The 57,671-nt window shown below is 66.3% G+C and carries 50 protein-coding genes and 5 pseudogenes (2 of these 55 running past the window's edge); 26 read left to right on the forward strand and 29 right to left on the reverse strand.

The annotated features are described in order from the left end of the window. A protein-coding gene (locus K3U93_RS03135; protein ID WP_083011585.1) for an LLM class flavin-dependent oxidoreductase crosses the window boundary here: on the reverse strand, positions 1-744 show its 5' portion. 189 nt of this gene lie to the left of the window's left edge; only the first 744 of its 933 coding nucleotides appear in the window; its start codon is at positions 742-744; its stop codon lies off the left edge, out of view. 288 nt (positions 745-1,032) lie between these two features. Here K3U93_RS03135 and napA point away from each other — a divergent pair, with 288 nt between their 5' ends. From napA to K3U93_RS03165, 6 genes are all read left to right on the forward strand, one after another. Beyond that, positions 1,033-1,341: a nucleoid-associated protein NapA gene (gene napA, locus K3U93_RS03140; protein ID WP_071511349.1), complete on the forward strand. Its 309-nt coding sequence runs from the start codon at positions 1,033-1,035 to the stop codon at positions 1,339-1,341. A gap of 51 nt (positions 1,342-1,392) precedes the next feature. Continuing rightward, positions 1,393-1,866, forward strand: a complete 474-nt coding sequence (locus tag K3U93_RS03145; RefSeq protein WP_083011584.1) for a LytR C-terminal domain-containing protein — start codon at positions 1,393-1,395, stop codon at positions 1,864-1,866. 180 nt (positions 1,867-2,046) lie between these two features. After that, positions 2,047-2,730, forward strand: coding sequence for a superoxide dismutase[Cu-Zn] (sodC, locus tag K3U93_RS03150; protein ID WP_071511347.1), 684 nt, complete (start codon positions 2,047-2,049; stop codon positions 2,728-2,730). Beyond that, positions 2,711-3,874 carry a glutamate--cysteine ligase gene (locus tag K3U93_RS03155; RefSeq protein WP_083011583.1) on the forward strand — a complete coding sequence of 388 codons (1,164 nt, stop codon included), beginning with the start codon at positions 2,711-2,713 and terminating at the stop codon, positions 3,872-3,874. Before sodC ends, K3U93_RS03155 begins: the two co-directional genes overlap by 20 nt. Then, positions 3,874-4,524, forward strand: a complete 651-nt coding sequence (locus K3U93_RS03160; protein ID WP_083011582.1) for an LON peptidase substrate-binding domain-containing protein — start codon at positions 3,874-3,876, stop codon at positions 4,522-4,524. Before K3U93_RS03155 ends, K3U93_RS03160 begins: the two co-directional genes overlap by 1 nt. After that, the gene (locus K3U93_RS03165; protein ID WP_083011581.1) at positions 4,521-5,339 is read left to right on the forward strand and encodes an enoyl-CoA hydratase/isomerase family protein; all 819 of its coding nucleotides are present in this window, start codon (positions 4,521-4,523) and stop codon (positions 5,337-5,339) included. The genes K3U93_RS03160 and K3U93_RS03165 overlap by 4 nt, the downstream gene beginning before the upstream one ends. A 91-nt stretch (positions 5,340-5,430) precedes the next feature. Here K3U93_RS03165 and K3U93_RS03170 read toward each other — a convergent pair whose 3' ends face one another. The 4 genes from K3U93_RS03170 to K3U93_RS03185 are packed head-to-tail and all read right to left on the reverse strand — an operon-like array spanning position 5,431 to position 9,816. Continuing rightward, positions 5,431-6,003 (reverse strand): TetR/AcrR family transcriptional regulator, encoded by a 573-nt coding sequence (locus K3U93_RS03170; protein WP_083011580.1) that lies wholly within the window; start codon positions 6,001-6,003, stop codon positions 5,431-5,433. Continuing rightward, complete coding sequence (locus K3U93_RS03175) at positions 6,003-6,929, reverse strand: SDR family NAD(P)-dependent oxidoreductase (protein WP_083011579.1); 927 nt, start codon at positions 6,927-6,929, stop codon at positions 6,003-6,005. Before K3U93_RS03175 ends, K3U93_RS03170 begins: the two co-directional genes overlap by 1 nt. Then, entirely contained in the window at positions 6,926-8,383 is a 1,458-nt protein-coding gene (locus K3U93_RS03180; RefSeq protein ID WP_083011578.1) for an acyl-CoA reductase, read from the reverse strand. Before K3U93_RS03180 ends, K3U93_RS03175 begins: the two co-directional genes overlap by 4 nt. Further along, positions 8,380-9,816 carry a long-chain-fatty-acid--protein ligase gene (locus K3U93_RS03185; protein WP_083011577.1) on the reverse strand — a complete coding sequence of 479 codons (1,437 nt, stop codon included), beginning with the start codon at positions 9,814-9,816 and terminating at the stop codon, positions 8,380-8,382. The genes K3U93_RS03180 and K3U93_RS03185 overlap by 4 nt, the downstream gene beginning before the upstream one ends. 219 nt (positions 9,817-10,035) lie before the next feature. On the opposite strand from K3U93_RS03185, the gene K3U93_RS03190 reads away from it, so the two are divergent. The 3 genes and pseudogenes from K3U93_RS03190 to K3U93_RS03200 all read left to right on the forward strand — a co-directional run. After that, positions 10,036-10,944: a hypothetical protein gene (locus K3U93_RS03190; RefSeq protein WP_071513452.1), complete on the forward strand. Its 909-nt coding sequence runs from the start codon at positions 10,036-10,038 to the stop codon at positions 10,942-10,944. Between the two features lie 28 nt (positions 10,945-10,972). Continuing rightward, positions 10,973-11,836, forward strand: a complete 864-nt coding sequence (locus K3U93_RS03195; protein WP_083011576.1) for a 3-hydroxyacyl-CoA dehydrogenase family protein — start codon at positions 10,973-10,975, stop codon at positions 11,834-11,836. Between the two features lie 77 nt (positions 11,837-11,913). Then, positions 11,914-12,096 (forward strand): annotated as a pseudogene (locus tag K3U93_RS03200) (TetR/AcrR family transcriptional regulator); the annotation flags it as partial. Here K3U93_RS03200 and K3U93_RS03205 read toward each other — a convergent pair. From K3U93_RS03205 to K3U93_RS03285, 17 genes and pseudogenes are all read right to left on the reverse strand, one after another. Beyond that, positions 12,070-14,235 carry an AAA family ATPase gene (locus K3U93_RS03205; protein ID WP_083011575.1) on the reverse strand — a complete coding sequence of 722 codons (2,166 nt, stop codon included), beginning with the start codon at positions 14,233-14,235 and terminating at the stop codon, positions 12,070-12,072. The pseudogene K3U93_RS03200 and the gene K3U93_RS03205 sit on opposite strands and share 27 nt — an antisense overlap. Then, positions 14,232-15,095, reverse strand: coding sequence for a CDP-diacylglycerol--serine O-phosphatidyltransferase (gene pssA, locus K3U93_RS03210; RefSeq protein ID WP_083011574.1), 864 nt, complete (start codon positions 15,093-15,095; stop codon positions 14,232-14,234). The genes K3U93_RS03205 and pssA overlap by 4 nt, the downstream gene beginning before the upstream one ends. Then, on the reverse strand, positions 15,092-15,799 hold the full coding sequence (locus K3U93_RS03215; RefSeq protein ID WP_083011573.1) for a phosphatidylserine decarboxylase: 708 nt from the start codon (positions 15,797-15,799) through the stop codon (positions 15,092-15,094). The genes pssA and K3U93_RS03215 overlap by 4 nt, the downstream gene beginning before the upstream one ends. A 28-nt stretch (positions 15,800-15,827) precedes the next feature. Further along, positions 15,828-17,057, reverse strand: coding sequence for a molybdopterin molybdotransferase MoeA (gene moeA / locus K3U93_RS03220; protein ID WP_083011572.1), 1,230 nt, complete (start codon positions 17,055-17,057; stop codon positions 15,828-15,830). Positions 17,058-17,187: 130 nt separating this feature from the next. Further along, the gene (locus K3U93_RS03225) at positions 17,188-18,315 is read right to left on the reverse strand and encodes an AAA family ATPase (RefSeq protein ID WP_083011571.1); all 1,128 of its coding nucleotides are present in this window, start codon (positions 18,313-18,315) and stop codon (positions 17,188-17,190) included. Between the two features lie 254 nt (positions 18,316-18,569). Then, on the reverse strand, positions 18,570-19,829 hold the full coding sequence (locus tag K3U93_RS03230) for a hypothetical protein (protein WP_083011570.1): 1,260 nt from the start codon (positions 19,827-19,829) through the stop codon (positions 18,570-18,572). 128 nt (positions 19,830-19,957) lie between these two features. Then, positions 19,958-20,653, reverse strand: a pseudogene (locus tag K3U93_RS25565) (PGRS repeat-containing protein); the annotation flags it as partial. A 1,287-nt stretch (positions 20,654-21,940) separates the two neighbouring features. Then, entirely contained in the window at positions 21,941-23,206 is a 1,266-nt protein-coding gene (locus tag K3U93_RS03240; protein WP_139797129.1) for a hypothetical protein, read from the reverse strand. Positions 23,207-23,223: 17 nt separating this feature from the next. Further along, positions 23,224-23,907, reverse strand: a pseudogene (locus K3U93_RS25570) (PGRS repeat-containing protein); the annotation flags it as partial. 1,103 nt (positions 23,908-25,010) lie between these two features. Continuing rightward, positions 25,011-26,213 (reverse strand): hypothetical protein, encoded by a 1,203-nt coding sequence (locus K3U93_RS03250; RefSeq protein WP_220688578.1) that lies wholly within the window; start codon positions 26,211-26,213, stop codon positions 25,011-25,013. 155 nt (positions 26,214-26,368) lie between these two features. Further along, positions 26,369-26,953 (reverse strand): annotated as a pseudogene (locus K3U93_RS03255) (PGRS repeat-containing protein); the annotation flags it as partial. A gap of 131 nt (positions 26,954-27,084) precedes the next feature. Then, the gene (locus K3U93_RS03260; RefSeq protein ID WP_220688580.1) at positions 27,085-27,537 is read right to left on the reverse strand and encodes a hypothetical protein; all 453 of its coding nucleotides are present in this window, start codon (positions 27,535-27,537) and stop codon (positions 27,085-27,087) included. A gap of 1,262 nt (positions 27,538-28,799) precedes the next feature. Continuing rightward, positions 28,800-29,030 (reverse strand): PIN domain-containing protein, encoded by a 231-nt coding sequence (locus K3U93_RS03265; RefSeq protein ID WP_071509784.1) that lies wholly within the window; start codon positions 29,028-29,030, stop codon positions 28,800-28,802. A gap of 20 nt (positions 29,031-29,050) precedes the next feature. Then, entirely contained in the window at positions 29,051-29,296 is a 246-nt protein-coding gene (locus tag K3U93_RS03270; RefSeq protein ID WP_139796742.1) for a hypothetical protein, read from the reverse strand. Positions 29,297-29,387: 91 nt separating this feature from the next. Next, positions 29,388-30,338, reverse strand: a complete 951-nt coding sequence (locus tag K3U93_RS03275; RefSeq protein ID WP_139796743.1) for an SDR family NAD(P)-dependent oxidoreductase — start codon at positions 30,336-30,338, stop codon at positions 29,388-29,390. A gap of 54 nt (positions 30,339-30,392) precedes the next feature. After that, positions 30,393-31,646, reverse strand: coding sequence for an ATP-grasp domain-containing protein (locus K3U93_RS03280; protein WP_071509781.1), 1,254 nt, complete (start codon positions 31,644-31,646; stop codon positions 30,393-30,395). 34 nt (positions 31,647-31,680) lie between these two features. Beyond that, positions 31,681-32,652, reverse strand: a complete 972-nt coding sequence (locus K3U93_RS03285; RefSeq protein ID WP_071509780.1) for a hypothetical protein — start codon at positions 32,650-32,652, stop codon at positions 31,681-31,683. Between the two features lie 633 nt (positions 32,653-33,285). On the opposite strand from K3U93_RS03285, the gene K3U93_RS03290 reads away from it, so the two are divergent. After that, entirely contained in the window at positions 33,286-34,449 is a 1,164-nt protein-coding gene (locus K3U93_RS03290) for a SagB/ThcOx family dehydrogenase (protein WP_071509779.1), read from the forward strand. 5 nt (positions 34,450-34,454) lie between these two features. Here K3U93_RS03290 and K3U93_RS03295 read toward each other — a convergent pair whose 3' ends face one another. Continuing rightward, positions 34,455-35,102, reverse strand: coding sequence for a response regulator (locus K3U93_RS03295; protein WP_071509778.1), 648 nt, complete (start codon positions 35,100-35,102; stop codon positions 34,455-34,457). A gap of 253 nt (positions 35,103-35,355) precedes the next feature. Here K3U93_RS03295 and K3U93_RS03300 point away from each other — a divergent pair, with 253 nt between their 5' ends. The 4 genes from K3U93_RS03300 (at position 35,356) to K3U93_RS03315 (ending at position 38,599) form a co-directional block, all read left to right on the forward strand. Next, entirely contained in the window at positions 35,356-35,655 is a 300-nt protein-coding gene (locus K3U93_RS03300; protein WP_071509777.1) for a PE family protein, read from the forward strand. Positions 35,656-35,672: 17 nt separating this feature from the next. Beyond that, positions 35,673-36,746, forward strand: a complete 1,074-nt coding sequence (locus tag K3U93_RS03305) for a PPE family protein (RefSeq protein ID WP_071509776.1) — start codon at positions 35,673-35,675, stop codon at positions 36,744-36,746. A 105-nt stretch (positions 36,747-36,851) separates the two neighbouring features. After that, on the forward strand, positions 36,852-37,241 hold the full coding sequence (locus tag K3U93_RS03310; RefSeq protein ID WP_083009190.1) for a response regulator: 390 nt from the start codon (positions 36,852-36,854) through the stop codon (positions 37,239-37,241). 155 nt (positions 37,242-37,396) lie between these two features. Continuing rightward, positions 37,397-38,599, forward strand: a complete 1,203-nt coding sequence (locus tag K3U93_RS03315) for a sensor histidine kinase (RefSeq protein WP_420915397.1) — start codon at positions 37,397-37,399, stop codon at positions 38,597-38,599. 75 nt (positions 38,600-38,674) lie between these two features. Here K3U93_RS03315 and K3U93_RS03320 read toward each other — a convergent pair whose 3' ends face one another. Continuing rightward, positions 38,675-39,169: a cupin domain-containing protein gene (locus tag K3U93_RS03320; protein ID WP_071509774.1), complete on the reverse strand. Its 495-nt coding sequence runs from the start codon at positions 39,167-39,169 to the stop codon at positions 38,675-38,677. A gap of 25 nt (positions 39,170-39,194) precedes the next feature. Next, positions 39,195-40,109, reverse strand: a complete 915-nt coding sequence (locus K3U93_RS03325) for an SDR family NAD(P)-dependent oxidoreductase (RefSeq protein WP_071509773.1) — start codon at positions 40,107-40,109, stop codon at positions 39,195-39,197. A gap of 97 nt (positions 40,110-40,206) precedes the next feature. Here K3U93_RS03325 and K3U93_RS03330 point away from each other — a divergent pair, with 97 nt between their 5' ends. Together K3U93_RS03330 and groL are read left to right on the forward strand one after the other, a co-directional pair. Then, positions 40,207-40,773, forward strand: coding sequence for a TetR/AcrR family transcriptional regulator (locus tag K3U93_RS03330; RefSeq protein ID WP_071509802.1), 567 nt, complete (start codon positions 40,207-40,209; stop codon positions 40,771-40,773). A gap of 318 nt (positions 40,774-41,091) precedes the next feature. Then, positions 41,092-42,717, forward strand: coding sequence for a chaperonin GroEL (groL, locus tag K3U93_RS03335; protein ID WP_071509772.1), 1,626 nt, complete (start codon positions 41,092-41,094; stop codon positions 42,715-42,717). 53 nt (positions 42,718-42,770) lie between these two features. Here groL and K3U93_RS03340 read toward each other — a convergent pair whose 3' ends face one another. Genes K3U93_RS03340 through K3U93_RS03350 form a run of 3 tightly spaced genes read right to left on the reverse strand, consistent with a single transcriptional unit; the run spans position 42,771 to position 46,373 of the window. Continuing rightward, positions 42,771-43,184: a hypothetical protein gene (locus tag K3U93_RS03340; protein ID WP_071509771.1), complete on the reverse strand. Its 414-nt coding sequence runs from the start codon at positions 43,182-43,184 to the stop codon at positions 42,771-42,773. A 40-nt stretch (positions 43,185-43,224) separates the two neighbouring features. Then, the gene (locus tag K3U93_RS03345) at positions 43,225-44,583 is read right to left on the reverse strand and encodes a PPE family protein (protein ID WP_071509770.1); all 1,359 of its coding nucleotides are present in this window, start codon (positions 44,581-44,583) and stop codon (positions 43,225-43,227) included. A 38-nt stretch (positions 44,584-44,621) separates the two neighbouring features. Then, entirely contained in the window at positions 44,622-46,373 is a 1,752-nt protein-coding gene (locus K3U93_RS03350; RefSeq protein ID WP_071509769.1) for an N-acyl-D-amino-acid deacylase family protein, read from the reverse strand. 46 nt (positions 46,374-46,419) lie between these two features. On the opposite strand from K3U93_RS03350, the pseudogene K3U93_RS03355 reads away from it, so the two are divergent. The 10 genes and pseudogenes from K3U93_RS03355 to K3U93_RS03400 form a co-directional block, all read left to right on the forward strand. Next, a pseudogene (locus K3U93_RS03355) lies at positions 46,420-46,791 on the forward strand (VOC family protein); the annotation flags it as partial. Positions 46,792-46,812: 21 nt separating this feature from the next. Then, a complete protein-coding gene (locus tag K3U93_RS03360; protein WP_071509801.1) occupies positions 46,813-47,328 on the forward strand; it encodes a mycothiol transferase in 516 nt (171 codons plus the stop codon). Positions 47,329-47,350: 22 nt separating this feature from the next. Beyond that, complete coding sequence (locus tag K3U93_RS03365; protein WP_420915398.1) at positions 47,351-48,184, forward strand: hypothetical protein; 834 nt, start codon at positions 47,351-47,353, stop codon at positions 48,182-48,184. A 1,043-nt stretch (positions 48,185-49,227) separates the two neighbouring features. Next, entirely contained in the window at positions 49,228-49,893 is a 666-nt protein-coding gene (locus K3U93_RS03370; protein ID WP_083009198.1) for a TetR/AcrR family transcriptional regulator, read from the forward strand. Between the two features lie 11 nt (positions 49,894-49,904). After that, a complete protein-coding gene (locus K3U93_RS03375) occupies positions 49,905-50,099 on the forward strand; it encodes a ferredoxin (RefSeq protein WP_071509766.1) in 195 nt (64 codons plus the stop codon). Between the two features lies 1 nt (position 50,100). Beyond that, positions 50,101-51,345 (forward strand): cytochrome P450, encoded by a 1,245-nt coding sequence (locus K3U93_RS03380; RefSeq protein ID WP_083009200.1) that lies wholly within the window; start codon positions 50,101-50,103, stop codon positions 51,343-51,345. 21 nt (positions 51,346-51,366) lie between these two features. Continuing rightward, a complete protein-coding gene (locus K3U93_RS03385) occupies positions 51,367-52,539 on the forward strand; it encodes an amidohydrolase family protein (RefSeq protein WP_071509800.1) in 1,173 nt (390 codons plus the stop codon). Positions 52,540-52,548: 9 nt separating this feature from the next. Further along, positions 52,549-53,793, forward strand: a complete 1,245-nt coding sequence (locus tag K3U93_RS03390) for a M24 family metallopeptidase (RefSeq protein ID WP_071509764.1) — start codon at positions 52,549-52,551, stop codon at positions 53,791-53,793. Continuing rightward, positions 53,783-54,901, forward strand: a complete 1,119-nt coding sequence (locus K3U93_RS03395) for a M24 family metallopeptidase (protein WP_071509763.1) — start codon at positions 53,783-53,785, stop codon at positions 54,899-54,901. Before K3U93_RS03390 ends, K3U93_RS03395 begins: the two co-directional genes overlap by 11 nt. Beyond that, a complete protein-coding gene (locus K3U93_RS03400) occupies positions 54,902-57,325 on the forward strand; it encodes a CaiB/BaiF CoA transferase family protein (RefSeq protein WP_071509762.1) in 2,424 nt (807 codons plus the stop codon). A 138-nt stretch (positions 57,326-57,463) separates the two neighbouring features. Here the strand turns inward: K3U93_RS03400 and K3U93_RS03405 are convergent, their stop codons facing one another. Continuing rightward, positions 57,464-57,671 carry the 3' end of an SDR family NAD(P)-dependent oxidoreductase gene (locus tag K3U93_RS03405; RefSeq protein ID WP_071509761.1) on the reverse strand. 611 nt of this gene lie beyond the right edge of the window, so only the last 208 of its 819 coding nucleotides appear in the window; its start codon lies beyond the right edge, outside the window; it ends in the stop codon at positions 57,464-57,466.

A 57,671-nucleotide genomic window follows, 5' to 3' on the forward strand; every position in this document is an offset into this window, starting at 1 on the left:
CAGATTCCGGATGGAGGCGCTCGCTTCTCGGGGCATCGGCTTGAGCGCGAATGCATAGTAGTCGCCGAGGGAGGCGCTGGCCTTTTCGCGTGCGTTGGGCCCCAGGCCGAAGTAGAACGCGCCCACAAAGCGTGGCCTGCCCTCGCGGCCCGCCGCTTTCCATGACTTTTCTGCCTCGCGATAGAGTTCGGCGGCTTCCGTGGGCGGGCCTTCGTGGAGATATCCGTCGGCCCAGCGGCCGACGCGGCGAATCGCGGCCGGCAGGTAGCCGCCGATCAGCACCTCCGGTCCGCCCGGACGCGTCGGCGTCGGCCCGATGGCGCCCACGCCGTCGCCGAGAGGCCGGCCCGACCAGATCTGCTTCATCAAGGCCAATTGCTTGTCGAAACGCCGCCCACGATCCTCGAAACAGGCTGACACCGCCCGAAAATCATCCACGCGTCCGCCGACCGCCATCCCCAACGTCAGCCGCCCATGGGAAAGCGCATCGAGGCTCGCCGCCTGCTTGGCCAGGAGCGTGGCGTTGCGCAGTGGTGCCTGCAGGATGGACGTCATCAGACCGACACGTTGTGTGACTCCCGCGACGGAGGCCAGCGCGACCAGCGGCTCATAGCTGGGATAGACCACGCGGTCGATAACGGCGACGCTGGAAAGGGGCCCGGCGTCCGCGGCCCGCGCCCACTCGAGGACCAGGTCGGGCCGTGCGCCCGGGATGCTTGTTGGTAGACCGATGCCGACTTTCATCGAGACGTCTCCTGATTCCGGTACCGAATGCCGGCCCGAAGCCTATAGACCGACATCGGGCCACAGCAGGGCCAGAGGTCCCCGAAACCTGAGTCATTCACGGGCGAGCCGACCGTAGGCAAAGCGGGTCGGACGAGCGGGGCAATCTAACCAAGTCGGCCGACTCGCGGGTCTGGATTACGGCTTGAGGGTTCGCGGCGTGGTTCAATATTCGCCGAAACATGCCCCTATGTAAGTCAAGTCATTCGAGCACACTGAGAATCGCCGGAAGGGTCCAGGGGAAGCGATATGGACAGCGCCATGGCGCGGGCAAATCGATCGGGGGACGACGCTGAAATCGCCGATGGGCTGACCCGCCGTGAACACGACATCCTGGCATTCGAACGTCAGTGGTGGAAATACGCCGGGGTGAAAGAAGAAGCCATCAAAGAGCTGTTCTCGATGTCGGCGACGCGCTACTACCAGGTGCTCAACGCGCTCGTCGATCGACCGGAAGCGCTGGCCGCCGACCCGATGCTGGTGAAGCGGTTGCGGCGGATGCGTGCCACCCGCCAGAAGGCGCGGGCGGCCCGGCGGCTCGGCTTCGAGGTGACCTGACAGGTCCGTGCCTTTGCAGGTTCTGGCACGTTTCTGGCTACAGTGGGCTCGATGAAAGAGCGAGTTCCCGACTCGACCGGGCTTCCCTTGCGGGCCATGGTGATGGTGTTGTTATTCCTGGGGGTCATTTTCCTGCTGCTCGGCTGGCAGGCGCTGGGCTCGTCCGGAAACACCGACGACGACTCGGCGTCGCCGGTGTCCAGCGTGACCGCTACCACCAGCTCGTCTCCCACGTCGAGCAAGCCCCCGGCGAACCAGGCCGAGGTGCGCGTTTACAACATCTCGTCGAAAGAGGGCGTCGCTACGCGCACCAAGGATGAGCTCACGGCCGCCGGCTTTAAGGTGACTGACGTCGGGAACCTGTCGTTGACCGACGTCTCGGCCACCACGGTCTACTACACCGACGCCGACGGTGAACATGCCACCGCGGACGCAGTGGGCCAGAAGCTGGGCGCGGCCGTCGAACCGAGAATCCCCGCGCTCAACAGCCAGCCGCCCGGGGTCATCGTCCTGGTTACCGGCTGATCGCCCGGCTGCTCGAATTCGCGGCGCGGCCCCCCTCTCGCTCGCGAACGTAACGTCACCGCGAAATCCGGCGCTCGAATTCGCAGCGGCGTTACGCTCGCGGACGGGAAGACGCTCGCGAACGGAAGACCGCCACAGAGAATCGTTTCGGTGGTGTCGTCGCAGCGTTAGGCTCTCGCTATGCGTAAGCTTGCCGCCGCGCTGTCCCTGTTGTCTCTGGCCACGTGCGTCGCGCTGCTCAGCGCCTGCACGCCAAACCAGCCCCCGGCGTCCACACCGGGCACCACGCCGGCGGTGTGGACCGGATCGGCGCCGCCGGCCGGCGCCGAGGGTGAAGAGTCCGCTTCGCAGAGCATGACCACCCACCTGAAGGCGCCCGACGGCACTCAGGTCGCGACCGCGAAGTTCGATTTTAGCAACGGCTACGCCACCGTCACGATCGCGACGACGGGCGCTGGTCAGCTCGCGCCGGGCTTCCACGGGGTACACATCCATAAGGTGGGCAAGTGCGAGGCCAATTCGGTCGCCCCAACCGGCGGCGCGCCCGGCGACTTTCTGTCCGCCGGCGGGCACTTCCAGGTGCCCGGACACTCCGCCGAACCGGCCAGTGGCGACCTGACCTCACTGGAAGTCCGCAAAGACGGTGTCGGGATGCTGGTCACCAGCACCGACGCCTTCACCCTGGACGACCTGTTGGCCGGCGAGAAGACCGCCATCATCATCCACGCCGGCGCCGACAACTTCGGCAACATCCCGCCGGATCGCTACCACCAGACCAACGGAACACCGGGTCCCGACGAGACCACGATGACGACCGGTGACGCCGGCAAGCGGGTGGCGTGCGGTGTCGTCGGTGCCGGCTAAGAGGGCCTTTAAAAGAGGGCCGGAAAGAGCCGGGGCCCGTATCGATTTCGCGCCCTCGCCGCGGCCGACCATCGGCGTGGAGTGGGAGTTCGCGCTCGTCGACGCGCAAACCCGCGACCTGAGCAACGAAGCCACCGCGGTCATGGCCGAGATCGGCGAAAACCCGCGCGTGCACAAGGAACTGCTGCGCAACACCGTCGAAGTGGTCAGCGGTATCTGTGAATGCACCGCAGCGGCGATGGAGGATCTGCGCGACACACTGCGCCCGGCCCGCAAGATCGTCCGGGGCCGCGGCATGGAACTGTTCTCCGCCGGCACGCACCCGTTCGCGCGGTGGTCCACCCAGAAGCTCACCGACGCACCGCGCTACGCCGAGCTGATCAAGCGCACCCAGTGGTGGGGCCGGCAGATGCTGATCTGGGGTGTGCATGTGCACGTTGGCATCTCGTCGGCGAACAAGGTGATGCCGATCATGACGTCGCTGCTCAATTTCTACCCGCACCTGTTGGCGCTGTCGGCGTCGTCACCGTGGTGGGTCGGCGAAGACACCGGATACGCCAGCAACCGGGCGATGATGTTCCAGCAGTTGCCCACCGCCGGGCTGCCTTTCCACTTTCAGACCTGGGCGGAGTTCGAAGGCTTCGTCTACGATCAGAAGAAGACCGGCATCATCGACCATATCGACGAAATCCGTTGGGACATAAGGCCATCTCCACACCTCGGCACCCTTGAAGTGCGGGTCTGCGACGGCGTGTCCAACCTGCGCGAGCTGGGTGCGCTGGTCGCCTTGACCCATTGCCTCGTCGTGGACCTCGATCGCCGGCTGGATGCCGGTGAGACGCTACCGACCATGCCGCCGTGGCATGTCCAGGAGAACAAGTGGCGCGCGGCTCGCTACGGCCTGGACGCGGTGATCATCTTGGACGCCGACAGCAACGAGCGGCTGGTGACCGAGGACCTCGCCGAGGTGCTGACCCGGCTCGAGCCGGTCGCCAAGTCGCTGCATTGCGCCGACGAGCTGCGCGCGGTGGCCGACATCTGGCGCGATGGTGCCTCATACCAGCGGCAGCGGCGGGTGGCCGAGGAACACGACGGTGACCTGCGCGCGGTCGTCGACGCGCTGGTGGGTGAGCTGGATATCTGATGGCCGATCCCGAACCCATTGAGCTGGCGATGTTTCCGCTGGAGTCGGCGCTGCTGCCCAACGAGGACCTGCCGCTGCGGATTTTCGAGCCCCGCTACGGCGCGCTGGTGCGGCGCTGCCTCGACGGTGACGAGCCGTTCGGTGTCGTGCTGATCTCTGCCGGCCGCGAGGTCGGTGGCGGTGACTCGCGCTGTGATGTCGGAACCCTGTGCGGGATAGCTGAATACGCCGATCTCGGTGCCGGCCGATATGCGCTGCGCTGCCGGACCGGGCAGCGGATCCGGGTGTGCGAGTGGCTGCCCGACGATCCCTACCCGCGGGCGACCGCAACGCTGTGGCCGGACGAGTCTGGGGACGCGGTGACGCACGCCCAGCTGCTCGATCTCGAAGACCGGGTGATGGCCCTGTTCGAGCGGATCGCCGAGACTCGCGGCGCGGCGCAGCCGGACCGCGACGTGCTCCTGGGCCGCGGCGCGGGCGACACGGCCGATGCCGGGCAGCGCCTGTACGCGTTGGCATCTCGCACCCCGATCGGCACGGCCGACCGCTACAGCGTGCTGTCGGCGCCGTCGGCCGCCGACCGCCTGGCCGCGCTCAGCGAGGCCGTGGACGCGGTGGCCGACATGGTGGAATTCCAGCTGTCCGAATGAGTACCGATCTGGTTGTCGACATCAACGAGGGCGTGGGTGTGCTCACGCTCAATCGCCCCGAGCATCTCAACGCCTACACCGCCGACATGGGCAGGCTGCTGAGCCAGGCGTACCTGGAGTGCGACGGTGACGACGACGTCCGCGCCATCGTGCTAACCGGCGCGGGCAGTGCCTTCTGCGTGGGAGCGGACTTCTCCGGCAACATCTCGCCGTTCGAGGCGCCCGCGGACGACAGCACGTTTTCGGCATCGCCGATCGATCCCGCCGCCTTCGAATTGCGCAAGCCGGTGATCGCCGCGCTCAACGGCCACGCCATCGGCATCGGCCTGACCCTTGCCCTGCAGGCCGACATCCGCGTCGTGGCCGAGGATGCCAAATACGGTGTGGTGCAAGTACGTCGGGGAGTGATACCCGACTGCATGTCGCACTGGACCCTGGCGCACCTGGCCACCCTGGGGGTGGCCGCCGAGGTGCTGCTCACCGGGCGCACCTTCACCGGTGTGGAGGCGGTGGCGCTCGGCATTGCGAATCGGGCGCTGCCCGCCGAGCGGGTGCTCGACCAGGCGTTGGAAATGGCCCGCGACATCGCGGCCCACGTGGCGCCGATGTCGGCGGCGTTGTGCAAGCGGCTGCTGTGGGACAGCGCGATCAACAACTACACCCCGCGACAGGTCGCGTCGCTGGAAACCCAGCTGCACCACCGCGTGATGGGCAGTGCCGACGCCCGCGAAGGGGTGGCCGCGTTCCTGGACAGGCGGCCGCCGCGGTTCAGCTCGCGGCTTTCGGCCGACTGGGCGGAACTCCCGGAGCCATGAGCCGGCTTGTTTCAGTCGACTCTGCGTCCACCAGGCAAAAGTGCGAGTAGAGCCCCTGGTCAGCGCAGAGTCAAAGTCGAAACCCCGGGCCTCACCCGCCCAGCAACTCGGCCAGCGCGACGCCGAGGTTGTGCAGGTTGGTCTTCAGCGAATACGTCCGGTCGATGGTCCAGTTGAGGATGCCCCCGGAGAGCGCGCCAACGATGATGTCGGCCAACGTTTCCGCGTCGTGTCGCACGCTGACCTCGCCGCGGGCGACGCCCTCCTTGACGAGTTCGACGAACGTGTCGTGCAGGTTGAATCCGCGCTGAATGCCGTAGCCGCTGGTGGAGAGCATCTCCCCGATCATCTCGCGGTAGGTGTCACCGGATCCGATCAGCGCGGTGGCGATGTCGTCGAAAACACCGACGAGCCGGTCCGGGATCGGTTGATCCGCGCGGTCGAAGACGACGTCGCGCAGGTTGACCAGCCGCCGCTCCGCCAGCGCGCGGATCATGTCCTGACGGGTGGCGAAGTGGTTGAAGAACGTTCGGTTGGCTACATCGGCGCGCTCGCAGATCTCCTCGAGGGTGGTGGCAGCAACGCCTTGGCTCAGGAACAGCTCGAAGGCGGCCGCGAGAATCTTCTCCCGCACCTCGAGCTTTCGTCGTTCGAGCCGGTTCACTATGTGGCACAAAGCTTCTCGGAAAGCGCCCACCAGTCGGCCGCGCGCCGCTCGTCGCGGGCATAGGGCGCGACATTTTCGCTGACGCTGCAGTCTTCCAGATACAGTCCTCCTCGGCCGGCCAGCTCCGGGCCGACCGCGGCCCAAACCTGGGTGGCCGCACCGTGTTCGGGCGTGACGAAGTCGAGGAAGCCTTCGGTCGGTTTGCCGCGCGCCGCACCGCTGGCGACGGCGTATTCGCGTAGCCGCGAGAAGTCCGAACGGGACATGTGCCGCGCCAGCGACGTGGCCACGGTGCCGGGATGAACGGCGAAGGCGCGGATGCCCAACTCGCGCAGGCGGCGGTCGGCCTCGACGGTGTGCAGGATGTTCGCCGTCTTGGACGCGCCGTAGGCGACGAACTTGTCGTATTCGCGGCTCTCCCAGTTGGGGTCGTCGAGGTCGACGTCACCCAGCACATGGCCCGCGGACGACAGGGTGACGATCCGGGCGCCCTCGGCGGCGAGTTGCGGGATAAGGAGCCGGGTGAGTTCGAAGTGCCCGAAATGGTTTGTCCCTATTTGCATTTCGAATCCATCGTGCGTCCGCCCGAAGGGGGTGAACATGACGCCGGCGTTGTTCATCAAGATATGAATCGCCGGCGCGATGTCGCGGATCGCGCCCACCGCAGCCCGAACGCTGGCCAGCGCCGTGAGGTCGAGCCGCACCGTGGAGGTCCGGGCGCCGGGCGTCTCGGCGTCGATCCACCGGGCCGCCCGCACCAGGGCGTCTTGGTTGCGCGCGGCCAAAACCACGTGCGCGCCCGCGGCGGCCAATGCGCGCGCCGACTCGCGGCCCAGCCCCGACGACGCCCCCGTGATCACACATACCTTGCCCGACAGGTCGATTCCCTCGACGACGTGCAGGGCGGTCGGACGTTCGGTCATGCCGGCGTGAGCTCCCAGAGGGGAACGACCACACCCGGGTCGCATTCCTCGTCGACGATCCACTTGCACATCCGCCGGATCGGCTCGATGGCATCCTGCGGCGCGGCGACCGCGACGTTGCACGCGTAGCCCAGGCTGGTCAGCCGCTGGGCGCCGAACAGCGGCAACGTGTCTCGCAGCCGCCGCTTGAGGGATTCCGGGTAGATGCCGATGGTCTGAGTGTAGGCGTTAACCGCCGCGTTCACCTGGTCGATGCTGTCCACCGGGACGATGTTGGCCACCCGCCCGGACAGCATCGGCGCATAATCCACAGGCTCGTCGAATTGCGAGACGACGATGGCGCCCTCGCGCCGCTCGCCACCGATGACGCGGTAAAAGTCCTCGGCCATGCGCGAGGCCTCCACATGGTCGAGCAGCTCGCGGTTCGGATACCGTGGCGGGGTGCTGACTACGGCGGGCAAGGACATCAATTCCTGGTAGATCATTTCGCCGAGCCGATTGGCGTTGGCCAGACCGCCGGCGTTGGTTCCGCTGAGCACGTAGATGACCCGGGCGTTGGCGCACCCCTCCTGGTTGGCCACGCCGATATCGGTGGCGGCGCGGCGGGCAACCTCTCGCATCGTGTGTTCGTCGGCGAACGCCTCGCGGCCGATGATGGTGGCGCTGCGCTTCGGGTCCAGCGCGATGAGCTCCAAACCTGGCTGGATGTAACGGGTTACGTGCTTGACCGACGCCAGCCCACCCCACGCCACGATTTTCTCGATGTGCTGCGGTCGGTAGAGGGCTTCCTCGACGGCCAGGTCGCCGCCCTTCCAGTACCCGACCGCCAAGTGCCTGGTGATCGGATGGTCCGGCGCCACGTCGGCGAGCGTGCGGGCGATCGCGATCGCGGTCAGCGGATCGTTGGACGGCGCCTTGACGATGGCGTCGGAGCGGGTGATCACCGAACGCAGGATGGTCACCGCCGAGACCAGCCCGCCGTTGCCCGCCGGAACGTGCAGCACGCGGGATCCGAAGGCGCGCACCCGCAGTTCGCGCCCGTCGCGCAGTTTGTGCGGGACCCACCCGTTGAGGTAGTCCAGCCCGACCTGGCTGTCGGCGATTTCGGTGACGTTGTCGCGGGAAAACAGCGGCCCCAGAACGCGATAGCTGTTCTTCAACATTTCGGCGGGCAGCACGTTGGCCACCAGCGACGCCTCGCAGGCCTCCTGCAGGTGGGCGTTCGACTCGAAGGCTAGCGCGTCTCCCAGCGCCTCGAGCACGTCGAGGATCTCGTCGAAACTCAGCTCGTAGAGGTCGCGCATTTCCACGGGGCTTTTCAGCGGCACCCGCCCGACGTGCTTGCCCATGTCCGGTGCCTGGAACTGCGACTCGCCGCTGCGGGTACCGAACGAGACGAGGTCGTCGGTAATGACCTGGCCCCGTAGGAACAGCGGGACGGTGTAGGCGATCACAGGTCCAGGCCCTTCATGAAGTTCACCGCCTCGTTGTGCACCTCATGCGTTGCGGCACAGGTGATCCGGTCGTCCTCGACATCCTGTTTCTCGCTGTAGCGGATGATGTCCTTTTCGAACGCGACGCTGGCCTGCCCACACGGGCAGCGCAGGTCCCAGTCGATGGTGACCTCGTCGCCGGAGATGACGCCGCCCCAGTGGGCGCGCAGCAGAATGTCGTAGACGGCCGCGCGACCGGTCCGCACACCGGTGCGGGGCAGCGGCTCGCTGGTATCGGGATCGAGCACGAACGGAATCACCCACGGGGCCACGTGGTAGCGGCCCTCGCTGCAACCCCAGTGGAACGTGCTGGACTCGGAGAAGCCATAACCGACCTGGATCCGCTCGACGCCGAGGAATTTCTTGATGACATCCATGAAATCGTGGGGCAGCGCAACGCCTTTCATGCCACCGCCGGTAAGAATCGCCGAGTCGGGGGCGAAGACATTACGCACCCCACGCTCGAGGCCGGCCCTGGCGATGTCGTACATCAGGTGGTAGGTGCCCAGCATGAACACCCGCTTGCCGCGCAGCTGGTCGGTGATGCGGGTGAAGAAGGCCTCCATGTCCTGGGCCTGCCGCGCCTGCATGGCGGTGAACTCGTCCTTGCGGGCGGCCAGCGCCGGGTCGATCTCGAGCCGGTCGAGCTCCCCGCGCGATGCCGCCGCGCGCATCTTGGACGCCAGGAACATCAGGTCGGTGTCCACCGCAAAGGGGTAGAGCGCGTGGAACCTGCTCTCGTCGCCGCCGGTGAAGCCGCGCTTGATCATGTTCGCGATGCGCAGGTGACCGAGCTTGCCGTTGGCGAAGTTGGGCCACACCACGTCCACCGACGGGTTGAGCTCCGCGTCCGTGGGCTCGCGGCCGAAGGTCTGGAACAGGCAGATCTTCCACAGCGTCATGCCCTCTTCGGCGCCGCGCTTGTCCTTAGGAAGGATCGAGATGGTGCCGGTGGTGCCGCTGGAGGTGATGACCTCCAGCGGTGTCTGTTCGTCGAGCCGGTCGATCCAGTCGTCGATCCCGGTACAGCCATTCGTGTCCACGCCGGACAGGTCGTAGCTGGTGAGCTTGTCGAGCCACCGGGTCATCAGGTCGAAGCGCTTCTTGTCGATCAACGCGGCCGGGTACGACTTGAACGCCGTGTGCGAGAAGAACAGCGGCACAACGTCGTTGAACTCGTTGAGCGCGATGATGCCGAGCCGGTCGGCCAGCTTTCGCAGCATCTCGACGCTGTCGTAATGCTCCCGGAAACGGATGCCCATGGCCTGGCGCTGCAGCTCTTCGAGCGCGCCGCGGTCGATGCTGTGCATCCGGGTGTAGGACTGGCCGAAGAAGCCGATCGGGTCGTTCATAAATTCGTCGACCGGCAGCGCCGCCTTCCCCGTGACCGTCATCCGCCCACACTAAGCCAGCATGCAGTAGTACGCAAGAATGCAGTTTACTGCAAATGATCTCGGGGGCTGGATTTGCCCGTAAGCTGGTCAGGTTCCCATCGGGCGGCCGCGCGGAGCGGCGTCAACGAGTGCCCAAGCGGTGCCGTCTGCGGCCCGGCGCGCGATCGCACGGGGTGCGTGTCAATTTGCGCGTATGTCGTTGGCGGGGAAGGGGAGAGGGTGTTCAGCTATTTGTTGGCGCTGGACCAAATCCAGCAGGCCATCCTGAAGATCGATGTCACCAATGGCGAGTCCACGGTGTTGGTGCGCGGTTTGGACGCCGCGCCGGACGGCATTGTCGTCGATCCGCAGCACCGGCACATCTACTGGACGAACATGGGCGCTCCCGGGCTGCCCGCTGGGCGCGCTCCCAAATCCGAGGCCGACTTGGACTTCTATCGCAGGAACGGATCGATCGAACGCGTTGGCCTGGACGGCAGCGGGCGCACCTACGTGGTGCCCGAGGGCGCGTTCGTGACCGGCAAACAGCTTGCCGGAGCGTGGTCGGCGGGGCGACTGTATTGGTCCGACCGGGAGGGCGCCGCGGTAAAAAGCGTTCGCCTCGACGGCACGGACCTGCGCGACGAGGTCGTGGCGGCGACCACCGATGCTGAACGGGCACAAGCCCGCAACCAGTGCGTGGGCATCGCCGTCGACGAAGAGAACGGACTGTTGTACTGGACCCAAAAAGGCCCGTCGAACGGCAACGAGGGCCGCATCATGCGCACATCGCTGGATGCGCCGGTCGCCGACCGTGTGATCGAAGTCCTCTGGTCGGGGCTGCCCGAACCGATCGACTTGGAGGTCGATGCCGCCTCCGGCGTGATGTATTGGACCGATCGGGGTGATCCGCCGCGGGGAAACACCCTCAACAAGGCGGCGATTCCCGCGGTCGGTGAGCCCGGCGGCAAGGTGGCCGTGTTGTCGGATCAGTACCACGAGGCGATCGGTTTGGCCCTCGACAGGGACGCGGGCAAAGCCTACGTCAGCGACCTTTCCGGAGAGATCCGCGTGGTCGACATTCACGGGGGCGGCGAGCGCGTATTACTCAGGCACACGGGCAATTTCACCGGAATAGCCGGCATCTGAACCCGCAACTTCCAGGAAGGGAGACGCCATGAGTTATTCACCGCCCACCAATATCGAGAACCGGCCCATCACCATCGTCGGTGCCGGCACCTTGGGACGCCGAATCGCGTTGACGTACGCCACACGGGGTGGCGTCGTACGGATCTACGACATATCCGACGACCCGCTCGACGACGCCAAGAAATTCATCGACGGGCAGCTTCCGGCGCTGTTGGCTGCACGCCCACAAAGCAGCCCGGCCACGGTGGAATACACCACCGACCTCGCCGCCGCCGTCAAAGACGCCTGGTACATCGTCGAATCCGTGCCCGAAATTCCCGCGCTGAAGATCGACATCCTCGGCCAACTCGATGAAATCGCCGAACCGGACGCCATCATCGGCACCAACTCGTCGTCGTATGAGAGCAGCGAATTGATCGGCAAGGTCAAGCATCCCGAACGGGTGCTCAACACCCACTATGGGCAGCCGCCCGAGGCGCCGCAGCTCGAACTCATGACCGACGGGCACACCGATGAGCGGATTTTCGATCTCCTCACCAAGGAACTGCCCAAGTACGGCTTCGTGACCGCCGCGGCGCGCAAGGAAAGCGTCGGTTTCATCATCAACCGCGTGTGGGCGGCGATCAAACGCGAATCGTTGGCCGTGGTCGCCGAGGGCGTCACCACCCCGGCCGAGTTCGACCAGCTGTGGGTCGGTGCGGGTCTCGGACCCGTGGGCGTGTTCCGGCTCATCGACAAGGTCGGCCTCGACGTCGCGCTCGATATCGAAGAGAACTACCTGAAGAAATTCCCCTACATCCCCACGAAGTCACGCGACTTGCTGAAAAGCTATGTCGACCAAGGAAAACTCGGCGTCAAGTCGGGCGAAGGCTTCTACAACGACTACCGGTAACCGACTTCTCGGCGTGGATGTGCTTTCGCGGCAACGCGTTTCAGTGTCCACCGCGTCACGATCCGGTGACCGCCGGTGCCCGACGACTGTATGGGCGCGGCAATCCGCGGGCCGTCGACGCCGTCGCGCGCGCGGTTGCCGACCTGCCCTACGCCGTCGTGCGGCGCCACGCGTACGACGAGCCAATGCCGTCCTGGCTCGAAGCCGACGTCGCGGCGGCGGCGCGGGCGATGCTAAAGAGTTTTGGCGAACGCGCGTAACGACTGCACCTGCGTGGGATCCAGCGAGGGGCGCACAGTGTCGCGGGCCGCCGCGAGGTCGGCGGCCGTCACGTCGGCGGCGTCGATGGATCGCCGCATGGCGGTGAGCGCGGCCTCGCGCAGCAGCGCCACGCAGTCGGCGGCGCTGTAGCCCTCGAGCGCGGCGGCCACCTCGTCGAGGTCGACGTCGGCGCTCAGCGGGATGGATTTGCCCGCGGTGCGCAGGATTTCGCGGCGGGCCGCGGCGTCGGGCGGTTCGACGAACACCATCCGCTCCAGCCGGCCCGGGCGCAGCAGCGCGGGGTCGATCAGGTCGGGCCGGTTGGTGGCGCCCAGCACCACGACGTCGCGTAGCGGGTCGATCCCGTCGAGCTCGGTCAGCAGCGCGGCCACCACGCGATCGGTCACGCCGGAGTCGAAGCTCTGCCCGCGCCGGGGCGCCAACGCGTCCACCTCGTCGAGGAACACCAGCGACGGGGCGGAATCCCGGGCGCGCCTAAACAATTCACGCACGGCTCGCTCGCTGCTGCCCACCCACTTGTCCATCAGCTCGGAGCCTTTGACGGCGTGCACGCTCAGCTGGCCCGTGCTGGCCAGCGCGCGGACCACGAAGGTCTTGCCGCAGCCGGGCGGGCCGTACAGCAGCACCCCGCGCGGCGGATCGACGCCCAGCCGGGCGAAGGTGTCGGGATGCTGCAACGGCCACAACACCGCTTCGGTCAGGGCCTGCCTGGCCTCGGCCATGTCGCCGACGTCGTCGAGCGTGATGTTGCCGACGGTCAACTCCTCACCGGCCGAGCGCGACAGCGGTCGGATGACGCTCAGCGCACCGACGAGGTCGTCCTGGTTCAGCTTCGGTGGTTGGCCGTCGGTGCTGGCCCGGGACGCGGCCCGCAGCGCGGCTTCGCGCACCAGCGCGGCCAGGTCGGCGACGACGAAACCCGGTGTGCGTCCGGCGATCTCATCAAGATCGAGATCGCCGACGGGCGCCGGTTTGAGCAGCGCCTCCAGCAGCGCCTTGCGGGTGGCGGCGTCCGGCAGGGGCAGGCCCAGCTCACGGTCGCACAGGTCGGGCGCCCGCAGCCGGGCATCGAGCTGGTCGGGTCGCGCGGAGGTGGCGATCAATGCGACGCCCTCGGTGGCGACGGCGGCGCGCAGCTCGCCCAGGATCAGGGCGGCCACCGGCTCGGCGGTGGCCGGCAGCAGGGCGTCGGCGTCGGCGATCAACAGCACGCCGCCGCCGTCGCGAACCTTCTTCACCGCCGAGGCAACGGTTTTCAGCCGGTCATCGGCGGCCAGCGCGCCAACCTCCGGGCCGTCCAGCTCGATCAGCCTGCGCCCGTCGCACACCGCGCGCACCAGCGTCACCTTGCCCACGCCGGCCGGACCCGACACCAGCACGCCCAGGTTGGCGCCCGCGCCCAAGGTCTTCAGCAGGTGCGGTTCGTCGAGCGAAAGCTTGAGCCATTCGGCGAGCTTGGCGGCCTGTGGCTGCGAGCCCTTGAGCTCCTCGACGAGGACCTCTGGGGTCCCGGTGCTGAGCTGCTCGTGCGGGGAGGCTCCGACGCCGGTGCCCCAGGTGACCAGCGAATTCGGCTGCACGCTGACCGGTCCCTCGGGGTCGGCGCCGGTGACGGTCAACAGCTCGGAGGTCCAGCTGATCCCGACCGAGGCCGCCAGCGCACGGGTGGCGGCCGACGTCGACGTACCGGGGCCCAGGTCGCGGGGCAGCAGCGACACGGCGTCGCCGACCGTCATCACCTTGCCCAGCAGGGCCTGCCGCAGGGTGACCGGCGTAATCGATTGGGTGGCCAGCGTCGAGCCGCTCAGCGTCACCGACCGCGCGCCGCAGACAGTGACCGCGCTGACGATCACCGCGGTGCCCTCCCGCAGCCCGGCGTTGGACAGCGTCACGTCGTCGAGCAGCGCGGTGCCCACCGGGGTGCCCGGGCCCGCCAGGCCCGCGACCGCGGCCGTGGTCCGCGACCCGGTCAGCAACACCGCGTCCCACTCCCGAATGCCAAGGGCGGCAACGGCGCTCGGATGCAACCGGACCACGCCGCGGCGGGAGTCGACGGCGGAGGTGTTCAGCCGGGCGGTGAGGGTGAGCTGACCGCCCGCCGCGCCCGGGGCATTCACCGCAACCGCCCGCTCGGCTTGCGCAGCCCTAGCCGGGCCATCGACCGCCGGTTGGGCTGGGCCCGACGGTCCGCGCGCCGGGCGGCGCGCCGTTGCTTGGGTTTGTCGTCCCACGCCTCGGGATGCGCGGCCAACCAGCGCTGGTTGCGGATCGCGAACGGGACGTGGCACAGGTAGGCGACGATGATCACCCAGATCAACAGGTAGGGGGCCAGCACCGCCGCCGCGGCGCAGATCGCCAGCACCGCCAGCAGCGGGGCCGCCCAGTTCGGCGGCACCGCCACCGCATGCATCTTTCTCATCGGGATCTTGCTGACCATCAGCACCGACGTCCCCGCCACCCAGATGCACAGGAACACCGGCGACGTCCACCAGCCCTCACCGAACTGCAGCTTGAGCCCGATGAGGCCGATCATCGAGACCGCGCCCGCCGGCGCGGGCATCCCGACGAAGAATTCGTGCGCGTAGGCGGGCTGGGTCCCGTCGTCTTGCAGCGTGTTGTACCTCGCCAACCGCAACACGACGCACACCGCGTACAACAGCACCACGATCCAGCCGGCCGGCGATTCGGCCAGCATCGTCACGTAGAGCACGATCGCGGGCGTCACCCCGAAGTTCACCGCGTCGGCCAGCGAGTCGATTTCCTCGCCCATCCGCGACTGGGCGTCCAGGATGCGGGCCACCCGGCCGTCCAGCCCGTCCAGGATGGCGGCCGCGGCGATCAGCGCCATCGCCGCTTTCGGCTGGTGCTCGAGGGCGAACTTGATCGAGGTCAACCCCGCGCAGATCGACAGCACCGTCATCGCGCTGGGCAAAATCTGCAAGTTGACGGCCCGGCGGGCGCGGGGCTTGCTGATCATGGCAGGTCGGCCAACACGGTCTCGCCGGCGATCGCGCGCTGGCCGACTTTCACGACCGGCTCCGTGCCCGCCGGCAAATAGGTGTCCAGCCGGGAGCCGAACCGGATCAGGCCGTAGGTGTCGCCGATCGACAGCTTGTCCCCGACGTGGGCGTCGCACACGATGCGGCGCGCCAGCAGCCCGGCGATCTGCACGACGACGATCTCGGCGCCGGTGTCGGTGCGGATCCGCAGGCTGGTGCGCTCGTTCTCGGCGCTCGCGGCGGGCAGATCGGCCGAGCCGAAGCGGCCCGGCTTATGTTGCACGGCAACGACTTCACCGCTGATCGGGGCGCGCTGCACGTGGGCATCCAGCAGCGAAAGAAAGATGCTGACCCGGAGCAGGGGCGCGTTGCCCATGCCGAGCTCGGCCGGCGGGGCCGCGGAATCGATCACGCAGATCACGCCGTCGGCGGGCGCGACGACCGCGCCGGGCCGGGTGGGCGGCACCCGCGGGGGGTGACGGAAGAACGCCGCGCAGGCACCCGCCGCCAGCAAACCCGTCCGCCGCAGCCAGCGGTGGTTGCGTCCCGCCAGGGCCAGTCCCAGACCGGCGGCGATGAACGGCCGCCCGGCCGGGTGCACCGGCGGTATGGCGGAGCGCACCAACTCCACGACGTGTTGCGGGCCTTCCCGAGAAGACGGGGTGCGGGGGCGTCGTGCCACGCGGTCATCTTACGGAGCCCCGGCGGCCTTAGCTCAGATCCCAGACCTGCAGCGGGGTTCCTGCCGCGACTTCCACGACGTCCTCCGGGATGTCCAACAGCCCGTTCGCCGACGCCAGCCACCGCAAATGGTGTGACCCCGGCGGGCCGTAGCCGGTGACGCTGCCGGTTTCGCGGTCCAGTACCGCGCGCCGGAACTGGCGTTTGCCGCGCGGTGAGGTCAGCGATTCGGCCAGCACCGCCGGCCGGCGCGGCCGCTCCGGATCGGGCAGGCCCATGGCCATCCGCAGCGCGGGCCGGATGAACACCTCGAAGGACACCAGCGCGCTGACCGGGTTGCCGGGCAGGGTGACGATCGTCGCGCCGGCTCCTTTTGTCCGTAAGCGCCCGATGCCCTGCGGCATTCCCGGTTGCATTGCCACCTTGACGAATTCGACTCCCCGGTCGCCCTCCCGGCCGAACGCGTCCTTGACCACCTCGTAGGCGCCGGCGCTGACCCCGCCGCTGGTGATGATCAGCTCCGCATCGGCGGCGTGCCGGTCAAGGATCGCGGTGAACTGCGCGACGTCGTCTTCGGCGGTCGCCACGGCGATCACGTCGGCGCCGGCGTCGCGCACGGCCCCGGCGAGCATGACCGAGTTGGACTCGTAGATCTGCCCCGGCCGCAGCGGGGTGCCCGGCGACACCAGCTCCGACCCGGTCGATATCACCAGCACCCGCTGGCGCGGGATCACCGGCAGCTCGGCCATTCCCAGCGCCGCGGCCAGGCCCAGCGCGGCCGGCGTCACGACCTGGCCCCTACTTAAGACGGTGGTGCCGGGGGCGACGTCCTCGCCGGCTCGCCGGATGTGCTTGCCGGGCGGGCCGGGCCGCCGGATCACCACCGATGCACCGCCGCTTTCCACACCGCCGTCGGTGTCCTCGACCGGCACGATGGCCGTCGCGCCGGCCGGCACCGGCGCGCCGGTCATGATGCGGTGCGCGGTCCCCTGTTGCAGCGTCAATGGGTCGGTGCGTCCGGCCGGGATGTCCTCGGCGACCGGCAACACCACCGGCCGTTCGGGCGTGGCGCCCGAGGTGTCCTCGGCGCGCACCGCGTAGCCGTCCATCGCGGAGTTGTCGAAGACCGGCAGCGCCAGCCGCGCGACCACGTCGTCGGCCAACACGAGGCCCTGGGCCTCCGCCAGCTTTACCGTGACCGCCGGGCGGGCACGGATCATCTCCCTGACGATGCGCTGATGTTCGTCGACTGACCGCATCCGGCCATTATCGGCCCCGCCGCCGGGAGTGCTCGGGAAAGTCGGTGCTGCGCCGTCTTGAGCTGGTGTCGTGAGTCATTAATTCGTCGGCTTGGCTACGGACTCGAGGATTTGGTCGGCGGTCTTGGGGTTAGGGGCGGGTTGCGGTGTTGTGTGAGTTGAGGTGTTCGGGTGTGGCGGGTGGTGGGTCAGCGGTGGTCGTGTTCGGTTGTCGAAAGGTGTTGTGCTCCTGGGTTTCGGTGCCGGGGTATAGGTGTCGGTAGGTTGATAGTGCTGTGGCTGGGCGTGATGCGGTGATCGCGCGTCCCATGTCGGTGGTGCTGACGTGAAGAACACCAGGGTCGGTGCATAGGAGTTGTCTGAGGTCGCGGCGGCTGGGTGCGTGTCGGTGCAGTCTGCGGATCCGCGCACGCTGGCACGTCCGGATGACTTCACGGGCATAGCGGGCGTTGCCGGCGACGTCGAGCAACGTGCCACTGCCGTACGGGATCGACCGCAACCGGGCCGCTTCGGCGCGCAGCAGATCCCACGCCGCGTCCTGCACCACCACCAACTGCTCCTTGCTGGCTACGCGGCGCCCAATGGCAACGATTTCCTCAGGGGTGTAGCTAGCAAAAGCCACGGTGACGGGGAATCGGGCGGCCAGCCCGGCGTGGACTGTCAAGAAGTCCTGCATTGGGCGGGTATAGCCGGCGACGATGACCACGAACTCGTCGCGATACTGGGCCATGCACGTCAATAGCGTGTAGATCGCCTCCGCACCCCAAAAGTGGCCTTCGGTGTCGGGGGCTAGCCGGTAGGCCTCGTCGATGAACAGCACTCCGCCGCGTGCGTCGTCGCACACTTTCTTCATTCTTGTCGCGCTGTGCGATGGATCGCCTGTGGCGATGTCGCGGGCGGTGACTACGGTGATGTCTGGGCGCGTGATCATGCCCCACCCGAATAACACCTCGCCGACCACTCGGGCGAAGGTCCTTTTCGCCGTGCCTGGCGCACCCAGGAACACCATGTGGTTTTCCGGACGCGATGGCACTGTGCCCCCGTGCTCGACACCATGCCGGCCGACCTCAAGTGCGGTACGCCACATCGCGAATTGTGCTTTAGCATCGGCCAAACCGATTAATTCATCGATACGCGCCTGCGCCCACTCGAGAACCTCCTGACGCTCATGGGCCATCGCAGCACCCGTGTACGCGTCGCGACCGCCCAACACCGGCAGTGCCAGGTCCGACATCATGTGGACATTGCTGGTCGACATGTCCGCTACACCGGGTTCAACGCGGACTGGGCACACAGATCAGGCCAACACTTGCGTGCGGTAATACCCGCGGGTGGTAAGGAATTGACGCCACCACACCGCACCGCACCGCCGACCAGATCCGGATCATGGCAGTACCTCCAACACCCGGTCGTAGTCGGCGAGACCGAACGGGTCACCGACTACGACCGGGCGAAAGCCAAAGGGAGCCAACTATTGTCACCCGCCTACGGCAACAGGCCCCTTGCTGGGACTCATAACGCCGACAAAATATGCAGCGCAAGCGTTGAGAGATCGACCGACAGCGTCGTCGCGATCCTTGAGAGATCGACGGGCAACGACGCCGCGGTGGTTCCCAGTGCTCCTGCGATGTGTGTGCCCAGTGAGGGGCCCAATGAACCGGCGATGCCGGTGACCATGGCCGGGTCGAGCGTCTTGAGCACATCCGCGGACAGGCCGGGCAACCCACCCGACAGGCCAGCCACCACACTGCCGCCGCTTAGGGCCGCCGCCGCGCCTGCGGCGTTGCTGCCGCCAAAGAGTCCTTCGAGGGTATTGATTAGCTGGTTGATGGCGAGCTGCGGCGAGGGCCAACCATTGAGGAACTGGCTGACGAATTGCTGGGCTCCCGCCGACAGGCTGCCGCCATTCACGATGTTTTGACTATTAGGAGCGACGATAGCTTTCGCAAGAGCATTTGCAACACTCGAATACTCGGTGTATAGACCGGCATATGGCCTATTGATAAGACCATATAGAGGGTTTGCTCCCCCGTTTAATCCATTAATAAATCCATTCAACGTTACGGGCGGAACATTGAGCAAGTTGAGGACTGCCCCAGCCAGATCTCCGCTGCTAGCTGAATTAATGGCCAGCTGTAGGCTGGATCCGAATGTTCCCGCGACATATCCTGGCGCGCCAACAACATAAAGACCAAAATCCGTTACACCGGTGCTCAGCAGCGTGTTGACTGCATATCCGAAGTTCGTTGCCATATCTTTAGGGATATCCAACGTAGCTTCCATTGGATACCCGATGTCAAAAAGGGGCTCAGTATAGAAAGCCGCGATCATGCTACTCATCCAACCGGCAACGTTGCCCGCAATCAGGTCGTTAGATCCCGAGTATAAGAGAGGCAGAAAATCGTAGGTCGAGGGTCCGGTGAAGTAATTGATAGCGTCGTTCGCGCCGATCTGCGTTGTCGAAACGTAGAGATTGCCGAACTGAAGCCAGTTCGCTGCCAGCTGCTGCGCGGCGGGGAACGGAAGGCTGAGAAACTCCTGCGTTACCGTCTGCAGATTGGTCTGTGTTGTTTGGATGAGGTCCATCCAACTTTGGATGGGGTTGACGACCGTATCGGCCAGCGCTACTGCGCGGTGCTCGACATTAACCATGTGCTGCTGGATACCTTCAGCCACGTCGTTGGACACCGCCGGGGTTAGGGCGATTATGCTGGCGCCCAGTGCCGCGGCGCCCGCGGCCATGAGCGGCCGGAAAGCTATTCGCTGTTGCATGTGCTGTGATCCTTTGCTATCGGTGGTCGGGATGTTCGTGGACTACTGGTGATGTGTCCCGCAATGAATTGGCTATAGGTTCGATATGGCTTCGACATGAGGCAATCCGTGCCTCTACTGAGGTGTTAGCCAGTGCCGTACGCGCCCTTGATACCATTTTGGCCGAGGAGCCCCGCTAGCCCGCCGGCTCCGCCGATGCCTTTGGTCAGGCCGCCGTTGCCGCCTATGCCACCGTTGCCCGCGAGTATCCCGCCGAGGCCGCCAGCCCCACCTGTGCCGCCGAACCTGGCGCCGCCGATCGCGCCGCCGACACCCCCGGCACCCCCGTTACCGACCAGGAACCCACCGGCACCACCGCCGCCGCCGGTACCGGCTTGAGTCTTTCCGACGACGCCGACGCCCCCGGCACCGCCGGCGCCGCCGTTACCGAACAGGAAGCCGCCAGGACCGCCTGCTCCGCCGACAGGACCCTTACTGGCGGTGGTGGCAACGGCGGCGCCGGCGGCGCCCCCGGCGCCCCCATTGCCCATCAGCATGCCGCCGGCACCGCCAAGCCCACCGGCGCCACCTGCCGCACCGGCGCCGCCTGCGCCGCCATTGCCGATCAACCCGGCAGCACCGCCGGCCAAACCGCCTGGGTTGGTGGCGGTGCCGGCCGCGCCCGCCCCGCCATTGCCGAACAGGAACCCGCCGTCGCTGAGGTTGCCGCTCAATCCGAACTGGCCAAGCACGGTGGTGTTTTGGCCGGTGAAATTGTTGACGCCGTTGCCGATTAGATCGCGCCCGACCACGGCGACAAACGGTGCGTTGATCACCCCGTCCACTTGCTCACCAGCCGGGCTAGTGATCCAGCCCTGGCTGGCGGTGTACACCGCGGTATAGAAGTTGTCGAACGCTCCATAGATGAGGTTGTTCAGCGCAGTTTCGGGGGAGTCTGCCGCCGAGACCGCGGCGCTGAGACCGCCGACGTTGAGGGCGGCGGCCGCGCTAGCGTGCATGCTTTCCAGGGCGGCACTCAGTCCGCCGGCGTTGACGGCCGCGGCGGCGGAGGCATTAATGCTGTTGGTGATGGTCTCGAGGGCGCCTGCATGAATGCCTTGGAAGGCGGCGGTGCTGGCGTTGATGCTGTTGGTAATGCCTTCGAGCGTGGCCGTATGAATACCTTCGAAAGCGGCCGTGCCGGCACTGAGGCCATCCAGAGCGGCCGTGGTGCCTGCAGTAATACCTTCAAGAGCCGCGGTGCCCGCGTTAATACCGTCAAGGGCGGCTTGGCTGGCAGCTCCGATCACCGGCTGAATGATGGGGTCGATGATCATGTCCAGCACGCCCGCACGGGCCGCCGGTGCGGGGGTGAGGGGGGTTATTGCGGCGGTCAAAAATGCGCTAGCGGTCGTGCCCACGCCGATGACGCGGCGGCGGCGGTAGCGGGTCTGGGCGTAGTGGGAGCGGCGGTTTCGCCGCATGCGGTGCTGTGTGCGTTTCAATTTGCGAGCCTTCCTTGACCGACAACGGTGACGATGGATCAAAAACATAGCTGAGAATTACATTGACAAAATCGCGGCAACACAATAAGAAATGAACGCTCACGAGAGGTGTTGACAGCAAAACCCGGCCACAGTAAGAGCGAAATTATGACCGGACGCTGACCCCGTTACGGGAATTACCCGACCGGATCCTCAGATTCATCACCGCGATAATGCGCCATCGCGATTCGCAATCAGTGTTTCAGCACCGCCTTGGTCCATTCGTTGAACAAACCATCCTGATGACGTCTTCACCGTTAAAGACAACCAGCCCGTCCTGCGTAGACAGCTAAAAGGCCCCTCCGCGGAAACAGGCCACCGTGCTTGATACCACGATCGAACAACGATGACGGCCACACCGAAAAACGGCGCCTAAACGCCACCCAAGATCGCCCACTGAATCGGTCCCCCCACGCGAGGCAGCTGCTGACATGGTTGAAACCCATGTGCTGTCTCAAGGGTAGAGGCGAATCTGCAAGCCAACCAATAAACGATCGGCCCCCTTCTGAAGAAAAGGGGGCCGATCGCCGTTAGCGGGTCACCGGCTCGCAGCATCGGTGACCGCCGCCGGCCTTAGAGCAGTGAGGCTCAGAAATGCAAAACGCTCAGGATCATTCCCGGCAGCACCGACGCAAGATCAGCACCCAGGTGACCCGCCATGTTGGCGACATCGCCCGGCAGGCCGGGCAGCTCGGTTGCCAGACTGGCCATAGCGCTGCCGCCGTTGAGGACGTCGGCCGGATTGAAGGCACCCACGATGCTGTCGGCTGCCGGCAAGGTGGCTGCGGCCGCGCCACTAAAGCCGCCCAGCAAATAAGTTTGCACCAGATTAAGCAGGCTATCGAAGAGAATCTGGGGGGTCGGAAAACTAGTGGTTACCAGGTTCCCCAGATAGCCCAACGCATACGAAAGGCTGCCGCCAGTCATGATGTTCTGGGCGCCGGGAGCGACGATCGATTCAGTAAGCTGTTGGGGGATCTCTAACATTAGAGCCTTGGCAAGGCTCGATCCACTGTTAAGGGCCGGTCCACCTGCGCTTATCAGGCCCATGGTGTACCACCCATTATTGCCTGGAAAACCGTTGAGTACCGTGTTTGTGACTTCGCCAGGGACATCAATCGCATTGATCAAACCCCCCACCGGGTCCCCGGCAGCGAAGGAATCGTAAACATTTTGCAGGCTCGGGCCGAGCGATTGGCTGATCGCAGCGGGTAACGAAATGGCAAAATAGAAACCCACATTATCTATAGCTGAGGATGTCAGGTCCTTAGTAGCGTTCGCAAGATTCTGCGTAATAGGGTTAAGGATCGTCGGAATAGTTTCCAATTGCTCTGCGACGTCGAAGATCGGGTTCGTATACAGAGCATTCACTAACGTCCTAACCGCCGTGTTGATCTGGCCCGCCTCCACCTGGGTCATTGCGGTTTGGAGAAGCGGTACGAAATCCTGAGGACCCATCCCGAGAAAGTATTGGACAGCAGCGTTCGCGGCGGTTTGGTACGGCTGCACATACTCGACTCCGTACTGCAAAAAGTTGGCGGCTACCTGCTGCAGCACCGGGAACGGATGCAGTGCATATTGCGCGGCGAGCGACTGGATGTTGATAGCCGCTGCGTCGAAAGTGTCGATCCAGGTTTGGATGGGGTTAGCGACGTAATCGGTCAACTCCACCGCGCGCTGCTGGAAAGTGACAGCGCCATGCTGGATATCGGCTGCGAGGTCGTTGGAGACCGCCGGTGTCAGGGCGATCACGCTAGCACCTACTGCTGCGGCACCCGCGGTGACGAGGGGCCGAAGGGCTGCTCGCTGTTGCATGTGATTTGTTCCTTTGCTGTCTGTGATCTGGATGTTCATTGGGGCTAATCGTTGGTTCCATGTGCGCCGACAGCACCGATCTGGCCGAGGAGCCCGGTCGCGCCGCCGGCGCCACCGAAGCCGCCGCGGTAGCCGGTATAACCGACAGTCGCGTTCCCGCCCCCGCCGCCAACGCCACCGTTGCCGGCCAGCATCCCGCCGAAACCGCCGGCACCACCATTGCCGCCGCCGCCATAAGCAGGGAGGGTAGGTCCGTTGGCGCCGGCACCACCGGCGCCGCCGTTACCGACTAGCCAGGCACCGTTACCGCCGGCGCCGCCGGCGCCGCCGTACCAACCGGTTATGCCGGCGCCGCCGGCACCGCCAGCGCCGCCGTTACCAAAGATGAAGCCGCCGGCGCCGCCGTTTCCGCCGGCAACACCATAAATACTGAAAATATCGCCGGTGTTGGCGCCACCAGCACCGCCCGCACCGCCGTTACCCATCAGAATGCCGCCAGCACCACCGGCACCGCCCACGCCGGGCTGGGTACCGGCCAAACCGGCACCACCAGCGCCGCCGTTGCCGAACAGCCCAGCGGCGCCGCCGGTGAAACCGGAGGGATGAGCGGCGGTCCCGGCCGCACCGGCCCCGCCGTTGCCGAACAAGAACCCACCGTTTTGGAGGTTGCCGGTGAGCCCGGTGCTACCGATTAGCGAGGTGTTGGGGCCGGTGAACCCGTTGACGCCGTTGCCGATCAAGTCGCGCCCGAATAAGTCGACGAACGGCGCATTGATCACCCCGTCCACGGATTGGCCGGTTGGGCTGGCTATCCAGTCCTGGCCGCCTGTGTAAATCGCGGTATAGAAATTGTCGAACGCTCCATACACGAGGCTATTCAGCGCAGCTCGAGGAGACTCCGCGGCAGAAACAGCGGCACTAAGCCCGCCGACATTGAGGGCGGCAGCAGCGCTGGCATGGACACCCTCGAAGGCACTGTTTAGTGCGCCGGCGTTGAAGGCGGCGACGCTGGCATTAATGCTGTTGGTGATGCCCTCGAGGGCGGCGGTATGAATGCCGTCGAACGCCGCCGCACTCGCCCCCGCGCTCAGGCCATCCACAGCGGCCGTGGTGCCCGCAGTAACACTCTCCAAAGCCGCGGTGCCCGCATTAATGCCTTCAAGGGCGGCCTGGCTGGCAGCGGAGATTACCGGCTGGAGGAGGGGGTCGATGATCATGTCGAGCACGCCGGCACGGGCCGGGGGTGCGGCGGCGAGGGGAGCGAGGGGGGTGATTGCGGCGGTCAAAAAGGCGCCGGTAGCGGTGCCCATGCCGATCACACGACCGTGACGGCGTGCCTTGGCGGTGCGGTGGTTTCGCCGCATGCGGTGTTGTGTGCGTTTCAATTTGCGAGCCTTCCTTGACCGACAACGGTGACGATGGATCAAAAACATAGCTGAGAATTACGTTGACAAAATCGCGGCAACACAATAAGAAATGAACGCTCACGAGAGGTGTTGATAGCAAAACCCGGGCGCAGTGAGAGCGAAATTATGACCGGATGCTGACCCCGCTGTAGGAATTACCTGACCCGTACCCCGGCCGGCCCCCCAGGTTCATAATTAAGTCCCGGCTTCGGACGTTTTAGTGCGCATGCTGGCGATGGAAATGTTTGGTTCACGCAGCGCCGTGTCGGCGGTGTCTACTGGCTCACCGGTTCGCCCCTACGCCTGGGCAGAGACGTGTCAACACACCAACCAATTAAACGATCGGCCCCCTTCTTTGAGAAAAGGGGGCCGATCGCCGTTAGCGGGTCACCGGCTCGCAGCATCGGTGACCGCCGCCGGACTTAGAGCAGTGAGGCTCAGAAATGCAAAATGCTCAGGATCATTCCCGGCAGCACCGACGCAAGATCAGCACCCAGGTGACCCGCAACGTTGGCGACATCAGCCGGCAGGCCGGGCAGCTCGGTTGCCAGACTGGCCATAGCGCTGCCGCCATTGAGGACGTCGGTCGAATTGAAGGCACCCACGATGCTGTCGGCTGCCGGCAAGGTGGCCGCGGCCGCCGCACCCGGGTTGGCGAAAAGATATTGCAACAAATTCACCAGATTATCGAAGACGGTCTGCGGTGTCGGGAAACCCGTAGTCACCAAATTCGCCAAATAACCCAACGCATACGAGAGACTGCCGCCACTCATGATGTTCTGGGCGTTTGGAGCGACGATGCTTTTAGCAAGCTGCTGAGGAAGATACAGTCCTGTGACCCACGCAAGGCCGTAACTGTCACTGATCAGGCCGTCACTGTATGTGCCGTTTTTTGCTGGGTTGCCGTTGAGGACTGCATTTGTCACTATGCCCGGGATATCGATCGCGTTGATTATCGCTCCCAACGGGTCCCCGGCAGTCCATGAATCGTAAACGTTTTGGAGACCCGTGCCCAAACCGCTCTCGAGTTGCTGGGGCAAGTAAATGACAAAATTGAGGCCGAGCTCCTCTAAACCGGTGCCCGTCAGGTACTTGGTCGCGTTCGCGAGGTTCTGGGTGATGGGGTTGAGGATCTCCACAATACGTTGGAGTGGTAATCCAATGCTTTCGAGCGGGGTGGTCCACAGAGCCCTGCCTAGGGTGCTAACTGCGCCGGTGAGATTGCCGGCCGCCGCCTGAGTCAATCCGCTTTGAAACAACGGTACAAAATCGCTATTCCCGGTCCCCAGGAAGTAATCGACAGCGGCGTTTCCGGCCTGTTGATACGGCTGTACGTACTCGGCCGCGTACTGCAAAAAGTTGGCGGTGACCTGCTGCGGCACCGGGAAGGGATACTCTTGAAATTGCGCGACAAGCGACTGAATGTTGATGTCCGCTGCCTCGAAGACGTCGATCCAGGTTTGGATGGGGTTGGTGACGGCGTCGGTCAGCTCTATCGCGTGCTGTTGGATCGTGGCCGTGCTGTGCTGGGTTTTGGCTGCGAGATTGTTGGAGATCGTTGGTGTTAGGGCGATCAGGCTGGCGCCTAGTGCCGCGGCGCCCGCGGTGACGAGGGGCCGAAGTGCTGCTAGCTGTTGCATGCTCGTGATTCCTTTGCTGTCTTTGTCTGGGCGCGGTAACGCTGGCGTTGCGTGTCGTTGTTTACGTCTGGTTGGTTGAGGTAATCGGTTCAGGCGCGTCGCGTGAGCCTCGGTCAGACACGGGTCGTGACCTCGTCGTATTAACCGGTGTAGGCGCCGGCCACGCCTGCTTGGCCGAGGAGCCCCGCGAGCCCGCCGGCGCCGTTGTAACTTGCGCTGTAGGCAGCGAAGCCGCCATTGCCGCCGTTGCCCGCGAGCATCCCGCCTAAACCACCGTTACCGCCGCCATAGTCGGAGAAGCTGATACCGCCGTTGCCGCCGTTACCAACTAGCCAGGCGCCGTTACCGCCGTTACCGCCGTACCCGCCGGACCCGCTTTGAAGGGCGGCGCCGCCAGCGCCGCCGTTACCGAAGATGAAGCCCGCAGAGCCGCCGGCACCCCCGTTGTAGCCAGCACCACCGACGCCACCAGCTCCGCCGTTACCCATCAAGGTGCCCCCAGCACCACCGATACCACCGTTGGCGCCGCTGGCGCCCGCGCCACCAACGCCGCCGTTGCCGATCAGCCCGGCGGCTCCGCCGGTGAATCCGGTGGGATGAGCGGCGGTACCGGCCGCACCGGCCCCACCATTGCCGAACAGGAACCCGCCGTCACTGAGGTTGCCGGCCAGATTGGTGCTGCCGATCAACGAGGTGTTGGGACCCTCGAAACCGTTGACGCCGTTGCCGATCAGATCACGCCCGAACAAGTAAACAAAAGGCGCATTAAGCGGACCATCCACGGCCTCGCCGAGCGGACTGTTAATCCAGCCCTGGCCAGCGGTGTACACCGTGGTGTAGAAGCTGTCGAACGCGTTGTAAACGAGGTTGTTCAGCGTGACGTTGCCAGCAGGGGTAGCAGCGCTGAGCCCGCCGACGTTGAAGGCAGCGGCCGCGCTGGCGTGCATGCCCTCGGGGTGGCGTTCAGTCCGCCGACGTTGAGGGCAGCGGCAACGCTGGCGTTAAGGCTGCTGGTGATGCCGTCAAGGGCACCAGCTTGAAGGCCGGCGAGTGCGTCCGCGCTCAGGCCATCGAGGGCGGCCGTGCCGGCGTTGATGCCCTGTTGGGCGGCTGTGCTGGCGGCGGTGATCACCGGCTGGAGGAGGGGGTCGATGATCATGTCGAGCACGCCGGCACGGGCCACAGGTGCAGGGGCGAGGGGGGTTATTGCGGCGGTCAAAAACGCGCTAGCGGTCGTGCCCACGCCGATGACGCGGCGGCGGTAGCGGGTCTGGGCGTGGTGGGAGCGGCGGTTTCGCCTCATGCGGTGTTGTGTGCGTTTCATTTGCGAGCCTTCCTGGACCGACAACGGTGACGATGGATCAAAAACATAGCTGAGAATTACATTGACAAAATCGCGCCAACACACCAGGAAATAAGCCTTCAAGGGGGGTGTTGACAGCAAAACCCAGCCACGGTGAGGGCGAAATTAATGACGTGACGGCGACCTTATACATCCCGGCCGGATAGGCCTCAATCATCACGAATAGTCACGTCGCGTGAACAGGGCGCGGCACTTAGGATCGGGGGGACGTGTAAAACGACATCACCGTTAACGCGGATAGACGTCGGTGTGGTTGCCGTGCCGGTTCGGCTCCCATCGGAGCTGCGGGAAAAGGGCCGGCGAGTAGGCCAAAGCTGATGATCAGTCGGCGTGATTGATTTTTGAGTCGTGGGGTGGTGGCAGTGCCCGACCGACGCACACCACGACGCCGCGGCGGTGCGGTGCAGATCGCATCTGTCGGAATGACCCGAACGACGACCCGCCCGACCCGAGGAATTCCGTGAAGCTGACCATTACTACCGTGACTTGCTGGTGAGGTATTTGTCGATATGGGCGATCCCAGCAAAAAGCAAAAGTATATTTCAGCAAAAATAACGGGTGTCCTGTATGCGATGGCCGGCGGTCTTTGTGTTGCGGTGATAGTTATGTTGAGTGAGGGGGGTGGATGCGGGTCTGCCGCTACCGATGGGTACTTTCAAATTGAACTACCCTCATAGTGGAGAGGGTTTGCTGCGATACGGGTGTATGGCCTGGCTACCAGGAGTTTTTCTGGTTTCATGAGGATTGCGGAGCCACGCGTTGCTCACGCGACTGCCTAGGCCCGATCGAAAGGCCTGCGAACCTAAGTAATTCTCAGGTATGTCCAGCTCGTCCCGGCCTTCACCGTGAACCACCCCACCCGGCTCCCCCTCAATATCGAACAACGCGACAAGCTCCACCCACGTCACGGATCGCCCAGTTGCTTCCCCCCACAGGGCCTTCCGACACTGGGCCTCGACCCCATTTCCACACCAAACCACCAGCCTGCCACCGGTGCCGAGGATTACTCGGCCAGTGGGTCGACCTGTTTTCGGTTGGCGTGGTTGCCGGGTTTAGCCGAGGCGGCGGGTGGTGAGTGGGCGGACCTCGGCGATGCCGGGCGTAGTCGCCGTCGACATGCACGACTCCTAGGCCGTGATGTAGGGCGGTTTCAGCGATCAGCAGGTCGGGGATCGGGGTGCGGTGCCACTTGCCGTGGTGATGAGCCAGGTCGCGCTGTAGCGCTAACGCTTTGTCAGGATGTCGGGCGGCGCCACGGCGATCGCGAAGCTGACATGTAGCTCGGCTTGCAGGTGATCGTAGTGGCGCGCTGAGCAGGCCGAATAGAGTTGCTCGAACTCGCCCACCGGGCACAGGTAAAGCTGCCCGGCGAGTTCGGCGAGCTGGGCGCCGATGACGTGATCCAAGGCCCGCGCTGCGGCGCTTTTGTCCAGGATCCAGCCGATTACCGCCACATCTGCTCCGAGGCAAGCGCCTACACGTCGACGTGGTCGACGAGCCGCTGCAGGTAGCGTTGCTGCCGCGCCGCCCGCTGGTCGTGGGCGTGGGCGGCGGCTCGGCGCAGTGCTTCCTCGACCGTCGCGCGGGTAGTCGCACAGCCCAGGGCACGTTTGGCGGACGGGATGAACAATCTGTACAACGCCTTCCGGTCGACGACCATGTCTAAGTTGGGTTCGAGTCGTGCCGGGGCCCTGGGTGTGCCGATCACCGTCCACCGCATCGGCGACGACACCATCGACCCCGACGCGGAACTGTCCCAAGCACTTTCGGCTATCCATGTTCGGAACTGATGCGCTGGAACACCACCACACTCAGACCGGAAACTTGACGCCGGTGAGTTGTTCGGAGACGGCCCAAAGCCGGCGTTGCAGTTCCTCGTCGTGGGACTGGGCGCTGGACTGGACGATCTTCGGGTGGCCGCGCTGCTCGAGGAAGCCGGCCGGCCCGTAGTACTGACCGCCCGCCACGGCCGGGTCGGTGGCGGCCCGCAGCGTGGGCAGGGCGCCCATCGCCGGGCTCTGGAAGAGCACCGGACCCAGCACGGCTTTCAGCGGCTGGAAGATCCCCGGCAGGTTGCGCGCGAGGTCGGTGTTGGAGCCGCCCGGGTGCGCGGCGACGGCGATGGTGTGTGCGCCGGGCCGGGCCGCCAGCCGTCGCTGCAGCTCATAGGTGAACAGCAGGTTGGCCAGCTTGGATTGCCCGTAGGCGGCGACCCGGTCGTAGCGGCGTTCCCACTGCAGGTCGTCGAAATGGATGGCGGCGCGCAGCCGGTGGCCGAGGCTGCTGACGGTCACCACCCGGGAACCGCGCACCGACAGCAGATGGTCGAGCACCAGCCCGGTCAGCGCGAAGTGGCCGAGATGGTTGGTGCCAAACTGCAACTCGAAGCCGTCCTCGGTGACCTGCTTGGGGGTCCACATCACCCCGGCGTTGTTGATCAGCAGGTCGATGCGCGGATAGGCCGCGCGCAGCGCGTCGGCGGCCGCACGCACCGAGTCGAGCGAACTCAGGTCGAGCGCCTGGAGCGTGACGTCGGCGCGCGGGCGGGCGGCGACGATGCGCGACAGGGCGGCGTTGCCCTTCTCGAGGTTGCGTACCGCGAGCACGACGTGGGCACCGCGATAGGCCAGGGCGGCGGCCGTCTGGTACCCGATGCCGGTGTTGGCGCCGGTGACGACGGCGACGCGGCCGCTCTGGTCGGGCACATCGGCCTCCGACCATTCGCGGTTCTCTTTGCCGGTCGCATCCTCGGTGGCAGCCATGGCCCAAAACATACTCACCCGGATTGGGTGCGCGCGAAAGTCCGGTGATCGCGCTCAGGGACGCTTCGGCGTCCCATCCGGCTCGGCCAGTGGCTGGATCCGGTGCAACTCGCGGTCGTCCTCCAGCCGGTGCAGCCTTGCCAGCGAGTGGGCGAGCATCTCGCGGTTCGGGTGTAAGAAGTAGGCCATCCCGGCCTGCCCGGTGCACAACCACGGTTCGTCGATCGTCGCGCCGATTTCGGGAATCTTTTCCATGCCATGGAAACCGGGAAGGGCTCGGACGCGGCGCAGGCCGGGTGAGGCCAGGACGGTTCCGGGAACCGGGACATTGAGGAAGGCCATCGCCATGGCGGCACGTGGCGCGTAGGGGTCGGTGAACCGCTTGGCGAAGGCGTCGGGATCGGTGAAGCGTTCGGCGACCAGGTCGGCCTGGCTGTAGCCGAGCGCGCCGCGATACAGCGCAGGTTGCAGCGAGGCGCCCATGATGCGGGCGTTGACCTCGATCAGCCGCGGACCGTTGCGCGTCATGCGAACCTCGGTGTGGGCGGCGCCTTCACGAACGCCGACCGCATCCAGGCAGTCCAGGGTGAACGCCACGAGCTCCGTCACCTGCTCATCGAGGGCGGTGACCAGCAGCGAATGCCGCAGGACGGATCGCTGCCCGATCCGGTCGATGCGCACGGCGTGAACGTCGGACAGCAGGTGCTGCCCGTCCAGGCTCACGGTGTTGACGATGAACTGGGGGCCGTCGAGGTAATCCTGGATCACCATCGCCGAATTGTTGTGGCCCATCAGGTTTCGCTGGCCGAGCCCGGCGCGCACCGCGGCATGCACCTCGTCGGGCCCGGCGCAGATCACGCACCCGTCCCCGCCCGCCGAGCCGACCGGTTTGACGATGACGGGAAGGTCGAAACCGGCTAACGCGCAAGCGATATCGTCGCCAGCGCGGACGTAGACGGTTCGTGCGGCCGGCAGTCCAGCCTCCCGCAAGGCGTGATTCATCGCGGCCTTGTCGCGACGGGCGCGCACACGAGAAATGAGGTGATGCGGCAGCCCGAGGGTGTGTGCCAATCGGTTAGCAGGGGTGACGCCCCACTCGCTTCCCGCGATGACCGCTCGCACCGGCATCGCCGACAGGCGCCGCAGCACGGATGGCTCGTCCTTCATCAACCACTTGTTGGCGTGTGGGTCACGCAAATAGGCTTCCTTGAGGTGCGGTCCATAAAGGTGCAGCGGGTTCTCGCCGCGTTCCACCAACGCCGCCGACAGGGCCGGGCCGGTCGAGACCGGGTCTACCAAGACGATCATCGATTACTCCTTATCTCGTGGATTGTTGTGCCGGCTAGATCGCCGCGCGCCCGTCGCCGGCCGCGAGTGTCTTCGATATCGGGTATCGAAAAGTGTTGTATAGCAATGGAAGCCGCTTCCATTGCCGCTGCGTCGACAGTAGCGCGAGGTTGCCCGGCACAATGAGCGCCGCCAGAAGCAGGACTACCCAGCTCGTCGCCCGCCCGGAGGCGAGCTCGCTGCCGGTCGTGATAGCCGGCATCGTCGCCAGCGCCGCGGTAACCGATATGGGCGCCAACCGCTGCATGGCGTATTGCAGCAAAAACATGGGTGCGACAACGCAGGTCAACGCCGCCACGGCGAGCAGGCCGACATGCAGCCCGGGCGGTGCGAGCAGCCCAGCGGGAACGAGTGTGAGCAGCGCGGCCACCGCGAAAACCAGTGTGGCGTAAAAGCGGTGAGCCATGACCCGGCCCACGCCGACCCCGCGTCGGGCCAGGTCCCGCGAAACGATGACCACCCCGCCGGCGGCGACACCGGCAATGACGCCCAGCACGGCCGCCGCCAAAAGCGCTGTAATTCCACCGGATTCGGACGGTGCCATCGCCGCCACCAGCGATACGCCAAGCACCGCCAGGATGTTTGCCGCCCACCATTGGGCGGGACCGGGGAGAGCCTGATCGCCGGCGCGGTTCGGGCGAAAGGCCGTCCACGCCGTTACCCCGAGGGGAGCGAACGACGCTTCCAGCGTGAACACCACCGCCGCGCTGTGGACCGCCACGCCCAAGAAGAAGGCGATGAACGACACCGCGGTCCACACGTTCAACCACACTAGCGGCCGCACATCCGGCGCGTGGCCAGGCGACGGACGGCACATTCCGCGACGGGTGACGGCGCCGAACAACGTGCACGCGGCCGCCGCGAACGCCAGCAGCAACAGGCTGCTGGCCGCGTTCAGCGACAATCCCAACAGCGCCGTAATCACGGCCTGCAAGCCGATTCCGGCGACCAGGGCCAGCCAGGCCATCAGCCGACCCGCCCGGACGTGGTGCGGGCGTCGTACCGAACTGCGTTCATGGTTCGTTCCAATCCATTTGGGACGGCGGGCGGCGAGGGTTCGAGTCGTTTGGAAGGCCCTCTGGTGTCATCCTGGGCGGCATCGGCGCGGCGCGAAATCGGGCGATGCGGGGATTCGGTGTTGGACCGGCGGTCCTTGGGCTATATGACGCCCCCTCCTTCGATCGGACCGGTGCGCCTTGGCCGCGAGAGTGCACCCAGCGACGCATTTCGCGGCATGCGTGCGGGGCTACGTCCTCCGAATTCCTACGAATGGGGGATCCCAACTCGTGCGATGAACCGTCCGATTGACGTAAAGACGCTCGGCAGTGGCCGATGGTTACCTGATCCCCGTCCCGTCATTGCAAGGGCGAGAGGAGGTGAAACCTGATGCGCAAATTTCGCACTCGAGAACGCATCGCTGGTCCGGGAGGACCGGGCCCACCGCAGCCAGTTCTTCGCGTGGGTCGACACGGCGTTCGCGTGGACCGACCGGTAGTAGGGCTCGCACCTGCCCATGGACGCCGATACCCCCTTTCACGTCCATGGGCAGGTCTGCAAAGCATTGCGATCCCACAGAAGCTTTAGAGACAAGGACGATTTGATGCGATTGCGGCGACGATTCGGCTTGATGTGCTACTGGCACGACGGTGCCTTCGTGGTTCACGGTTATCCGCGTTCGTCCCCAACCAAGCTCGATCCGGTGGCCGTCGAAATCCTTGCCGCCTTTGATGATTGGGTCGAGCCCGCTGAAGCCCTGGAGAGGTTGGCCGGATTCGATCCGGAGTCGGTCGGGCAGGCGGTCACCGTGTTGCGCGACAGCGGATTACTGCTGACCGAAGGCGACGAGGACGCCGACGAGGACGAGGCGATCGCCCGCCAGTGGGGGCCGTGGGCGCCGGAGTCGTCGTTCTTCCACTATGCGACGCAGGACGAATGCTATGCCCCGGCGGACCTGTCCGCCTTCCCCTTCGACTCGATGGCGACCGACGAGTTCGGCGCCGCTGGCGACGGTCGCGCGCACACATTGTTCACCGCCTACCCGGATGCCGACCGGCTGCTGCTGCCCCGCAGGCCGACCCGGCTGGCGGAGCCGTTCGGGGATGTGTTGTATAGCCGTCGAACCCATCGCGAATTCGCCGATTCGCCAGTCGCATTGGAGACGCTGTCGGTGCTTCTGGCAACGGTGTTCGGGCCGGTCGACTTCGTAAACTCCGGCCGGAGCGCATTGATGCGACGGACCAGCGCGGCCGGCGGCAGCCGCCAGGAAGTCGACGCATACCTCTGCATCCGCAACGTCGAGGGCGTGCCACCGGGCATCTACCATTACAACTGCCTGGAACACTCCCTTGAACTTCTGGCCGAAGGGTTGACCCGCGAGCGGGTCGTAGAGCTGTGCGGCATGCAGGAATGGGCCGGTGGCACGGCATTTCTCGTGGTGTTGTCCGCCGCCATCGACCGCATGCTCAGCAAGTATCGCGGCCCGCGCGCCTACCGGGTGTGTTTGCTCAATGCCGGCCACCTCGGCCAGACGTTCGCTTTGACGGCAACGGCTTTGGGGCTGGGGCCGTTTCAGACCGCGGCGTTCCACGACTCGACGGTGGCGCAGGCATGCGGGCTCGACAACGTCGGGCACACGCCGCTGTATATCCTTGCCGCCGGGTACCCGGAAACCGACCCGGTCACGGCGCCGCCGGTCGCGTCACTGGAAACCTTCCGGCGAACTACCATGCGGCAGAACAACTTCGGGCGCCCCACCATGCCCTGAAGGGCTCAGTCCAGCAGGCGCCGCCTCATCGCCTCGGCCACCGCCGCGCCGCGGTCGGACACCCCGAGTTTTTCGTAGAGGTTTTGGACATGGGTGCGCACGGTGGTCGGTGCCAGGTGAAGTCGCTGTGCCATCTGCGGCACCGACAGGCCCTCGGCGATCATCCGCACTACCTCCAATTCCCGCGGCGACAGCAGCGACGCCTCCCCGCGGGCGCGCTGGTGGACCTCGCCGGCCAGGCCGCTGGCCAACTGGGCCGGAACATATCTTTCGCCCCGGGCGCATCGGGTCACCGCGACGGCGATCTCCTCACGGTCGGATTCCTTGGTCAGATACCCGCTGGCCCCCGCGGCCAGCGCTTGGTAGACCAGCGCCGCGTCGTCGAACGCGGACAACACGATGACGCGCGTCGGCAGCCCGTCACGTTCGACGGCATGGACCAGGTCGAGCCCGTCCAGGCCGGGCATCTTGTAGTCCACCAGCGCCACGTCGGGGCGGTGTTCACGGATGGCCGCCAAAGCGGCCCGACCGTCGGCGGCCTCGGCGACGACCCGGATGGTGCCGGTTTCCTTCAGCGCACGCACGACCCCCTCCCGGTACACCGGATGGTCATCACTGACCACCACAGTTACATGGGCCGTGGGCCTGGTCATCGTGGGCTCCCGCCGTCCGCGGGCCGGGATTGTGTCCCGGCTGAGGGCGATTATGGCATCCCGGGGCGCCGCGGTACCGCGGATCGACGGCCAAAATGCGGCGCTTCTCCTCCGATTGGAGGATGTGGCGCCCTCGGCCCGGGGGACGCGACGTTCATCCCTCGGTAGGGCTGATCGGCCGACTGACACCGGCGCACCGTCACGGCACGGTAGGTATGTCCCCCTTCACGTTTAAGCCCTTCGAGGAAGATCAATGTTTTCCCTGACCGTGCAACCAGAAGCGGTGGCGTCCGCGGCGGCCGACTTGCATCGTCTCGGCTCCGCGTTGCGCGCCGGTAATGCGCTCGCTGCCGCCCCGACGACCGGAGCGGCTCCTGCCGCCGCCGATATGGTGTCCGCCCTGACGGCCGCACAATTCGTCGCGCATGCCGGCATGTATCAGGCGGTCGCCGCTCAGGCGGCGGCGGTTCATGACTCGCTGGTGACAACGCTGCGGGCCAGTGCCGGTTCCTATGACATGACCGAGGCCGCCAACGCGGTGGCCACCGGCTGAGCGGCAGCGAGTCAGCGATGGATTTCGGAGCGTTACCCCCGGAAGTCAATTCGGCGCGGATGTATTCCGGACCCGGTCCGGGGACGATGCTGGCCGCGGGGGTGGCATGGGACCAATTGGCCACCGAGTTGCGTTTGGCGGCAACTCATTACGGGTCGGTGGTGTCGGATCTGACGACCGGGCCGTGGCGGGGCTCGTCGTCGGTGTCGATGGCGGCCGCGGCCGCTTCACAGGTCGGGTGGCTGAATGCCGTTGCCGCGCAGGCAGAGGGGACGGCCGGGCAGGCGTGGGCCGCGGTGTCCGCGTACGAAGCGGCACTGGGAATGACGGTGCCCCCGCCGGTGATCGCGGCGAATCGCGCGCAGTTGATGTCGTTGGTAGCCACCAACTTCCTGGGCCAGAACACCCCGGCGATCGCGGCTACCGAGGCCCACTACGCGCAAATGTGGGCACAGGACGCTGCCGCCATGTATACGTATGCGGGCGCGTCGGCGGCCGCGACGCGGTTGTCACCGTTCACCGGACCGCCGCAAGCGGTGGCCGTCTCTCAGGCGGCCGCCCTGCCTCGGCTACTGTCCTCGGTGCCCACCGTGTTGCAGACACTCGCGTCGCCGCTTGCGTCGTCTGAAAACCCGCTCCTCGAAACGGGTTACATGCTGGAGGCGATGATGGCAATCAGCTCATCCACGTCAATCGCGAGCTCGTTGACCGGGATGGTCCGGGTGGCGACCATGCCGGCCGGGCTGGTGACCAACGTGGCCTCGTCGTTAGGTTCGGCACTGCAAGGCGGTCTGGCCGGGGCGGCGGCAGGCTCGGCGAACCTCGGCGGAGCGGTGTCGGCGAATCTGGGCCGGGCCGCGTCGCTCGGCGCGTTGTCCGTGCCACCGAGTTGGGCGATGAACGCCGCACCCGCGATCGGCCCTGCCGCACCGCTCGGCGGCGGTGTCGAATCCGCCACCGGGTTAGGGGCCTTCGCGCCGGGAGGTCTGTTAGGCGGGCTGCCCCTGGCTATGCGCGCGCGCAATGTGCGCGGTGGTCCGCGCATCGAACAAGGTCGCTCGGTGATTCCGCGCACGGTTTTCGCCGGATAGCGGGAGGTGGAGGGCGCCTCAGCGAACAGGCCCGACCGACTTACGTACGAGAACCGTCGATTGACGCGGGTGTGGCCGCTAGGCCCGGCAGAGAAGAGGTGGCAGATGGATAACCGACGACCGCGAATCACGGTGGTGGTCGCCGACGACCACAACGTTTTTCGGCGCGGTGTGGTACGAGCGTTGAACGGCAGCGAGGATCTGGAGGTTGTCGGCGAGGTCGGTGACGGTCACGCCGCCCTCAGGGCGATACGTGACTTGAGGCCAACCGTGGCGCTGCTCGATTACCGAATGCCCGGGCTGGACGGGCTCGAGGTGCTAAGTGCGGTCGCGGGCGAACGGTTGCCGACACGGGTTCTGCTGCTCAGCGCCTTCGACGACGACCCGTTGGCGCGTAGGGCGTTGCTCCAAGGTGCCTGCGGCTATCTCAACAAGGAGTCTGACCGAAGCGAGATCGTCAGGGCGGTCATCAAGTGTGCGGCCGGCGCGCGATAACCGGGGCCAAGCGGCCTCATATCGCGTCGGGCGCTGCTAAGGCTCGTTTACGGAGTTGTGTGGCAAGCTCGGCGTGTCGGGTCGCGGAGCCGCCGTCGCTGAGGAGAAGCCACCTTGACCGATACGTGGGCCCGATGGTGTCGCGGCAGCGAGGTGTGATCGGAATGGGTGCCAACGATTTCGACCGGGTCCGCCAGATACATCAGTTGAGTGCACTGAAGATCGTGTCGGCGCTTCGGGTGGGCCTGGTCGTCATCATGTTTATCGCGATCCATGTTGGGGTGACGCCGCACTGGCGGGCACAGCTCGTCTTGTCGAGCGTCTACGCTGCGGTGGCCGCGTTCGCGTTGGTGGTCGCCTTCTTTCCGGTTGGGCTGTCGGGGGCGGCGCGAAGGCTGCAACTGATCTTCGCGATCATCGATGTCACCGCCGTGTTGGGCTACAAGTTGCTGTCACCGGCCGGCGCGTATCTGCCGTTGATGGTGATGGCGCTGCTTCCGCTGATGTTGATGCTCGATGTGTCATTCAGGCGAGCCGCCGTGCTGCTCACCGTCGCCGTGGTCGCGTTTGCCGTCGCGGTCTACGCCGACCGAGTGCTGCTGCATGCCATCAGCTGGGGCAGGCCGACGCTGACCGTCTTGATGTATGCATTCTTGTGCTCTACGGCGCTATTGGCGGTTTACTTACAAGTCAGGCATGTCAATGAGATTGCGGCGCTGAGTGTTTCGCGCGAACAGTTGCTCGCCCAGACCATGACCGCATCCGACGAGCAGCAGCGGAAGGTGTCGGAGTTCATTCACGACGGGCCGCTTCAATACGTACTGGCGGCTCGCCAGGACATCTCGGAATACGCCAAGGCGCAACCGGACGAGCGGCTGGAGCACGCCTTGGCCAGTCTCAAGAACGCGTCGGAGCAATTGCGGGAAGCCACCTTTGAACTTCACCCGGCCGTCCTGGAGCACGCCGGACTGTCGGCGGCCGTCCGAAAGTTGGCTTCCGCCACGGCTCAGCGGTCGGGCATCCCGGTGACCACCGACATCGACTATCCGGCGGCGAATGCGGTCGACCCCCTGGTATTCGGGGTCGTGCGTGAATTGCTCTCCAACGTCGTACGTCATTCCCGGGCGACCGAGGCGAATGTGACGCTGAAGCTCGTCGGCCAGGCCTGTCATCTCGACGTGGTCGACAACGGCGTGGGCATCTCCGCCGAGGTGGCAGCGGAGAAACTCGCGCAGGGCCACATCGGGTTGGCGTCGCACCGGGCGCGTGTCGAAGCGGCGGGCGGCGCGATGCGGCTCGTCGATACGCCGGCGGGAACGCATATCAGTGTGGTGGTGCGGTTGCGCCCCGCGCCGTAGCCACCGGCGAGCAGACGCAGAGTCGCACAATTCCGCGCGGCGGAATGCGATTCCGCGTCTGCTCGCGCCGGAAAATTACTGCACCCAGTGATTGTCGTGGCGGACGAACCACTCCCGGCGTTCGTCGTCGGTCATGTCGGCCAGCGCGGCGAAACCTTCGAAGTAGGCCTCTCGCGGCGCACCCGGTGCGAAGAGCATCAGGATCGACGCCGGTTCGTTCGCCTCGTTGCGGAACCCGTGGACGCCGCCGGGCGGAACGTAGAGGAAATCGCCCTGATGGCCGTCGGCCCATTGGACGCCGTCGTAGAGCTTCATCGTCCCGGACAGCACGAAGAACGCCTCCGACATCGCGCGGTGAAAGTGGGCCGGAGGCCCGCCGCCGGCGGGCGGAATGTCTACCCGGTAGAGGCCGTAGTCGCCGTCGGTGGCCTGCTGATTGGCCAGGTAGTGGTACTTGACCCCGGAGGTCTCATAGTCCGGCGGCGAGTCGGCCCGCTTGAGCCAGGCGCTGATCTCCGGCTCGTCCTTGGTGTAGCGGGGCGGCGGATAGGGCGGCACGACGAGGGACATACCTCCAGTGTGGCCCGCCGGATCGTCAGCCGACGGGGTACACCACCCCGGTGAGCTCCTCGGAGACGGCCCACAACCGGCGCTGCAACTCCGCATCGTGGGACCTGTCGCTCGACTCCACCACCTTGGGGTAGCCGCGAACCTCGCCGGGTCTTCCGGGTCCGAAGTACTGGCCGCCCAGCACGGCGGGGTCGGTGGCGGCGCGCAGCGTCGGCAGCGCGCCGGCGGCCGCGTCCTGCGTGATGAGGGGTTCGACCACGGAAAAGACGCGCGCAAGCGGCGCGGGCAGGTTGCGGGTCAGCTCGGTCCGCGAGCCGCCGGGATGGGCGGCCACGGCGATCGTCGTCCCACGCGGGGCAAGCCGTCGCTGCAGTTCGTAGGTGAACAACAGGTTGGCCAGCTTGGATTGCCCGTAGGCCCCCACCCGGCTGTAACGGCGTTCCCATTGCAGGTCGTCGAAATGAATGTCGGCGCGGATGCGGTGGCCGATGCTGCTGACCGTCACGACCCGCGATCCGGCGACGGGCAAAAGCCGATCCAGCAGCAGGCCGGTGAAGGCGAAGTGGCCGAGGTGGTTGGTGCCGAACTGCAGCTCGAAGCCGTCCTTGGTGGTCGACTTCGGCGTCCACATCACCCCCGCGTTGTTGACCAGCAGGTCGATGCGGTCGTGCTCGGACCGTAACTGGTCCGCCGCGGCGCGGATGGACCCCAGGGACGTCAGGTCCAGCTCCTGCAGCGAGACCTCGGCGTGTGGGCTCTGGGCGGTGATCCGCGCGGCGGCGTCCTTGCCCTTGTCGAGATTGCGCACGGCCAGCACCACGCGGGCCCCGCGCTCGGCGAGCGCCAAGGCGGTCTCGTACCCCAGGCCGGTGTTGGCCCCGGTGATGATGGCGACGCGACCCGACTGGTCGGGAATGTCCGATGTGGTCCACTTGGCCATGGGAAGCTCCTACAATCGATAAGCGGGGCGAGCGCTCCGGTTGATTGCAGACTATACGGAACGCACGCCCCGCTTTGCAATGTCAGGTGGTGTCGAGATGGCGCAACCCGCACGGCCGCTGCGCGCCGACGCGGCACGCAACCGTGCGCGCGTCCTCGACGTCGCCTATGAAAGCTTTGCGGCCGAAGGCCTTTCGGTGCCGATCGATGAGATCGCCCGGCGCGCCGGGGTCGGCGCCGGCACCGTCTACCGGCACTTCCCGACGAAGGACGCGCTGTTTCAGGCGGTCATCGAGAGCCGGATGCAGCGCCTCGTCGACGACGCGGACGCCCTGCTGAAATCCGAAGGGCCCGGTGAAGCGCTCTTCACCTTCCTGCGCTCGGTCGTGTTGCATTGGGGTGCGAGGGACCGTGGCCTGGTCGACGCGCTGGCCGGGATCGGCATAGACATCGCAAACGCCGCACCCGAGGCCGAGGATGCCTTCCTTGCCGTGCTCGGCGAGCTGCTGCGTGCCGCGCAAAAAGCGGGCACCGCGCGCCAAGACATCGGTGCGCGGGAAGTCAAGGCAATCCTGGTCGGATGCCAGGCGATGGAGGCCTACGCCTCGGCGTTGGCCGAGCGGGTGACCGACGTCGTCGTCGACGGTTTGCGCGCGGGACGGTAGCGACCGCCTCGTCGAGGAGTGTCCGAGCGTAACGTCACTGCGAATCCGCCGGCAGAAAATCGCAATGGCGTTACGCCCGCGAACTCGGCCCGCCGCCGTGCGGCACGCATCGTTGCCGGGCGACCTTGCACTCGGCATAGGCGAGTGCTAAGAATGACGTTGGCACTCGCGACTGGTGAGTGCTAGGTCGGGACGGTGAGGCCCAGCCCAAAAAGGTTGTGTCGTCCGTCGCGGGCACTGCACCCGGCCAGCGTAAGTAATGGGGTGGCCCTCACCCGGCGACCCGTTTCATTCCCAATCCGGAGGAATCACTTCGCAATGGCCAAGACAATTGCGTACGACGAAGAGGCCCGTCGCGGCCTCGAGCGGGGCCTGAATGCCCTCGCCGACGCGGTAAAGGTCACGTTGGGGCCCAAGGGCCGCAACGTCGTCCTGGAGAAGAAGTGGGGTGCCCCCACGATCACCAACGATGGCGTGTCCATCGCCAAGGAGATCGAGCTGGAGGACCCGTACGAGAAGATCGGCGCCGAGCTGGTCAAGGAAGTCGCCAAGAAGACCGACGACGTGGCCGGTGACGGCACGACGACGGCCACCGTGCTGGCGCAGGCGCTGGTCAAAGAGGGCCTGCGCAACGTCGCGGCCGGTGCCAACCCGCTCAGCCTCAAGCGCGGCATCGAGAAGGCGGTCGAGAAGGTCACCGAGACCCTGCTCAAGTCGGCCAAGGAGGTCGAGACCAAGGAGCAGATCGCCGCGACCGCCGCGATCTCGGCGGGCGACCAGTCGATCGGTGACCTGATCGCCGAGGCGATGGACAAGGTCGGCAACGAGGGCGTCATCACCGTCGAGGAGTCCAACACCTTCGGCCTGCAGCTCGAGCTCACCGAGGGCATGCGGTTCGACAAGGGCTACATCTCGGGCTACTTCGTCACCGACCCCGAGCGTCAGGAAGCGGTCCTGGAGGACCCCTACATCCTGCTGGTCAGCTCCAAGGTGTCGACGGTCAAGGACCTGCTGCCGCTGCTGGAGAAGGTCATTCAGGCCGGCAAGCCGCTGCTGATCATCGCCGAGGACGTCGAGGGCGAGGCGCTCTCCACCCTGGTCGTCAACAAGATCCGCGGCACCTTCAAGTCGGTGGCCGTCAAGGCCCCCGGTTTCGGTGACCGCCGCAAGGCGATGCTGCAGGACATGGCGATCCTCACCGGTGGTCAGGTGATCAGCGAAGAGGTCGGCCTGACGCTGGAGAACGCCGACGTGAGCCTGCTGGGCAAGGCCCGCAAGGTGGTCATCACGAAGGACGAGACCACCATCGTCGAGGGCGCCGGTGACCCGGACGCCATCGCCGGCCGGGTGGCCCAGATCCGCACCGAGATCGAGAACAGCGACTCCGACTACGACCGCGAGAAGCTGCAGGAGCGCCTGGCCAAGCTGGCCGGCGGTGTTGCGGTGATCAAGGCCGGCGCCGCCACCGAGGTGGAGCTCAAGGAGCGCAAGCACCGCATCGAGGACGCGGTGCGCAACGCCAAGGCGGCCGTCGAGGAGGGCATCGTCGCCGGTGGCGGCGTGGCCCTGCTGCACTCGGCCCCGGCCCTGGACGAGCTGAAGCTCACCGGTGACGAGGCGACCGGCGCCAACATCGTCAAGGTGGCGCTGGAGGCTCCGCTGAAGCAGATCGCCTTCAACTCCGGGCTGGAGCCCGGCGTCGTCGCCGAGAAGGTCCGCAACTCACCCGCCGGTACCGGCCTGAACGCGGCCACCGGTGTGTACGAGGACCTGCTGAAGGCCGGCGTTGCCGACCCGGTCAAGGTGACCCGTTCGGCGCTGCAGAACGCGGCGTCCATCGCGGGGCTGTTCCTGACGACCGAGGCCGTCGTCGCCGACAAGCCGGAGAAGGCGGCCGCTCCCGCGGGCGACCCGACCGGCGGCATGGGCGGCATGGACTTCTAGTCCTAGAACGAAAAAGCCCGGTTCCCCTTGGGGGCCGGGCTTTTTCGTGTGTGCTAGGCCGGCTCCGAGAACACCACGCAGTCGTGCAGGCAGCCTTTGGCCGCCGCGGGGGAGTCGGCTTCGCGGTGCAGCAGCGCACGGGTGGGCACGACCCCCAGGGCGACGGTCTCCGAATCGGCTTCGATTATTTCGGCCGTGCCGTCGACAATCAGCGAGTAGCCACCGGGCTCGCGCGGCGGCCACAGCAGGGTGACGTCGCGGCGGTGGGCCAGGTTTTTCCGCGTGCGACCGCCGATGAGCCCGACGTCGATCAGCGCCTCGGGGCCGTCCGGGAGGTCACGCAACCGCGGCTCGACCGTCACGGTGTGCACGCGGTAGCCGTCGTCGACGGTGATCAGGTAAGCGAACGGGTAGTCGGTAAGAGCGGCGGCGAGCCGCTTGACGTCCACCTTCTTCTTCGCGCGCATGGTTTCGAGAATATTCGAGAACCGCGGCCGGGCGGCGGCGCTAGTCGGGCAAGACCGGCTGCCGGGTGCCCGGGGTGCCCGGGCCGCGGTCGCCCCTATTGAAGAAGCCCGAGCTGGGAATGCCCGAGTCGCGGCCGGGTGTGCCCCGGACGCCCGCGTCGTTGCTGTTGGTGGAGAAGAAGCCCGTGGGACCGGTCGTCGTGGTTCGCAGGGCCGGCGGGGTGGGGGTGGGGCCACCGGCCGCGCTGGCGGCATGCGCGCCGGCAATGGCGCCCGCGTCGGCCGGGGCGGCGAGGGCCGCGTTGGCCGACGCGGCGTTGAGCAAGCCCGGGGTCGCCACACCCGGGTTGAAGCCGCCGGTGCTTGCACCGACCGAGTTGAGCAGGCCCGAGCTGAGGTTGGCCGCGCCAACGCCGCCCGTGACGTAGCTGCCGGAGTTGAGCATGCCCGCTCCTTGGCCGCTCTGGCTGCCCATGCCGTTGTCGAGGAAAAAGCCCGTATTGCCGGCGCCGTTGTTGAAGAAGCCGGTGTTGGAATTGCCCGAGTTTCCGATGCCGATGTTTCCGTTGCCGGAGTTGAAGAAGCCGATGTTGCCGGTGCCGGAGTTGAACAAGCCGATGTTGCCGCTGCCCGAGTTGAAGCTGCCGAAGCCGATCTGGTTGTTGCCGGTCAACCCGATTCCGAAATCGTTGTTGCCGGTATTGCCGAAGCCGATGTTGTTGCTGCCCTGGTTGCCCAAACCGATGTTGCCGCTGCCCGAGTTGCCGGAGCCGACATTCTGGCTGCCGGTGTTCCCGAAGCCGAGGTTGGAATTGCCCGAGCCGAAGAGGTTGAAGCTGAGGTGGCCGTTGTTGAAGCTGATACCGAGCTTCTCCAGGAGCTGCTGCCAGGGCGCCAATTGCGCGGCGGCCGCCGACGCGTCGGCGTGGTAGCCGAACATCGCCGCCACGTCCGATGCCCACATTTGCTCGTACGCGGCCTCGGTGTCCATGATCGCCGGGGCGTTGAGCCCGAACCAGTTCGTGGCCGACAGCGCCTGCACTAGGGCGCGATTGGCCGCCACCACCGCCGGCTGGATCGTGGCCGCCAGCGCCGACTCGAACGCGGCCGCGATGGCCGACGCCTGGCCGGCGGCCTGCTCCGCCTGCGCCGCCGCCCCGCTGAGCCAGCTCACATACTGCGTCGCGACGGACATCATCGCTGCCGCCGACGCACCCTGCCATGAACCGTTGGCCAGGTCAGACGTCACCGAGAAAAACGACGACGCCGACGACGCCAGATCCTCGGCCAGCGCGTCCCACGCCGCCGCCGCAGCAAGCAGCGGCGCCGCTCCAGGACCGGCGAAGATTAGTGCCGAGTTGATCTCAGGCGGCAACCACGCAAAATGCGGGCTTGTCACTGACCCAACTTAACCGGGAGGGGCCGCCCTTCGTGGCGTTATCGGGCGGCTACGGGGATTGGTTGGCGACCACGGACCAACTTGCCGGGACGGGCATCGGTGGGCACCCCGCCTTCGGCGATTACTTCGCCCGACACGATCGTTGCGACGTACCCATCGGCGGTCTGGTCCAGGCGACGCCCGCCCGCCGGCAGGTCATAACTGATCACCGGCTTGTGTAGCCGCAGCGCGGCGTGATCGATGACATTGAGGTCGGCCTTGTACCCGACGGCAATGCGGCCCCGGTCGCCCAGCCCGGCCACGCGGGCCGGCACGGACGTCAGCTCGCGGACGGCGTCGGGCACCGAGAACCGCCCGGACTTCCGGTCGCGCGCCCAGTGCGCCAGAAAATACGTTGAGTAGCTGGCGTCGCAAATCATCCCGTAATGGGCGCCGCCGTCGCCGAGCCCGAGCACCACGTCGTCGCGGTGCAGCAGTTTGCCCACGGTGTCCAGCGAGTTGTTCTCCAGGTTGCTGGTCGTGACCAGCAGCATGGCGCGGCCGTCGTCGTCGAGCAGCCGGTCGTAGGCCTCCTCCATCGGGTCCACGCCGCGGGCCCGCGCCCGGGCCCCGACGCTGGTCGACGGGTCGGGCTCGTAGTTGGGCTCGTCGCCGAGCGGGAAGATCCAGTCCCAGGCCTGCGCCACGTACAGGATCGGATGCCCGACGCCGGGCTTGTCGGCCAGGATGCGGGCCCGGACCTCGGGCTTGCGCATCTCGGCGACGCGCTCCGCCAGCGGCAGGTGCGCGATCTCGCGGTAGCTGGGGTAGAGGACGAACGGGTTGGCGGACAGTTGCAGCCCGATGATCAGCCCGATCGGGCGTGGCAGCAGCTGCGCGGTGATTCGTGGATCGCCCGCGCCGGCCCTTGAATTCGCCTTCTCGATCATGGTGATGGCGTCCGGCCACGTCGGGTCGCCGGCGTTGGCGACGACCAACGTGAAGGTGACCGGCAGACCGACGTCCTCGGCGACGTCGAACACCGTCTGCAGCACGGGCTGGTAGCCACCGGCGGGAATGTCGGGCACGAACTGGAGCAGGCCGCCCCCGCCGTCCACGACACCGCGGGCGATCTCTTCGATCTCCTCCCGGGCGGCGTCGTAACTCGGTATCGGAGAACCACTTTCGGTCTTGTGGATCATCAGCCGCGACGACGCAAACCCCAGCGCCCCGACCTCGATCGCCTCCTTGGCCAGCGCCCGCATCTTTGCGAGGTCCTCGGCGGTGGCCGGCTCGCGCTCGGCGCCGCGCTCACCCATCACGTAGACCCGCAGCGGCGAATGCGGAAGGTAGGCGGCCACGTCGATGTCCCGCCTGCCCGCCTCCAGCGCGTCCAGGTATTCGGGGAAGGTTTCCCAGGTCCACGGCAGGCCGTCGGTCATGACGACGCCGGGAATGTCCTCGACCCCGGCCATCACGTCGACGAGCACGTCGTGGTCTTCCTGGCGGCACGGCGCGAAGCCGACCCCACAGTTGCCCATCACCACCGTGGTCACCCCGTGCGCCGACGACGGCGTCAGCCGCTCCGACCAGATGGACTGGCCGTCGTAGTGGGTGTGCAGGTCGACGAAGCCGGGCGTGACCAGCAGCCCGGTGGCGTCGATCTCGCGTTTGGCGGATTCTCCGTTCATGTGACCGACGGCCGCTACCTTTTTGATGACGCCGTCTTGCACCGCGACGTCGCCGACGTACGGCTCACCCCCCAGCCCGTCGACGATGATGCCATTGCGGATGAGGAGGTCGTAGGTCATCTAACTAATCTACGACCGCCTCGGTGGGTCGTGCCAGGATCTTTTCATGATCGACCACATCGGAATCACTTGCGCCGACTACCAGAAATCGCAGGAGTTTTACGATGCCGTGCTGGGCGTTTTGGGGTTCTCGCGACAGCTGGATTTTGGCCGCGCTATCGGGTATGGCCGGGACGGCAAGCCATCGTTCTGGATCGCTGATGGTTCTGCCGGCTCCGGCATGGGTCCCGGTCGCGAAGTCCACCTGGCGTTCGGGGCCGCGGACGAGAACGCGGTGTGGGCCTTCCACGAGGTGGCGGTCGGGCTGGGCGCCGAGTCGTTGCATGCGCCGCGCCTGTGGCCCGAGTACCACCCCGGGTACTTCGGCGCCTTCGTGCGCGACCCCGACGGCAACAACGTCGAGTCGGTCTGGCATGGCGGGGAGCGTAGCGTCGCGAATATGGCCAGCACCGACGCCGCCGCGCAGGAGTTACTCCGCGACTCGTTCACCCGGTTGATCGAACACGTCGACGAGCTCACCGACGGCCTGACCGACGCGATATCCAATTACCGTCCGGTCCCGAACGCCAACAGCATCGCCTGGCTGATCTGGCACAGCGCCCGGGTGCAGGACATTCAGCTGGCCGACGTGGCCGGGGTCGAGCAGGTGTGGAGCCGCGACGGCTGGGTGGACCAGTTCGGGTTGGACCTGCCGCGCAACGACAGCGGCTACGGGCATGGCCCCGAGCAAGTCGCGAAGGTGAAGGCGCCCGCCGACCTGCTGTCCGGCTACTACCACGCGGTGCACAAGCTGACCCTGGAATACATCGCCACCGTTACCGCCGACGAGCTGGCCCGCGTCGTGGACACCCACTGGGACCCGCCCGTGACGGCCAGCGCACGCCTGGTGAGCATCGTCGATGACTGCGCCCAGCACCTCGGGCAGGCCGCCTACGTGCGGGGGATCGCCCAGTAGGTTTTCGGCCGTGCGATTCGTGATGACGGCGGTGTTGTGGCTGGCCACCACGGTTGCGCTGGCAGTGGCCGTTCCGGCGGCATGGGCGCAGATAAACGTCATCAACGCCGATGGCTACGCGGCGCAGGCGCAGAAGGCCGCGGGCGATCCCGCCCTGCAGTCCGCCGTGGCGGCCGAACTCACCACCCGGGCTATGGCGCTGATCGCCGCACACGGCGGGGCGCGTTATGCGGTCGACGGCTCGGAGGTGCACGACGCCGCGAGCGCCTTCACGGCCGGCCCGTCGTTTCCGCCGTTGTTCGCCGAGGCGAACCGGGCGGCGCATGATTGGTTGTTTACTGGCGCCGGGTCCGGCGATTCGTGGGTGGTCGATGTGGCGCCGATGCTCAAAGATGGCTCTTTTCAACAGATTTTGAGCCGCTACAACGTGACGGTGCCCGCGAATTTGACGGTTTCGGTGCCTTTGGCGTCGCAGCCGTTGCGGCAGGGGCAACTGAGCCGGCTCGCAACCTGGGGTCCCCGGGTGAGCATCGGTGCGGCAGCCTTGAGCGGCCTGTGCGCGCTGCTGACGCTGGCCGCCGCGCGCCGCCGCGGCAAGGCCCTGACCAGCCTCGGCATCTCGGCGCTGCTGGTCGGGGCTGCCGGCTGGGCGGGCATCGAGGTCGGTGGCCGGTATGTCCTCGACGCGCTCAATCGCACCACCGGCGACATCCGCGGGATCGCCGAGGTGATGGTGGGCCACGCCGAGGCCAGCCTGCGCCAATGGCTCGATTGGACGCTGGTCGCCGGCGTTGGTCTGGTGGTTTTCGGCGTGCTCGTCGCGATGCTGGGCAGCCTTTTCAAAAGGTCGCCGTGACGAGGGTTGGCCGCTCAAAAAGACTGGGCCCCTGGTGAACTGGCTCGTGCTTTTCGGCGGGTAAGCGTCGCTGTTACACCCACCTTGCCTGCGGTGTCGGCAATGCCCGGAGCGCTTGGGTTGAGCGCGGCACCGTCACGCACACAGGGCGTATCGGTGGTTAGCAGCCGGGGCAATGATGCCGCCCGAGAATTCGATGCAATATGCGCTATCACATTTGCGATGAGAAGGTGACCGGTGCGATGAGGCAAAGGCCGCGCGTTAATCCCGTTTGTCGCATCGGCAACTCGCTGGCCGGCAATAGGCGATGTGCCCGGCTCATAGCGACAGCCAACCATGCTTGTCGCTATTAGGCGGGCAGAAAAATAGGTGCTCCCGACGCCGAGACGCGAGTGACACATGTGATCACCACGACGTGTCCGACGCGGCCCGCCTGTTCACGCCGGCACCGGATCCCCGTTTTGTGGCGACGGGTAGCACACAAAGGAATGAGGTTGCACACGAGCATATTTCGTTCAGGTCGGGATATACTCAGGCCTGACGGCGTGAAGCACGCGGGTCGATCACCGTCCCCGACGACTCCCATAGCGTGCTCGCGGGCCCGGGCCTGGTGCACAGACCACGGACCGACAATCTTCGCTGACTTTGCTGGCACTGGGCCCCTCGAAAGATTTCCGCCCGCGAAGTCCAAAGCTAGTTGGTTGCAATGGCATTCGAGGACGAACATTGGCAAACCGCGGGCCGGGTCTTGTACTCCACTCCGGTGGCGTCGCGACTGAGGATGACCACTTCTGACTCGATGGCGGCTTTGTTCGCGTTGTTGTAGAGCTTTCGGGCGTTGGCGGCGCATTTTGAGGCTGTGCGCGGTCCGGAGTACAGCTTGTCGAGCACTGCTTAGGAGATGAAGCGGCCTCCGAGCTGAGCGCTGAACTTGGTGAGCCCGGAATGCCGTCCTTGCAAACCGAAACACTTAGGACAGAGGCCGGGCCGTCATTTAAATCAAGCGCTTGACTTAACACCGGTGTGCGCGGTTGACTAGCGGAATGACCACGGCAGGCAGGGCCGTTCGCACCGAGCGGGCCAGCTCGACCCAGGAGGCGATCCTGGTGGCGGCCGAGCGGCTGTATGCCGAGCACGGCATGTTCGCGGTGTCGAACCGGCAGGTCAGCGAGGCCGCCGGTCAGGGCAACAACGCCGCGGTCGGTTACCACTTCGGTACCAAGGCCGACCTGGTGCGCGCCATCGAGAAGAAGCACCGTGGGCCCGTCGAACAGCTTCGCGAGCGCATGGTGGACGAGTTGGACGATTCCGCCGGAATGCGGGACTGGGTGGCCTGCCTGGTGCGCCCACTCACCGACCATCTGGCGGATCTCGGCCGTGACGGGTCGCCCACCTGGTACGCGCGCTTCGCGGCGCAGGCGATGACCGACCCGGCCTACTACAACATCATCGTCAAGGGAGCGCTCAGCTCGCCGTCGCTGGTCCAGGTCGTCGACGGGATCAACAGCTGCCTGCCCAACCTGCCGGCCGAGGTCCGTTTCGAACGCAACATCATGGCCCGCAACCTGCTGATGCACACCTGCGCCGACCGCGAACGCGCACTGTCGGCGGGTCCATCGATACACCAAACATCTTGGCGCGCTGCGGCATCCGGCCTCATCGACGCGATCGTGGGCCTGTGGTTGGCGCCCGTGACGCCATACGAGTGAAGGCTCTCCAGATGAAAGTGACTGTCGACCAAAACATGTGCGCATCATCGGGAAACTGCGTCATGAACGCGCCCGACGTCTTCGACCAGCGCGACGAGGACGGCGTCGTCGTTCTGCTCAATGCGAACCCGCCGCCCGATCAGGCCGAGGGCGCACGCCGAGCCGCCGCGGCATGCCCGGCGCAAGCCATCTATATCGAGGAATGAAATGTCGGACACACTGACGAGCACCGCGACCGAGGCGGTTTCCGAGATCCCGGAGTATCCGATGGCCAGGAACGCGGGCTGCCCGTTCGCCCCGCCACCGGACGTCATGGCACTGGCCGAATCCAAGCCGCTGTCCAGGGTCCGGATCTGGGACGGCAGCACACCGTGGCTCATCACGGGCTACGAGCAAGTGCGGGAACTGTTTTCCGATTCGCGGGTCAGCGTCGACGACCGCACGCCGGGGTTTCCGCACTGGAACGCGGGCATGCTGTCCACGGTGCACAAGCGCCCGCGGTCGGTCTTCACCTCCGACGGCGAAGAGCACACGCGATTCCGGCGGATGTTGTCGAAGCCCTTCACGTTCAGGCGAGTTGAGGGTTTGCGCCCGACCATCCAGCAGATCACCGACGACCACATCGACGCGATACTCGCCGGACCGCAGCCCGCCGACCTTGTCACCGCGCTGGCCCTGCCGGTGCCGTCGCTGGTGATCAGCCAGTTGCTCGGGGTGCCCTATGAAGACGCCGAGATGTTCCAGCACCACGCCAACGTCGGGCTCGCGCGCTATGCGACCGGTGAGGACACCGCGAAAGGCGCGATAAGCCTGCACAAATACCTCGCCCGCCTGGTCGAGGCCAAGATGGAGAACCCCGCCGAAGATGCCGTATCCGACCTGGCCGAACGGGTCAAGGCCGGCGAGCTCAGCGTGAAAGAGGCCGCGCAGTTGGGCACCGGACTGCTGATCGCCGGGCACGAGACGACCTCCAACATGATCGGGCTCGGCGTGCTCGCCCTGCTGGAAAACCCGGACCAGTTGGCCGTCATCCGCGACGCCGAAGACCCCAAGATCGTCGCCAACGCCGTCGAGGAACTGTTGCGTTACCTCAGCATCATCCAGAACGGACAGCGTCGCGTGGCCCTCGAAGACATCGCCATCGCCGGAGAGGTCATCCGCGCCGGCGAAGGCATCATCATCGATCTGGCCCCGGCGAACTGGGATTCGCACGCCTTCACCGAGCCGGATCGGCTCTACCTACACCGGTCGGGGGCCGATCGCAACGTCGCCTTCGGCTACGGCAGACACCAATGCGTGGGGCAGCAGCTTGCCCGCGCGGAGCTCCAGATCGTCTACCGCACGCTGTTTCGTCGCATCCCCACGGTGGCGCTGGGCATCCCGATCGAGGACGTGCCATTCAAACACGACCGGCTCGCCTACGGCGTCTACGAACTACCGGTGATCTGGTAAACCCCGAATGGAGGGTCAATGATGACGACTCAAACACACACCGTTTCGCTCTATCCGCCGGGAGGCTTTGGGGCGCCGAAGGATCGCCGTGGCCACGCCACCGGCAGCAACGTGGGCCTGCCGGAGGGAACCGTCGTTTTCTCCGCCGACAACCACATTTCCCTGGCCGACGACATCTTCTACGAACGCTTCCCCGACGACCTCAAGGACAAGGCCCCGCGGATCTGGTACGAGGACGGCGCCTACCAAGTCGGGCGCAAGGGGCAGTCATTCCTGCCGGGCGACTTCAGCGCGGTGCTGATGCAGTACGACGACCTGCCCGGGGCCGCGAGCACCAACATCGAGGCCCGGATCCGGGAGCTGCACGAGGACGGCGTCGACAAAGAACTGGCCTTCCCCAACGCGGTGCTGGCGCTCTTTCACTACCCGGACAAGAAACTTCGCGAGCTCACGTTCCGGATCTACAACGAGTACATCGCGGAGCTGCAGGAACGCTCGGCCGGACACTTCTACGGTGCCGGGCTGATCAACTGGTGGGACCCGCAGGGCACCAGGCGAACGCTGGACGAGCTGAAATCGTTGGGGCTCACGACGTTCCTGATGCCGCTGAACCCGGGCAAGGACGACGACGGCAACCCGATCGACTACGCGAGCACGTCGATGAGCGCCGTCTGGGACGAGATCGAAGCCTCCGGCCTGCCGGTCACCCACCACATCGGAGAAACCCCGCCGAAGAGCCCATGCGAGTTCAACAGCGTCGTCGTCGGCATGATGATCAACATCGACGGATTCCGGGAGACGTTCTCCAAGTACATCTTTGGCGGCATCCTCGATCGACACCCGCGCCTGCGCATCGGATGGTTCGAGGGCGGGATCTCCTGGGTTCCATGGGCGCTGCAAGACGCCGAACACCTGGTGGCGTCCTATCAGCACATGTTCAACCGGCCGCTGGAGCACGACGTGCGCTACTACTGGGACACCCACATGAGCGCGTCCTTCATGGTCGACCCCCTGGGTCTGCAGCTGATCGACAGGATCGGGGTCGACAAGGTGATGTGGTCCAGCGACTACCCGCACAACGAAAGCACATACGGCTACTCCGAGAAGTCGTTGGCCGCCGTCGTCGACGCCGTGGGTCCGGCCGATGCGGCGCGGATCGTCAGCGGTAACATCACGGAATTCCTTGGCTTGTAAGGCACTTAGATGACTACATTCGCGCAGCCGCCGTCGTCCGCGATCGAGATCCCCGAAACGCCCGACCTGACGCGCATGCGTCGCGAGACCGGGGCACGGCTGCGCGCGGCGATGTCCGACCGCGGCGTCGACGCGATGATCCTGCTGGGCAACAACGCGGTGGTCTACGCCACCGGCACCAGTTGGCCGCTCGGCGACGCCGGGCTCTCCTATGTCGAGCGGCCGGTGGCCGTGGTGGTCGCCGACGACGAATGGCCGCATCTGTTCCTGCCGTTCCGCGAGGGCGCCGCGCAGGAGTCGGACTTGCCGGCCGATCACCTGCACGGCCCGGTCTACCTCGAATTCGACGAGGGTGTCGAGAATTTCGCGCGACTGCTGGCCGACCTGATCCCGACGAAAGCGGCGATCGCGGTCGACGAGTGCACCGGCGCGATGTCGCGCGCGGCGAAGCTGTTGTTTCCCGGCGGGGCTCCCGCCGATGCCGCCGCCGTCGTCAGCGCCGCCAAGGCGATCAAAACCCAGGACGAATTGTCGTGCCTGCGCACCGCCATCCGGATCACCGACGAGGCGATGGTCGAGGTCCACAAGCGTCTGGCGCCCGGCATCCGCCAGATCGACCTGTCGGCAAGCTTTTTGCGGCAGGCCTTCGAATTGGGCGCCACGGCCAGCATGCTCGAACCCATCTGGCAGGTGATGCCACAGAGCAAGGCCGACGGTGTGTGGACGACGCACGGCGACCTGGCGTTGCCGCTGCTGAGCACCGAACGCGAGTTGGCCGAAGGCGACGTGTTGTGGACCGACGTCAGCATCACCTACCGCGGCTACTGCTCGGACTTCGGGCGCACCTGGATCGTCGGCCGGGACCCGACGCCGCGCCAGCAGGCGCAGTTCGACAAATGGTCCGACATCATGACCGCCGTCCTGGACGTCACCCGCGCCGGGGCCACCGCCGCCGACCTGGGCAGGGCGGCGACCGCGGCCAACGGCGGTAGCCGACCGTGGCTGCCGCACTTCTACCTGGGCCACGGCATCGGCGTGAACGCGGCCGAAATGCCCATGATCGGAACCGATCTCGGCGACGAGTTCGACGAGAAGTACGTACTCCAACCGGGCATGGTGCTGGTCCTGGAGCCGGTGGTGTGGGAGGACGGCACCGGCGGCTACCGCAGCGAAGAGGTCCTGGTGATCACCGAGGAAGGCCGGACACGGTTGACCAACTACCCCTATGACCCCTATGGCTCCTATGTCAGTTGAAGTTTGCCCTGACGCTCGCGCACTGCGCTTGGGGCGCCGCCAGCGCGCACTGGAGCAGATGGCCGCACACGACCTCGATGTCCTGGTGGTAGGCCGGCAAGCCAACGTCCGCTACATCGCCGGCGCACCGCAGCTGTGGGTGGCCGGGACGCGGCCGTTCGGCCCGACCTGCGTGCTGGTGCGCGCGACCGGCGCGGTCCATCTGCTCAGCACCTGGGACGAAGGCGTGCCCGACGACATTCCCCACGAGAACCTGTATGGCATCTCGTGGAATCCGATCAACACCGTCTCGGCGCTGCGACGCATCGACGGTGCGGCCACCGTCCGCCGCGTCGGAACCGACGCGCTGTCACCGGTTTTCGCGCAGCTGCTGCCGACCGCGTTTCCCAACGCCGAGCTGGTCGACGGGGAACGCGCCCTGCGCGCCGCCCGCCGCATCAAGACGGTCGAGGAAGTGACCGCACTGCGGGAGGCGATCGCGGTGGCCGAGTCGGGCCTGGCGGCCGCGGTGTCCGGGCTGCGGCCCGGGGTAAGCGAACAGACCTTGGCCGGCGTGCTGCTGGAGGCCCTGGCGGCCGGCGGGGTGAGCACCCCGTCGAATCAGGATGTCGCGTGGGTGACTTCGCGTGATCACCTGTGGCGGCGGGCCAACGGCGACGGGCGCGTGAAAGACGGTGACCTGGTGGCCTTCTCGGCCGGCGTGCTCGCCGGCGGCTACATCGGCGAGGTGGGCCGAACCTGGCCCGTGGGCAGCGTCGCCGGCGCCGCCCCCCTCTATCGGCGCTGGGACAGGTTGTGGGACAGGCTGTTAGCCGCATGCCGGCCGGGCGCCGAGGCCGGCGAACTGCTGGGCGCCTATCAGGCCGCGGAGGAACCGGCGCCGCCGATGCCGGTGGCCCGGGGGCTGGGCATGGGCTTCGACCCGCCCGTCGTCTCGCAGCACCTACCCCGCAGCGTGGCGGGCGAACGCCTGGAACCGGGCATGGTGCTGGCCGTGACCGGCTATGTCTGGGAGCAAGGAATCGGAGCGGTCTTCGGGCGTGAGGCCGTCCTCGTCACCGATGACGGCCCCGAGGTGCTGACCTCCAGTCCCTCCTGGCGGGCGTGAGTGGGTGAACCTCGGCCCGAACCGGACGCGCCGCCGCTAGTCGGTTACACGGTTGTCGACCTGTCGACCGGAATAGCGGGGGCATACTGCACCAAGCTGCTCGCCGACGGCGGCGCCACCGTCGTCAAAGTCGAACCACCAGAAGGTGATCCGCTGCGGCGGTGGTCGGCGTCCGGCGCGGCCATCCCGGCGTGCGATGACGGCGCGCTGTTCAGCCTTCTGGCCGGCTCCAAGCACAGCGTGGTCGCCGATCTCGAAACCGGCGACGACGTCCGGATGGTCGACGGGCTGCTGGCATCGGCGGACGCCGTGGTGTGGTCCATGGGCTCGAAACCAGCTGAACACCAAAGCTTTACGCCCAACGCAATCCACGACCGGCATCCACAGCTCACCGTCACCTCGATCACACCCTTCGGGCTGGAGGGTCCCTGGCGAGACCGCGCCGCAACGGAGTTCACGCTGCAGGCGTGGTCGGGAGGGATCGTCGGGCTCGGACGTGGCGAGCCGGCGCGGGCGCCGGTATTCATCGGCGGGCAGGTCGGCGAGTATCTGGCCGGAGCCTATGCGAGCGCCGCGACCATGACGTCATGGTATCGCCGAACCCCCGGTGGCCCTGGGGAACTGGTTGACCTGTCGATGCTGGAGACGCAGATCCTGTGCCTAACTTACTATCCCGTCACCTATTTCGAGATGCTGGGGCATCCGTGGCGAGACGTCCGCCGGCTCACCGTGCCCGGCGTGGCCCAGGCGAAGGACGGTCTGGTGGACCTCGGGTGCGGCACCGCCCAGCAGTGGTTCGACCTGTGCGCGATGGTCGGTCACCCGGAATGGATCGATGAGGACTCGCCGCTGTCGATCACCGAGCTGGCCAACCTTCACGCCGACGAGATCTACGCGTGGGTCAGAAGCACCCCGGTCGACGAGATCCGCGAGCTTGCGACGGCATTCCGGATCCCCAACGCGCCGGTGGCCAACGGCGCGAATATCGCCTCGCTGGACCACTTCCGCGAGCGCGGCTCGTTCGTGCGCAATCCACGCGACGGGTTCCACCAGCCGGGCCACCCGTACCGGATGCGGCCGGCGCGGTTGCGGCAGCCCGGTCCGGCGCCGCGGCTGGGTGAGCACACCGAGCGTTACCGGGCGTCGACCGCCACCCGGCGGCCCGCGCCGGCCGGTCTCGCAAACCCGTTGCCGTTCAGCGGGATTCGGGTGTTGGACATGACGACCTTCTGGGCTGGTCCATGCTGCACTCACTTTATGGCGATGCTCGGCGCCGAGGTCATCCACGTGGAATCGGCCCGCCGCCCGGACGGCACTCGACTGATCGCCGGCATTCCCGCCGCCGAAGAGCGGTGGTGGGAGAAATCGCCGATCTTCGCGGCGCTGAACACCAACAAGAAGGGCTTGACGCTGGACCTGCAAAGCCCACGCGGCCGGGAGCTACTGCGCCGGCTCATCGCGACATGTGAGGTGATCGTGGAAAATTTCACGCCCCGGGTGCTGGACCAGATCGGTCTGGATTTCGCGGCCGTGCAAGCGGTTCGGCCGGACGCGGTCATGCTGCGAATGCCCGGGTTCGGACTCGACGGGCCCTGGCGTGACAATCCCGCATTCGCCTATGCCATCGAGTCGGCATCGGGCCTGAGTTGGCTGACCGGCTATCCCGACCGTCCTCCCTACGAGCCCTATTCGATCGGTGACCCATGCGCGGGCGTGCACGCGCTCAATGCCCTGCTGCTGGCCCTGGAGCACCGTCGCCGCACCGCGCAGGGTGTGCTGGTCGAGGCGGCGATGGTGGATGCCGCGCTGAGCATCTCCGCCGAACAGGTCATCGAGTACTCGGCGTACGGGGCCCTGCTGGAACGGGCGGGCAACCGCGGGCCGACGGCGGCGCCGCAGAACCTCTACCGCAGCGCCGACATCGACGAATTCGGCCGGCTCGACAGTTGGGTGGCCATCGCGGTGGCCACCGACGACCAGTGGCGTCGCCTGTGCGACGCGCTCGGATCACCCTCGTGGGCAACCGATCCCGCGTTGGCGTCGACCGGCGGACGGCGCGCACACCACGACCTGATCGACGAGCGGCTGGCCGCCTGGTGCGAGCACCGCAGCGCCGACGACATCGTCGCCACGCTCTGGGACGCCGGCGTGCCGGTGGCCAAGGTGATGCAGCCGCATCGCCAAACGGAGCTGGAACAGCTGGCGTTTCGCGGTTTCTTCGAAGAAGTCGAACACCCCGTCAACGGCTGGGCGAAGCTCAGCACCGTGCCGATGAGATTGTCCGCCGGGCCCGGCCTGTTTCACACCCAGCCCGCGCCGCTGCTCGGCCAGCACAATTGCGAGTTGTTGGCCGAGTTGGGCTTGACACCCTCGGAGATCGCAGACCTGGAAGCCGACGGGGTCATCGGCCACTCGCCGGCATGATCCCGCACCGGGTGAGCAGACGCAGAGTCGCACGCCGCGCGCCGCGCGCGTGCGACTCTGCGTCTGCTCGCGGGTGACCGGCATGGCGATCTGGGAGCGCGACCCGCAGACCGGGAACTACCGGCTTGGGCCGTCGAATTAGTGCTTCCACCCCTCGGCGGCCTGATCGTCGAATGTGTGGTCAATGCGCTCGAACCGGCGGCGGATTGAGGCCCGGGCGGCCTCGTGTGGCAGGACGTACAAGCGGTTGGCCAGGATCGCGTCGGCCGTCAGCCGGGCGACGTCGTCCACGCCCAGGCTGTCGTCCTGCGCCGGCAGCGGCCCGAACGCCCCCTCGGGCGTGGAC

Source organism: Mycobacterium malmoense, assembly GCF_019645855.1.
GTDB lineage: Bacteria > Actinomycetota > Actinomycetes > Mycobacteriales > Mycobacteriaceae > Mycobacterium > Mycobacterium malmoense.

Excerpts from the sequence above, each read along its gene's own strand:
- K3U93_RS03280 (WP_071509781.1), bottom strand. The coding sequence starts at position 31,646 with ATGATCGTCTTGGTAGACCCGGTCTCGACCGGCCCGGCCCTGTCGGCG.
- K3U93_RS03380 (WP_083009200.1), top strand. The coding sequence starts at position 50,101 with ATGTCGGACACACTGACGAGCACCGCGACCGAGGCGGTTTCCGAGATC.
- K3U93_RS03225 (WP_083011571.1), bottom strand. The coding sequence starts at position 18,315 with ATGTCGACCAGCAATGTCCACATGATGTCGGACCTGGCACTGCCGGTG.
- pssA (WP_083011574.1), bottom strand. The coding sequence starts at position 15,095 with ATGATCAGCAAGCCCCGCGCCCGCCGGGCCGTCAACTTGCAGATTTTG.
- K3U93_RS03360 (WP_071509801.1), top strand. The coding sequence starts at position 46,813 with ATGGCCAGCACCGACGCCGCCGCGCAGGAGTTACTCCGCGACTCGTTC.
- K3U93_RS03350 (WP_071509769.1), bottom strand. The coding sequence starts at position 46,373 with ATGACCTACGACCTCCTCATCCGCAATGGCATCATCGTCGACGGGCTG.
- K3U93_RS03320 (WP_071509774.1), bottom strand. The coding sequence starts at position 39,169 with ATGTCCCTCGTCGTGCCGCCCTATCCGCCGCCCCGCTACACCAAGGAC.
- K3U93_RS03290 (WP_071509779.1), top strand. The coding sequence starts at position 33,286 with ATGCGATTGCGGCGACGATTCGGCTTGATGTGCTACTGGCACGACGGT.
- napA (WP_071511349.1), top strand. The coding sequence starts at position 1,033 with ATGGACAGCGCCATGGCGCGGGCAAATCGATCGGGGGACGACGCTGAA.
- K3U93_RS03370 (WP_083009198.1), top strand. The coding sequence starts at position 49,228 with ATGACCACGGCAGGCAGGGCCGTTCGCACCGAGCGGGCCAGCTCGACC.
- sodC (WP_071511347.1), top strand. The coding sequence starts at position 2,047 with ATGCGTAAGCTTGCCGCCGCGCTGTCCCTGTTGTCTCTGGCCACGTGC.
- K3U93_RS03365 (WP_420915398.1), top strand. The coding sequence starts at position 47,351 with ATGACGGCGGTGTTGTGGCTGGCCACCACGGTTGCGCTGGCAGTGGCC.
- K3U93_RS03160 (WP_083011582.1), top strand. The coding sequence starts at position 3,874 with ATGGCCGATCCCGAACCCATTGAGCTGGCGATGTTTCCGCTGGAGTCG.
- K3U93_RS03285 (WP_071509780.1), bottom strand. The coding sequence starts at position 32,652 with ATGGCCTGGCTGGCCCTGGTCGCCGGAATCGGCTTGCAGGCCGTGATT.
- K3U93_RS03230 (WP_083011570.1), bottom strand. The coding sequence starts at position 19,829 with ATGCAACAGCGAATAGCTTTCCGGCCGCTCATGGCCGCGGGCGCCGCG.
- K3U93_RS03195 (WP_083011576.1), top strand. The coding sequence starts at position 10,973 with ATGAGTTATTCACCGCCCACCAATATCGAGAACCGGCCCATCACCATC.
- K3U93_RS03325 (WP_071509773.1), bottom strand. The coding sequence starts at position 40,109 with ATGGCCAAGTGGACCACATCGGACATTCCCGACCAGTCGGGTCGCGTC.
- K3U93_RS03340 (WP_071509771.1), bottom strand. The coding sequence starts at position 43,184 with ATGCGCGCGAAGAAGAAGGTGGACGTCAAGCGGCTCGCCGCCGCTCTT.
- K3U93_RS03240 (WP_139797129.1), bottom strand. The coding sequence starts at position 23,206 with ATGAACATCCAGATCACAGACAGCAAAGGAACAAATCACATGCAACAG.
- K3U93_RS03165 (WP_083011581.1), top strand. The coding sequence starts at position 4,521 with ATGAGTACCGATCTGGTTGTCGACATCAACGAGGGCGTGGGTGTGCTC.
- K3U93_RS03175 (WP_083011579.1), bottom strand. The coding sequence starts at position 6,929 with ATGACCGAACGTCCGACCGCCCTGCACGTCGTCGAGGGAATCGACCTG.
- K3U93_RS03295 (WP_071509778.1), bottom strand. The coding sequence starts at position 35,102 with ATGACCAGGCCCACGGCCCATGTAACTGTGGTGGTCAGTGATGACCAT.
- K3U93_RS03310 (WP_083009190.1), top strand. The coding sequence starts at position 36,852 with ATGGATAACCGACGACCGCGAATCACGGTGGTGGTCGCCGACGACCAC.
- K3U93_RS03250 (WP_220688578.1), bottom strand. The coding sequence starts at position 26,213 with ATGCAACAGCTAGCAGCACTTCGGCCCCTCGTCACCGCGGGCGCCGCG.
- K3U93_RS03260 (WP_220688580.1), bottom strand. The coding sequence starts at position 27,537 with ATGAAACGCACACAACACCGCATGAGGCGAAACCGCCGCTCCCACCAC.
- moeA (WP_083011572.1), bottom strand. The coding sequence starts at position 17,057 with ATGCGGTCAGTCGACGAACATCAGCGCATCGTCAGGGAGATGATCCGT.
- groL (WP_071509772.1), top strand. The coding sequence starts at position 41,092 with ATGGCCAAGACAATTGCGTACGACGAAGAGGCCCGTCGCGGCCTCGAG.
- K3U93_RS03300 (WP_071509777.1), top strand. The coding sequence starts at position 35,356 with ATGTTTTCCCTGACCGTGCAACCAGAAGCGGTGGCGTCCGCGGCGGCC.
- K3U93_RS03395 (WP_071509763.1), top strand. The coding sequence starts at position 53,783 with ATGTCAGTTGAAGTTTGCCCTGACGCTCGCGCACTGCGCTTGGGGCGC.
- K3U93_RS03390 (WP_071509764.1), top strand. The coding sequence starts at position 52,549 with ATGACTACATTCGCGCAGCCGCCGTCGTCCGCGATCGAGATCCCCGAA.
- K3U93_RS03385 (WP_071509800.1), top strand. The coding sequence starts at position 51,367 with ATGACGACTCAAACACACACCGTTTCGCTCTATCCGCCGGGAGGCTTT.
- K3U93_RS03185 (WP_083011577.1), bottom strand. The coding sequence starts at position 9,816 with ATGACGGTCACGGGGAAGGCGGCGCTGCCGGTCGACGAATTTATGAAC.
- K3U93_RS03375 (WP_071509766.1), top strand. The coding sequence starts at position 49,905 with ATGAAAGTGACTGTCGACCAAAACATGTGCGCATCATCGGGAAACTGC.
- K3U93_RS03270 (WP_139796742.1), bottom strand. The coding sequence starts at position 29,296 with ATGCGGTGGACGGTGATCGGCACACCCAGGGCCCCGGCACGACTCGAA.
- K3U93_RS03330 (WP_071509802.1), top strand. The coding sequence starts at position 40,207 with ATGGCGCAACCCGCACGGCCGCTGCGCGCCGACGCGGCACGCAACCGT.
- K3U93_RS03275 (WP_139796743.1), bottom strand. The coding sequence starts at position 30,338 with ATGGCTGCCACCGAGGATGCGACCGGCAAAGAGAACCGCGAATGGTCG.
- K3U93_RS03145 (WP_083011584.1), top strand. The coding sequence starts at position 1,393 with ATGAAAGAGCGAGTTCCCGACTCGACCGGGCTTCCCTTGCGGGCCATG.
- K3U93_RS03305 (WP_071509776.1), top strand. The coding sequence starts at position 35,673 with ATGGATTTCGGAGCGTTACCCCCGGAAGTCAATTCGGCGCGGATGTAT.